Origin of the sequence: [Mycobacterium] fortunisiensis, assembly GCF_019050325.1 — a bacterium.
Taxonomy (GTDB): Bacteria; Actinomycetota; Actinomycetes; order Mycobacteriales; family Mycobacteriaceae; genus Mycobacterium; species Mycobacterium fortunisiensis.
The window spans coordinates 66,141-121,225 of record NZ_VOMB01000006.1; the positions used below are offsets into that span (position 1 = coordinate 66,141).

At 66.2% G+C, this 55,085-nt stretch carries 58 protein-coding genes and 1 tRNA gene (1 of these 59 only partly in view); 28 read left to right on the forward strand and 31 right to left on the reverse strand.

The features are described 5' to 3' along the window. The 3 genes in view from fadD17 to FR943_RS04635 are tightly spaced (at most 8 nt apart) and all read right to left on the reverse strand, a layout consistent with a single transcriptional unit that may run on beyond the window. Positions 1–916, reverse strand: partial view of a long-chain-fatty-acid--CoA ligase FadD17 gene (gene fadD17 / locus FR943_RS04625; protein WP_217155178.1) — the 5' portion only. 596 nt of this gene lie to the left of the window's left edge; only the first 916 of its 1,512 coding nucleotides appear in the window; it begins with the start codon at positions 914–916; its stop codon lies off the left edge, out of view. 2 nt (positions 917–918) lie between these two features. Beyond that, complete coding sequence (locus FR943_RS04630; protein ID WP_217155179.1) at positions 919–2,016, reverse strand: acyl-CoA dehydrogenase family protein; 1,098 nt, start codon at positions 2,014–2,016, stop codon at positions 919–921. An 8-nt stretch (positions 2,017–2,024) separates the two neighbouring features. Beyond that, positions 2,025–3,203, reverse strand: a complete 1,179-nt coding sequence (locus FR943_RS04635) for an acyl-CoA dehydrogenase family protein (protein WP_217155180.1) — start codon at positions 3,201–3,203, stop codon at positions 2,025–2,027. A gap of 166 nt (positions 3,204–3,369) precedes the next feature. Between FR943_RS04635 and FR943_RS04640 the strand changes: the two genes are divergently transcribed. The 12 genes from FR943_RS04640 to FR943_RS04695 all read left to right on the forward strand — a co-directional run bounded on the left by FR943_RS04640 (position 3,370) and on the right by FR943_RS04695 (position 15,330). Continuing rightward, positions 3,370–3,561: a ferredoxin gene (locus tag FR943_RS04640; protein WP_036391771.1), complete on the forward strand. Its 192-nt coding sequence runs from the start codon at positions 3,370–3,372 to the stop codon at positions 3,559–3,561. Between the two features lie 66 nt (positions 3,562–3,627). Then, entirely contained in the window at positions 3,628–4,548 is a 921-nt protein-coding gene (locus tag FR943_RS04645) for a 3-oxoacyl-ACP reductase (RefSeq protein WP_217155181.1), read from the forward strand. Between the two features lie 283 nt (positions 4,549–4,831). Further along, entirely contained in the window at positions 4,832–5,596 is a 765-nt protein-coding gene (locus FR943_RS04650; RefSeq protein ID WP_217155182.1) for an MlaE family ABC transporter permease, read from the forward strand. An 88-nt stretch (positions 5,597–5,684) separates the two neighbouring features. Next, positions 5,685–6,527: an MlaE family ABC transporter permease gene (locus tag FR943_RS04655; RefSeq protein ID WP_217155183.1), complete on the forward strand. Its 843-nt coding sequence runs from the start codon at positions 5,685–5,687 to the stop codon at positions 6,525–6,527. A gap of 15 nt (positions 6,528–6,542) precedes the next feature. Further along, positions 6,543–7,748, forward strand: coding sequence for an MCE family protein (locus FR943_RS04660; protein WP_217155184.1), 1,206 nt, complete (start codon positions 6,543–6,545; stop codon positions 7,746–7,748). Between the two features lie 31 nt (positions 7,749–7,779). After that, positions 7,780–8,826, forward strand: a complete 1,047-nt coding sequence (locus tag FR943_RS04665) for an MCE family protein (protein ID WP_217155384.1) — start codon at positions 7,780–7,782, stop codon at positions 8,824–8,826. Then, on the forward strand, positions 8,819–9,877 hold the full coding sequence (locus FR943_RS04670; protein ID WP_217155185.1) for a virulence factor Mce family protein: 1,059 nt from the start codon (positions 8,819–8,821) through the stop codon (positions 9,875–9,877). Before FR943_RS04665 ends, FR943_RS04670 begins: the two co-directional genes overlap by 8 nt. After that, entirely contained in the window at positions 9,874–11,262 is a 1,389-nt protein-coding gene (locus FR943_RS04675; protein ID WP_217155186.1) for an MCE family protein, read from the forward strand. The genes FR943_RS04670 and FR943_RS04675 overlap by 4 nt, the downstream gene beginning before the upstream one ends. Before the next feature lie 71 nt (positions 11,263–11,333). Beyond that, complete coding sequence (locus FR943_RS04680) at positions 11,334–12,455, forward strand: MCE family protein (RefSeq protein WP_372448079.1); 1,122 nt, start codon at positions 11,334–11,336, stop codon at positions 12,453–12,455. Further along, the gene (locus FR943_RS04685) at positions 12,456–14,150 is read left to right on the forward strand and encodes an MCE family protein (protein WP_217155188.1); all 1,695 of its coding nucleotides are present in this window, start codon (positions 12,456–12,458) and stop codon (positions 14,148–14,150) included. After that, positions 14,150–14,845 (forward strand): Rv1363c family protein, encoded by a 696-nt coding sequence (locus FR943_RS04690; RefSeq protein WP_217155189.1) that lies wholly within the window; start codon positions 14,150–14,152, stop codon positions 14,843–14,845. Before FR943_RS04685 ends, FR943_RS04690 begins: the two co-directional genes overlap by 1 nt. Further along, complete coding sequence (locus tag FR943_RS04695) at positions 14,845–15,330, forward strand: mammalian cell entry protein (RefSeq protein ID WP_217155190.1); 486 nt, start codon at positions 14,845–14,847, stop codon at positions 15,328–15,330. Before FR943_RS04690 ends, FR943_RS04695 begins: the two co-directional genes overlap by 1 nt. A gap of 13 nt (positions 15,331–15,343) precedes the next feature. Here FR943_RS04695 and FR943_RS04700 read toward each other — a convergent pair whose 3' ends face one another. The 4 genes from FR943_RS04700 to FR943_RS04715 form a co-directional block, all read right to left on the reverse strand. Then, positions 15,344–16,795, reverse strand: coding sequence for an alpha,alpha-trehalose-phosphate synthase (UDP-forming) (locus FR943_RS04700; protein WP_217155191.1), 1,452 nt, complete (start codon positions 16,793–16,795; stop codon positions 15,344–15,346). Next, positions 16,796–16,960: a hypothetical protein gene (locus FR943_RS04705; RefSeq protein ID WP_217155192.1), complete on the reverse strand. Its 165-nt coding sequence runs from the start codon at positions 16,958–16,960 to the stop codon at positions 16,796–16,798. A 46-nt stretch (positions 16,961–17,006) separates the two neighbouring features. Further along, a complete protein-coding gene (locus tag FR943_RS04710) occupies positions 17,007–17,396 on the reverse strand; it encodes an intersectin-EH binding protein Ibp1 (RefSeq protein WP_217155193.1) in 390 nt (129 codons plus the stop codon). Positions 17,397–17,596: 200 nt separating this feature from the next. Next, positions 17,597–17,965, reverse strand: a complete 369-nt coding sequence (locus FR943_RS04715; protein WP_217155194.1) for an intersectin-EH binding protein Ibp1 — start codon at positions 17,963–17,965, stop codon at positions 17,597–17,599. Between the two features lie 268 nt (positions 17,966–18,233). Here FR943_RS04715 and FR943_RS04720 point away from each other — a divergent pair, with 268 nt between their 5' ends. Together FR943_RS04720 and FR943_RS04725 are read left to right on the forward strand one after the other, a co-directional pair. Further along, positions 18,234–19,142 (forward strand): enoyl-CoA hydratase, encoded by a 909-nt coding sequence (locus FR943_RS04720; RefSeq protein ID WP_217155195.1) that lies wholly within the window; start codon positions 18,234–18,236, stop codon positions 19,140–19,142. A 12-nt stretch (positions 19,143–19,154) separates the two neighbouring features. Beyond that, complete coding sequence (locus FR943_RS04725) at positions 19,155–19,997, forward strand: SDR family oxidoreductase (protein ID WP_217155196.1); 843 nt, start codon at positions 19,155–19,157, stop codon at positions 19,995–19,997. Positions 19,998–20,002: 5 nt separating this feature from the next. Here FR943_RS04725 and FR943_RS04730 read toward each other — a convergent pair whose 3' ends face one another. The 5 genes from FR943_RS04730 to FR943_RS04750 are packed head-to-tail and all read right to left on the reverse strand — an operon-like array spanning position 20,003 to position 25,413. Beyond that, the gene (locus FR943_RS04730) at positions 20,003–20,890 is read right to left on the reverse strand and encodes an NAD(P)-dependent oxidoreductase (protein WP_217155197.1); all 888 of its coding nucleotides are present in this window, start codon (positions 20,888–20,890) and stop codon (positions 20,003–20,005) included. A gap of 54 nt (positions 20,891–20,944) precedes the next feature. Continuing rightward, a complete protein-coding gene (locus FR943_RS04735) occupies positions 20,945–21,454 on the reverse strand; it encodes a (2Fe-2S)-binding protein (protein ID WP_217155198.1) in 510 nt (169 codons plus the stop codon). Next, positions 21,447–22,334, reverse strand: coding sequence for an FAD binding domain-containing protein (locus tag FR943_RS04740; RefSeq protein ID WP_217155199.1), 888 nt, complete (start codon positions 22,332–22,334; stop codon positions 21,447–21,449). Before FR943_RS04740 ends, FR943_RS04735 begins: the two co-directional genes overlap by 8 nt. Further along, the gene (locus FR943_RS04745; protein WP_217155200.1) at positions 22,331–23,032 is read right to left on the reverse strand and encodes an SRPBCC family protein; all 702 of its coding nucleotides are present in this window, start codon (positions 23,030–23,032) and stop codon (positions 22,331–22,333) included. The genes FR943_RS04740 and FR943_RS04745 overlap by 4 nt, the downstream gene beginning before the upstream one ends. 2 nt (positions 23,033–23,034) lie before the next feature. Next, positions 23,035–25,413: a xanthine dehydrogenase family protein molybdopterin-binding subunit gene (locus FR943_RS04750; RefSeq protein ID WP_217155201.1), complete on the reverse strand. Its 2,379-nt coding sequence runs from the start codon at positions 25,411–25,413 to the stop codon at positions 23,035–23,037. 257 nt (positions 25,414–25,670) lie between these two features. Between FR943_RS04750 and FR943_RS04755 the strand changes: the two genes are divergently transcribed. The 4 genes from FR943_RS04755 to FR943_RS04770 all read left to right on the forward strand — a co-directional run bounded on the left by FR943_RS04755 (position 25,671) and on the right by FR943_RS04770 (position 29,524). Continuing rightward, entirely contained in the window at positions 25,671–26,816 is a 1,146-nt protein-coding gene (locus tag FR943_RS04755; RefSeq protein WP_217155202.1) for an acyltransferase family protein, read from the forward strand. Between the two features lie 98 nt (positions 26,817–26,914). After that, entirely contained in the window at positions 26,915–27,487 is a 573-nt protein-coding gene (locus FR943_RS04760; protein WP_217155385.1) for a M15 family metallopeptidase, read from the forward strand. A gap of 106 nt (positions 27,488–27,593) precedes the next feature. Continuing rightward, entirely contained in the window at positions 27,594–28,301 is a 708-nt protein-coding gene (locus tag FR943_RS04765) for a cutinase family protein (protein ID WP_217155203.1), read from the forward strand. A 77-nt stretch (positions 28,302–28,378) separates the two neighbouring features. Further along, positions 28,379–29,524 (forward strand): glycoside hydrolase 5 family protein, encoded by a 1,146-nt coding sequence (locus FR943_RS04770; protein WP_217155204.1) that lies wholly within the window; start codon positions 28,379–28,381, stop codon positions 29,522–29,524. Positions 29,525–29,775: 251 nt separating this feature from the next. Here FR943_RS04770 and FR943_RS04775 read toward each other — a convergent pair whose 3' ends face one another. Further along, positions 29,776–30,639 (reverse strand): TIGR03619 family F420-dependent LLM class oxidoreductase, encoded by an 864-nt coding sequence (locus FR943_RS04775; RefSeq protein WP_217155205.1) that lies wholly within the window; start codon positions 30,637–30,639, stop codon positions 29,776–29,778. Further along, positions 30,636–32,150 (reverse strand): FAD-dependent oxidoreductase, encoded by a 1,515-nt coding sequence (locus FR943_RS04780; protein ID WP_217155206.1) that lies wholly within the window; start codon positions 32,148–32,150, stop codon positions 30,636–30,638. Before FR943_RS04780 ends, FR943_RS04775 begins: the two co-directional genes overlap by 4 nt. Positions 32,151–32,258: 108 nt before the next feature. Between FR943_RS04780 and FR943_RS04785 the strand changes: the two genes are divergently transcribed. Further along, positions 32,259–32,936, forward strand: coding sequence for a TetR/AcrR family transcriptional regulator (locus tag FR943_RS04785; protein ID WP_217155207.1), 678 nt, complete (start codon positions 32,259–32,261; stop codon positions 32,934–32,936). A gap of 10 nt (positions 32,937–32,946) precedes the next feature. Here the strand turns inward: FR943_RS04785 and FR943_RS04790 are convergent, their stop codons facing one another. The 3 genes from FR943_RS04790 to FR943_RS04800 form a co-directional block, all read right to left on the reverse strand. After that, on the reverse strand, positions 32,947–33,351 hold the full coding sequence (locus tag FR943_RS04790) for an HNH endonuclease (protein WP_217155208.1): 405 nt from the start codon (positions 33,349–33,351) through the stop codon (positions 32,947–32,949). Positions 33,352–33,397: 46 nt separating this feature from the next. Then, positions 33,398–33,472 (reverse strand) — tRNA-Thr (locus FR943_RS04795). A 26-nt stretch (positions 33,473–33,498) separates the two neighbouring features. Further along, a complete protein-coding gene (locus FR943_RS04800; RefSeq protein WP_217155209.1) occupies positions 33,499–34,314 on the reverse strand; it encodes a hypothetical protein in 816 nt (271 codons plus the stop codon). A gap of 96 nt (positions 34,315–34,410) precedes the next feature. Here FR943_RS04800 and FR943_RS04805 point away from each other — a divergent pair, with 96 nt between their 5' ends. Together FR943_RS04805 and FR943_RS04810 are read left to right on the forward strand one after the other, a co-directional pair. Then, positions 34,411–35,130 (forward strand): response regulator transcription factor, encoded by a 720-nt coding sequence (locus FR943_RS04805; RefSeq protein WP_217155210.1) that lies wholly within the window; start codon positions 34,411–34,413, stop codon positions 35,128–35,130. Positions 35,131–35,159: 29 nt separating this feature from the next. Continuing rightward, entirely contained in the window at positions 35,160–36,590 is a 1,431-nt protein-coding gene (locus FR943_RS04810) for a sensor histidine kinase (protein ID WP_217155211.1), read from the forward strand. Here the strand turns inward: FR943_RS04810 and FR943_RS04815 are convergent. Then, a complete protein-coding gene (locus FR943_RS04815) occupies positions 36,550–36,966 on the reverse strand; it encodes an HIT family protein (RefSeq protein WP_217155212.1) in 417 nt (138 codons plus the stop codon). The genes FR943_RS04810 and FR943_RS04815 overlap by 41 nt on opposite strands. 191 nt (positions 36,967–37,157) lie before the next feature. Between FR943_RS04815 and FR943_RS04820 the strand changes: the two genes are divergently transcribed. Next, a complete protein-coding gene (locus tag FR943_RS04820) occupies positions 37,158–38,126 on the forward strand; it encodes an acyl-ACP desaturase (RefSeq protein WP_217155213.1) in 969 nt (322 codons plus the stop codon). A 3-nt stretch (positions 38,127–38,129) separates the two neighbouring features. Here FR943_RS04820 and FR943_RS04825 read toward each other — a convergent pair whose 3' ends face one another. The 9 genes from FR943_RS04825 to FR943_RS04865 form a co-directional block, all read right to left on the reverse strand. Beyond that, complete coding sequence (locus tag FR943_RS04825) at positions 38,130–38,957, reverse strand: SDR family NAD(P)-dependent oxidoreductase (RefSeq protein ID WP_217155386.1); 828 nt, start codon at positions 38,955–38,957, stop codon at positions 38,130–38,132. Positions 38,958–38,986: 29 nt separating this feature from the next. Continuing rightward, positions 38,987–39,412, reverse strand: coding sequence for a nuclear transport factor 2 family protein (locus FR943_RS04830; protein WP_217155214.1), 426 nt, complete (start codon positions 39,410–39,412; stop codon positions 38,987–38,989). 98 nt (positions 39,413–39,510) lie between these two features. Continuing rightward, on the reverse strand, positions 39,511–40,644 hold the full coding sequence (locus FR943_RS04835) for an NDMA-dependent alcohol dehydrogenase (RefSeq protein ID WP_217155215.1): 1,134 nt from the start codon (positions 40,642–40,644) through the stop codon (positions 39,511–39,513). A gap of 93 nt (positions 40,645–40,737) precedes the next feature. Then, positions 40,738–41,277 carry a nuclear transport factor 2 family protein gene (locus tag FR943_RS04840; protein ID WP_217155216.1) on the reverse strand — a complete coding sequence of 180 codons (540 nt, stop codon included), beginning with the start codon at positions 41,275–41,277 and terminating at the stop codon, positions 40,738–40,740. A gap of 55 nt (positions 41,278–41,332) precedes the next feature. Further along, entirely contained in the window at positions 41,333–41,545 is a 213-nt protein-coding gene (locus FR943_RS04845; protein WP_217155217.1) for a ferredoxin, read from the reverse strand. 9 nt (positions 41,546–41,554) lie between these two features. Continuing rightward, the gene (cyp51, locus tag FR943_RS04850) at positions 41,555–42,916 is read right to left on the reverse strand and encodes a lanosterol 14-alpha demethylase (protein ID WP_217155218.1); all 1,362 of its coding nucleotides are present in this window, start codon (positions 42,914–42,916) and stop codon (positions 41,555–41,557) included. A gap of 7 nt (positions 42,917–42,923) precedes the next feature. After that, entirely contained in the window at positions 42,924–43,733 is an 810-nt protein-coding gene (locus FR943_RS04855; RefSeq protein ID WP_217155219.1) for an SDR family oxidoreductase, read from the reverse strand. 27 nt (positions 43,734–43,760) lie between these two features. Further along, positions 43,761–44,972, reverse strand: a complete 1,212-nt coding sequence (locus FR943_RS04860) for a cytochrome P450 (RefSeq protein ID WP_217155220.1) — start codon at positions 44,970–44,972, stop codon at positions 43,761–43,763. Next, positions 44,972–45,580, reverse strand: coding sequence for a TetR family transcriptional regulator (locus tag FR943_RS04865; protein WP_217155221.1), 609 nt, complete (start codon positions 45,578–45,580; stop codon positions 44,972–44,974). The genes FR943_RS04860 and FR943_RS04865 overlap by 1 nt, the downstream gene beginning before the upstream one ends. Positions 45,581–45,769: 189 nt before the next feature. Between FR943_RS04865 and FR943_RS04870 the strand changes: the two genes are divergently transcribed. From FR943_RS04870 to FR943_RS04890, 5 genes are read left to right on the forward strand one after another with little or no spacing between them, the layout of a single operon-like run. Continuing rightward, positions 45,770–47,239: an aldehyde dehydrogenase gene (locus tag FR943_RS04870; protein WP_217155222.1), complete on the forward strand. Its 1,470-nt coding sequence runs from the start codon at positions 45,770–45,772 to the stop codon at positions 47,237–47,239. Positions 47,240–47,257: 18 nt separating this feature from the next. Further along, a complete protein-coding gene (locus tag FR943_RS04875) occupies positions 47,258–48,022 on the forward strand; it encodes an SDR family oxidoreductase (protein WP_217155223.1) in 765 nt (254 codons plus the stop codon). Further along, positions 48,019–48,897, forward strand: coding sequence for an NAD(P)-dependent oxidoreductase (locus FR943_RS04880; protein WP_217155224.1), 879 nt, complete (start codon positions 48,019–48,021; stop codon positions 48,895–48,897). The genes FR943_RS04875 and FR943_RS04880 overlap by 4 nt, the downstream gene beginning before the upstream one ends. A 10-nt stretch (positions 48,898–48,907) precedes the next feature. After that, the gene (locus tag FR943_RS04885; protein WP_217155225.1) at positions 48,908–49,351 is read left to right on the forward strand and encodes a carboxymuconolactone decarboxylase family protein; all 444 of its coding nucleotides are present in this window, start codon (positions 48,908–48,910) and stop codon (positions 49,349–49,351) included. Continuing rightward, the gene (locus FR943_RS04890) at positions 49,341–50,567 is read left to right on the forward strand and encodes a hypothetical protein (RefSeq protein ID WP_217155226.1); all 1,227 of its coding nucleotides are present in this window, start codon (positions 49,341–49,343) and stop codon (positions 50,565–50,567) included. Before FR943_RS04885 ends, FR943_RS04890 begins: the two co-directional genes overlap by 11 nt. A 22-nt stretch (positions 50,568–50,589) precedes the next feature. On the opposite strand, the gene FR943_RS04895 is transcribed toward FR943_RS04890, so the two are convergent. Together FR943_RS04895 and FR943_RS04900 are read right to left on the reverse strand one after the other, a co-directional pair. Continuing rightward, positions 50,590–51,588, reverse strand: coding sequence for an EspA/EspE family type VII secretion system effector (locus tag FR943_RS04895; RefSeq protein WP_217155227.1), 999 nt, complete (start codon positions 51,586–51,588; stop codon positions 50,590–50,592). 139 nt (positions 51,589–51,727) lie between these two features. Continuing rightward, positions 51,728–52,102, reverse strand: a complete 375-nt coding sequence (locus tag FR943_RS04900) for a hypothetical protein (RefSeq protein WP_246584848.1) — start codon at positions 52,100–52,102, stop codon at positions 51,728–51,730. Positions 52,103–52,377: 275 nt separating this feature from the next. On the opposite strand from FR943_RS04900, the gene FR943_RS04905 reads away from it, so the two are divergent. Then, entirely contained in the window at positions 52,378–53,085 is a 708-nt protein-coding gene (locus tag FR943_RS04905; protein ID WP_217155228.1) for a M15 family metallopeptidase, read from the forward strand. 5 nt (positions 53,086–53,090) lie between these two features. Here the strand turns inward: FR943_RS04905 and FR943_RS04910 are convergent, their stop codons facing one another. After that, positions 53,091–53,720, reverse strand: coding sequence for a TetR/AcrR family transcriptional regulator (locus FR943_RS04910; RefSeq protein ID WP_217155229.1), 630 nt, complete (start codon positions 53,718–53,720; stop codon positions 53,091–53,093). A 38-nt stretch (positions 53,721–53,758) separates the two neighbouring features. After that, positions 53,759–54,985 carry a cytochrome P450 gene (locus FR943_RS04915; RefSeq protein WP_217155388.1) on the reverse strand — a complete coding sequence of 409 codons (1,227 nt, stop codon included), beginning with the start codon at positions 54,983–54,985 and terminating at the stop codon, positions 53,759–53,761. Positions 54,986–55,085 lie beyond the last annotated feature (100 nt).

Here is a 55,085-nt window from a genome sequence, read left to right on the forward strand (position 1 = left end):
GGGCGATGGCCACCCCGCCCTCGGTGGAACCGAATCCGTCGACCACGGTGACGCCGAACCGTTCGGCGAACCGGGTCAGATCGCGCGGCGCCCCCTCGTTGCCGTAGAGGATCCGCAACGGGTTGTCGGCATCGTCGGGTGCCGGCTCGGTGGCCAGGATGTAGGACAGCGGCTTGCCGACATAGTTGGCATAGGTGGCGCCGAAGCGCCGGACGTCGGGGATGAACCCCGACGCAGAGAACTTGCGCCGCAACGCAATCGACGCACCGGCGGCCACACCCACCGCCCAGCCGGCCATGATCGCGTTCGAATGGAACAGCGGCATCGACAGGTAGACGGTGTCGGCCGGGCCCAGACCGAACCGCTCGGCCAGCATCCGCCCCGGGAACGCCACCTTGTCGTGGGTGACCCGCACGGCCTTGGGGTCGCCGCTGGTTCCCGAGGTGAAGATCAGCATGAACAGGTCGTCGCCCGAGCGCTCGGCGAAGGTCACCGGGGTGCGGTGATACGACGCGAGTTCGGTTGCCCACGCCTCGGATTCGACGTCGATGTACTCCACTCCGGGCGGGACGGTCACCGACGAGTCGGCCAGCACCAGCTGGCAGTCGGCATGGGCGATGTCGCGGGCCAGGGCCGCACCCCGGCGGGTCTGGTTCAGCCCGACGGGCACCAGCCCGTCCAGGCCGGCGGCCACCAGCAGGCTGGAGAAAAATGTGGTGTTGCCGAGCAGCGCCCCGACGTGTGGAGGTTTGGAGGGATCCAACCGGGCCCGCAGCGCCGCGGCCAGCGCTGCGCCGGCGGCGATGTGATCAGCCCAGCTGACGAACGAATCCTCTTGGTAGACGCCCCGGTCGGTGACGTCGGCCAGCGGGACCAGCAGCTCGGTGACGGTCGGCGTGCCGGGTGGACCCCCCATCCCTAGACCGGGGTGTCGGCGAGTTCGCGGCCGATGCTCAGCAGCTGCCCGGTGGCTCCACTGAGATCGAACTCGGTCTGCTTGGCGGCCAGGAAGTACCGGTGCACCGGATGGTCCATGTCGATGCCGACGCCGCCGTGCACGTGCACCGCGGTGTGGGCCACCCGATGGCCGGCCTCGGCCGCCCAGAATGCCGCACTGGCCACGTCGATTCCGGCGGGCAGGTCCTCCGACAACCGCCAGGCCGCCTGGGTCAGGGTCAGCCGCAGCCCCTTGACGTCGATGTAGCCGTCGGCCAGGCGCGACGAGACGGCCTGGAAGCTGCCGATCGGCCGATCGAACTGTTCACGCTCACGGGCGTACTCCGAGGTGAGCTCCAGTGCCCGCTCGAGCACGCCGAGCTGGAATGCGGTGCGGCCCAACGCGGCATGGGTCCGCAGCCACTCGGCGGCGTCGGCCCCGCCGACAACACGGCCGGCGTCGACCGTCGTCCCCTGCAGCTCCAGGTGCCCGACACTGCCCTTGCCGGTCGTGCTCAACGTGCTCACCGTGACGCCCGGATCTGCACCGGACACCAAGAACACGGAAACGCCGGACTCGGTTTCGGCCGGCACCAGGAACGCATCGGCGATCGGCCCGTAGTGCACCTGGGTGCGGGTTCCGGTGAGCTTGTACCCGGAACCGTCCACTTGGGCCTGCACCGGGCCCTGACCCATCTCGCCGTCGAGGGCGACGGTGAGGATCTTCTCGCCTGCCACCGCGGGCTGCGCCCACTCGGTGCGCAGTTCGTCGGGCCCGAAGGCGGCCAACACACCGGCGCCCAGCACCACCGAATCCAGGTAGGGCACCGCGGCCAGTTGGCGACCCAATGCGGTCAGCACGGCAGCCTGCTCAAGCACGCCGAAACCACCGCCGCCCACGGCCTCCGGTGCCGCAGCCGAGAGCACGTCGGCCTCGATCAGCTTGGCCCACAGTTCGGCGTCGAAACGTTGCTCCAGCCCGTCGAGCTCACGCTGGCGCTCGGGGGTGCACACCGACTCGGTGATGGTGCGCACCAGGCCGCCCAGGTCGGCGGCGGCTTCAGTTGTCTTGAAATCCATGATGTCCCTTACCGGTTGACCCTGGGCAGGCCCAAGGCGACCATGCCGATGATGTCACGCTGAATCTCGTTGGTGCCGCCGCCGAAGGTCAGGATCAGCGCCGAGCGGTGGAACCGCTCGATCCGGCCGCGCAGCAGCGCGCCCTGGCTGTCCGGGCGCAGCGTGGCCGCCGTGCCCAGCACCTCCATCAACAGGCGGTACGCCTCGGTGGCCAGCTCGGTGCCGTACACCTTGGCCGCTGAGGCGTCGGCGGGGGAGGGGGCCGCGGTGGCCGAGGCCAGCTCCCAGTTGATCAGCTTGAGTACCTCGGCCTTCGCGTGCACCCGGGCCAGGTTGAGCTGCACCCACTCGGAGTCGATCAGCCGCTTGCCATGGACGTCCTTGGTGTTCTGGGCCCACTCGCGGACCCCGTCCAGCGCGACATAGATGGGCTGCGAGGACACCAGCGCGACGCGCTCGTGATTCAGCTGGTTGGTGACGAGCTTCCAGCCGGCGTTCTCCTCGCCGACCAGGTTGGTCACCGGGATCCGCACGTCCTGGTAGTAGGTGGCGCTGGTGTCCACACCGGACATGGTGTGCACCGGGGTCCAGGAGAAACCCTCGGCGGTGGTCGGCATGATCAACATGGAAATACCGCGGTGCTTCTTGGCCTCGGGGTTGGTGCGCACTGCCAGCCAGACATAGTCGGCGTAGGCGATCAGCGACGTCCACATCTTCTGGCCGTTGACCACGTAGTCATCGCCGTCGCGCACCGCGGTGGTCCGCAGCGCGGCCAGGTCGGTGCCGGCGCCCGGCTCGGAGTAGCCGATCGAGAAGTGCAGCTCGCCGGCGGCGATCTTGGGCAGGAAGAACTTCTTCTGTTCCTCGGTGCCGAAGTGCATGATCGTCGGCGCGACGCTGTTGATGGTCAGGAACGGCACCGGGGCGCCGGCGATCGCGGCCTCGTCGGTGAAGATCAGCCCGTCCATCGGCGGACGCTCCTGGCCACCGAACTCCTTGGGCCAGCTCAGCGTCAGCCAGCCGTCCTTGCCCATCTGCGCGACGGTGTCGCGGTAGACGTTGCCGCGGCCCATCTCGCCCTCGGAGGAGCTCAGTGCCTCCACCCGCTCGGGCGTCATCAGCTTGGAGAAGTACGCGCGCAATTCGCGGCGCAGCTCCTCCTGCTCGGGGGTGTAACCGATCCGCATTGCGTTGCATCCTCACTGCTTGGTAGACCTGAGTTCTCACCTGGTTGTAACACGTTCTAGTCTTATGATCCAGGCCGGTGTTTGGACTGGTATCCGTCCGGTGGGATCGTATTCTGTGGCTGCGCGACCGCAGCCCGGTCTGCGCACACGTCATGAGGAGGTCGCCATGCGAGTTGAAGTTGACCGTGATCGCTGTGAAGGCAATGCGGTGTGCGTGGGTATTGCCCCCGACCTGTTCGATCTTGACGACGACGACTACGCCGTGGTCAAGTCCGATCCGGTGCCGGCCGACCAGGAGGACCTGGCCGAGCAGTCCATCGCCGAATGCCCGCGGGCGGCTCTGATCCGCAAAGACTAGAGGCATTCATAAATTTCACCCGCGCAGGCGAGGAGCGGAAAAGATGAAGCGCACGCGAGGAGCAGAATGACCAACGACGACGCCCAGATCGATCTGTCCGGAAAGGTCGCCGTGGTCACCGGCGCGGCCGCGGGCTTGGGCCGCGCCGAGGCCATCGGCCTGGCCAAGGCCGGGGCCACCGTGGTGGTCAACGACATGGCCGGCGCGCTGGACGCCTCCGACGTGTTCGACGAGATCGCCGCCGCCGGCTCCAAAGGTGTCGCGGTGGCCGGTGACATCAGCGCGCGCGCGACGGCCGACGAGCTGGTTTCGACCGCCGACGGCCTGGGCGGCCTGGACATCGTCGTCAACAATGCCGGCATCACCCGCGACCGCATCCTGTTCAACATGAGCGACGAGGAGTGGGACGCCGTCATCGCGGTGCACCTGCGCGGCCACTTCCTGTTGACCCGCAACGCCGCCACCTACTGGCGCAACAAGGCCAAGGCCGGCGACGGCACGGTGTACGGCCGGATCATCAACACCTCCTCGGAGGCCGGTCTGTCCGGTCCGGTCGGCCAGCCCAACTACGGCGCCGCCAAAGCCGGGATCACCGCACTGACGGTGTCGGCGGCCCGGGCGCTCGGCCGGTTCGGGGTACGCGCCAATGCCATCGCGCCGCGGGCCCGCACGGCCATGACCGAAGGCGTGTTCGGCGACGCCCCGGAGCTGAGCGAGGGACAGGTCGATCCGCTGTCCACCGACCACGTCGTCACGCTGGTGCGATTCCTGGCTTCGCCCGCATCCGAAGCAGTGAACGCTCAGCTGTTCATCGTCTATGGTCCAACTGTCACGTTGGTCGCGCCGCCCACAGCAGAGAAGCACTTCACCGCGGACTCCTCTGCCTGGAACCCGGCCGATCTCAGCGGGACACTGCACGACTACTTTGCTGATCGTGACCCGGAGCGTGGATTCTCGGCGACGGAGCTGATGGGTTCACGAGACTGACGGTCTCGTTGGCCGCCGCGCAGACGCGGTAGAACGTGTTGCAGTAATGGCTCGCGTCCACAGGTAATGAGCAGGGAAAACCGCGGGTGGAACCAGGGTTTTGAATTCTTTGACACTGCGAACATGTTCTAGTTACTATGATCCGGCTCACTAAGAGCAGAGTAAGACCCAGGGGTGGGGTGGCAGCCGTGACGAGCGGCCGCCGTATTTTCGCTAGCGCGAATTTCCGCGAAAGCCCGCACCTCTTGAGAACCACCCAGTACGTACGAGAACGGAGCCAAGGTTGATCGAACAGCTTGCGGTTCCGGCCCGGGCCGTGGGCGGTTTCGTCGAGATGTCCTTGGACACGTTCGCCAAGATCTTCCGCCGGCCGTTCCAGTTCAAGGAATTCCTGGATCAAACCTGGATGATCGCCCGGGTGTCACTGGTGCCGACCCTGCTGGTCGCCATCCCGTTCACCGTGCTGGTCGCGTTCACCCTCAACATCCTGCTGCGCGAGATCGGTGCCGCCGACCTGTCCGGTGCCGGCACCGCCTTCGGCACCATCACCCAGCTCGGTCCGGTGGTGACGGTGCTGGTCGTGGCCGGCGCCGGCGCCACCGCGATCTGCGCCGATCTGGGCGCGCGCACCATCCGCGAAGAGATCGACGCCATGCGGGTGCTCGGCATCGATCCGATCCAGCGCCTGGTGGTGCCCCGCGTGCTGGCCTCCACCTTCGTGGCGCTGCTGCTCAATGGTCTGGTCTGCGCGATCGGCCTGGCCGGCGGCTACGTGTTCTCGGTGTTCCTGCAAGGCGTGAACCCCGGTGCGTTCATCAACGGGCTGACCGTGCTGACCGGTCTCGGTGAGCTCGTGCTGGCCGAAATCAAGGCGCTGTTGTTCGGCGTGGTGGCCGGCCTGGTCGGCTGCTACCGCGGGTTGACCGTCAAAGGAGGCCCGAAAGGTGTCGGCAACGCGGTGAACGAAACAGTGGTCTATGCCTTCATCTGTCTGTTCGTGATCAACGTGATCATGACGGCGGTCGGCGTTCGGGTGCTCGTCCGATGAGCGCTTGCGCGAAGAGCCATGATCCGATGAGCGCTTGCGCGAAGAGCCATGATCCGATGAGCGCTTGCGCGAAGAGCCGAGGACTCCGATGAGTTATGACGCCACGCTCCGCTTCCGCCGGATGTTCCGCGGGGTGCCCAAGATCGTCGACAACGTCGGCGAGCAGGCGCTGTTCTACGGCGAGACCATTCGATACCTGCCCAACGCGCTCAACCGGTACCGCAAGGAGACCATCCGCCTGGTCGCCGAGATGACCATGGGCGCGGGCGCCCTGGTGATGATCGGCGGCACCGTGGGCGTCGCGGCCTTCCTCACCCTGGCCTCCGGCGGTGTGATCGCGGTGCAGGGCTACTCGTCGCTGGGCAACATCGGTATCGAGGCCCTGACCGGCTTCCTGTCGGCATTCCTCAACGTGCGCATCGTGGCACCGGTGATCGCCGGCATCGCCCTGGCCGCCACGATCGGCGCCGGCGCCACCGCCCAGCTCGGTGCGATGCGGGTGGCCGAGGAGGTCGACGCCGTCGAAGCGATGGCCGTGCACGCGGTGTCCTATCTGGTGTCGACCCGCCTGCTGGCCGGTCTGATCGCAATCGTGCCGCTGTACTCACTGTCGGTGCTGGCCGCCTTCTTCGCCGCGCGGTTCACCACCGTGTTCATCAACGGCCAGTCCGCCGGGCTCTACGACCACTACTTCAACACCTTCCTGATACCCAGCGACCTGCTGTGGTCGTTCCTGCAGGCCATCGTGATGGCGATCGCGGTGATGCTGGTGCACACCTACTACGGCTACAACGCGTCGGGCGGGCCGGTCGGCGTCGGGATTGCGGTCGGTCAGGCCGTGCGCACCTCGCTGATCGTCGTCGTCACCATCACCCTGTTCATCTCCCTGGCCGTGTACGGCGCGTCCGGCAACTTCAACCTTTCCGGGTAGGTGGCAGGAACTTCTATGTCAGACGGAAACTCCAAGCACCGCCGGCATGTCCGGATCGCGGCCGCGATCCTGGCGGCGATCGTGGCGGCCGCGGTGATCTTCACCTACCTCTCCTACACGGCCGCTTTCACGCCGACGGAGACGGTGAGCCTGACCGCGCCGCGGGCCGGCCTGGTGATGGAACGCGACGCCAAGGTGAAGTACCGGGGCATCCAGGTCGGCAAGGTCACCGACATCGAGTACGCCGGCAACGAGGCGAAGCTGACGTTGTCGATCAAACGCGGCGAGATGCGTTACATCCCGGCCAACGCCACCGTGCGGATCGCGGGCAACACGATCTTCGGTGCGAAGTCGGTGGAGTTCCTGCCGCCGACGGAACCCGACTCGAAGTCGTTGCGCCCGGGCAGCACCGTGGCGGCCAAGGACGTCCAGCTTGAGGTCAACACCCTTTTCCAGACGCTGTCGGATGTGCTCAACAAAATCGACCCGGTCAGCCTGAACGCCACCCTGACCGCACTCGGCGAGGGCCTGCGTGGCAACGGTGACAACCTGGGTGCCGCCTTGAGCGGGCTCAACAGCTATCTGGGACAGGTCAATCCGAAGTTGCCGACGTTGCAGGACGACTTCGCCAAGGCCGCTGCGGTGACCAACATCTACGGCGATGCCGCACCGGATCTGGCCCGGGTGATCGACAACGCGCCGGCCCTGAGCCAGACCATCGTCGACGAGAAGACCAACCTGAACGCCGCTCTGCTGGCCGCGACCGGGCTGGCCAACAACGGCACGGCCACCCTGCAGCCGGCCGCCGATGACTACATTGCCGCCGTGCAGCGGCTGCGGGCCCCACTGCAGGTGGCCGGTGAGTACTCGCCGGAGTTCGGCTGCATCCTCAAGGGCACCGCCAACGCGGTGGACCGGTTCGCCCCGATCATCGGTGGTATCCGTCCCGGCCTGTTCGTGTCGTCGAACTTCCTGCCCGGCTCCCCGGCCTACACCTACCCGGAGAGCCTGCCGATCGTGAACGCCTCCGGCGGCCCCAACTGCCGCGGGTTGCCCGAGGTGCCGTCCAAGCAGTTCGGCGGCAGCTGGTACCACTCGCCGTTCCTGGTGACCGACAACGCCTACATCCCGTTCCAGCCGAACACCGAGGTGCAGTTCGACGCGCCGGCGACCCTGCAATTCCTGTTCAACGGTGCGTTTGCGGAAAGAGACCGGTTCTGATGACGAACGCTTGCGTGAGGAATCGACACTGATGGCCGCGGGTGCGCGTCCTGATCGGACCATGCTCAAAGTCAGCATCTTCACCATCGCCATGCTGTTGGTGGCGGCGATGCTGGTGGTGGTGTTCGGTGAATTCCGATTCGCCTCGACCAACAGCTACCACGCCACGTTCAGTGAGGCCTCGCGGCTCAAGGCCGGTCAGGACGTCCGCATCGCGGGCGTCCCGGTCGGCACCGTGCACGCGGTGAAGCTCAACTCGGACAACACCGTCGACGTGGCGTTCGACGTCAACAAGCGCTACCAGCTGTACTCCTCGAGCCAGGCCAAGGTGCGCTACGAGAACCTGGTGGGTGACCGCTACCTGGAGATCACCTCGGGCCCAGGCGAATTGCGCAAGCTGCGCCCCGGCGACACCATCCCGCAGCAGCGCACCCAACCGGCCCTGGATCTCGACGCGTTGCTCGGCGGCCTGCGCCCGGTGCTCAAAGGCCTGGACGGGAACAAGGTCAACGAGATCTCCAACGCGGTGATCGAGATGCTGCAGGGACAGGGCGGCGCGCTGGCGAACATGTTGACCAGCACCAGTGCGTTCACCCAGAACCTGGCCGCGCGGGATCAACTGATCGGTGACGTGATCACCAACCTCAACACCGTGCTGGGCACGGTGGACGAGAAGGGCGCCCAGTTCGACTCCAGCGTCGACGAATTGCAGAAGCTGATCACCGGGCTCGCCGAAGGACGTGACCCGATCGCCGGTGCCATCGGGCCGCTGGCGTCGGCCGAGAACGACCTGACCGAGATGCTGGAGACGTCGCGGCGACCGGTGCAGGGCGTCATCGAGAACGCGCGCCCGCTGGCGCAGCGGCTCGACGAGCGCAAGGGCGATGTCAACAAGGTGATCGAACCGCTCGCGGAAAACTACCTGCGGCTCAACGCACTCGGCGCCTACGGCTCGTTCTTCAACATCTTCTACTGCTCGGTCCGCCTGAAGATCAACGGACCTGCCGGCAGCGACATTCTGGTTCCGTTCGGCGGTCCGCCGGATCCGTCCAAGGGGAGGTGTTCAGAGGATGGCTAGGGTCGAGCGCGACACGGCGCTGCGGACCGGGATCTTCGGGATCGTCCTGGTGGCGTGCGTGGTGCTGGTGTCGTTCGGATACACCGGGTTGCCGTTCTTCCCGCAGGGCAAGCCGTACGAGGCGTACTTCAGCGACGCCGGCGGCATCGACCCGGGCAACGATGTCAACGTCTCCGGCATCACCGTCGGCAAGGTCACCGGGGTGGCCCTGGCCGGTGACACCGCCAAGGTGAGTTTCACCGTGGACCGCAACGTCAAGGTCGGCGATCAATCGCTGGTGGCGATCAAGACCGACACCGTGCTGGGGCAGAAGTCGCTGTCGGTGACCCCCAAGGGTGCCGGTTCCTCGACCGTTATCCCGTTGGGGCGCACCACCACTCCGTACACCCTCAACACGGCGCTGCAGGATCTCGGACAGAACGTCGGCGAGTTGGACAAGCCGCGTTTCGAACAGGCACTGCAGACGCTGACCGACACGCTGCGGGACGCCACCCCGCAGCTGCGCGGTGCCCTGGACGGGGTGGCCAACCTGTCGCGCAGCATCAACAAGCGCGACGAGGCCCTGGAAGGGTTGCTGGGCCACGCCAAGCGGGTGTCGGACCTGCTGGCCGCCCGGGCCGGGCAGGTCAACCAGCTGGTGACCGACGGCAACCAGTTGTTCGCCGCGCTCGACGAGCGCAGGCAGGCGCTGAGCAATCTGATCGCCGGCATCGACGATGTGTCGCGGCAACTTTCGGGTTTCGTGGCCGACAACCGGCGTGAGTTCAAGCCGGCGCTGGAGAAGCTGAACCTGGTGATGGACAACCTGTTGGAGCGCCGCGAGCACATCGGCGAGGCGCTCAAGCGGCTGCCGCCGTATGCCACCGCGCTCGGTGAGGTGGTCGCCAACGGCCCCGGCTTCAACATCAACCTGTACGGTCTGCCGCCGGCGGCCATCTCGGAAGTTCTGCTCGACACCTACTTCCAGCCGGGCAAGCTGCCCGACAGCCTCTCCGACATGTTGCGCGGATACATTTCCGAGCGGGTAATCGTTAGGCCGAAATCGCCATGACCCAACACAATTCGGAATCCGTACGCTCCCGCTGGGTGCGGATCGCCCTGGCCGCGCTGCTGCTGGTGACGCTGGCGGTGGGGGTGTACCAGGTGTGGCCGTCGCGCACCGGCCCGAAACTGACCGCTTACTTCACCAACGCGGTCGGGCTCTACCCGGGGGACGAGGTGCGCATCGTCGGTGTGCCGGTCGGCACCATCGATTCGATCGAACCGCGCCCGTCGGATGTGAAGATCGAGATGACCCTGGACCGCGGCATCAAGGTGCCCGCGGACGCCAAGGCGCTGATCATCTCGCCCAACCTGGTCGCGGCCCGGTTCATCCAGTTGACCCCGGCCTACACCGAGGGCGACGTGATGGCCGACGGTGCCTCGATCGGGCTGGACCGCACCGGCGTCCCGGTCGAGTGGGACGAGGTCAAAGAGCAACTGACCCAGCTCAGTTCGCAACTCGGGCCGCAGGCCAATTCGGTCCAGGGGCCGGTCGCGCAGTTCGTCGACCAGGCGGCCGCCACGTTCGACGGCAACGGCGACTCCTTCCGCAATGCGCTGCGCGAGTTGTCCCAGACCGCAGGCCGACTCGGTGATTCCCGCACCGACCTGTTCGGCACCGTGCGCAACCTGCAGATCCTGGTCGAGGCGCTGTCCAACAGCAACGAGCAGATCGTGCAGTTCACCAACCACGTGGCCTCGGTGTCACAGGTGCTGGCCGACAGCTCCAGCGGTCTGGACCAGACGTTGTCCACGCTGAACCAGGCGCTGTCCGACGTCCGCGGCTTCCTCAACGAGAGCAACGACGCGTTGATCGCACAGGTGGGCAAGCTCGCCGATTTCACCCAGATCCTCACCGATCACAGTGACGACATCGAACAGATCCTGCACATCACGCCCAACGGCCTGGCCAACTTCTACAACATCTACAACCCGGCTCAGGGCACCGTCGGTGGCCTGCTGTCGCTGCCGAACTTCGCCAACCCGGTGCAGTTCGTCTGCGGTGGCACGTTCGACACCGGTTCGAACCCGGACAACTTCAAGCGCGCCGAGATCTGCCGCCAGCGGATGGGCCCGGTGCTGCGACGCATCACGATGAACTACCCGCCGGTGCTGTTCCACCCGGTCAACAGCATCACCGCCTACAAGGGGCAGATCATCTACGACACCCCCGAGACCGAGGCCAAGTCGGAAACTCCGGTGCCGTACCTGCAGTGGCAGAACGCCCCCGGCGTCACCCCGCCGCAGATTCCGCCGGACGCCACGCTGAGCTCGCTGGTCCTGCCGCCGGATGCGCCCGCGCCGGCTCCCGGGGCCGGCGTCGGTCCGGCACCCGGACCCGCGGCGGCACCTGAGCCCGCACCCGCACCTGCCGAGGCTGGTGCCGGCGGATGACGAGGGGTAAAGCATTGAGGGGTAAGGCATCTCGGCTCGGCGGCCGGACGCTGGCGATCGGCAGCGGGGCGATGCTGCTGACCGGCTGTCAATTCGGCGGGCTCAACTCGCTGAACATGCCCGGCACCGCCGGCCACGGCTCCGGGTCGTACACGATCACCGTGCAGCTGCCCGACGTGGCGACGCTGCCGCAGAACTCACCGGTGATGGTCGACGACGTCACGGTGGGCAGTGTCTCCGGTGTGGACGCCATGCAGCGTCCGGACGGCACCTTCTACGCGGCCGTCCAGCTCTCGCTCGACGGTGATGTCAAGCTCCCCGCGAATGCCGTTGCCCGCGTTGCCCAGACCTCGCTGCTGGGGTCGCAGCACGTCGAGCTGCTCGAACCGCTCGACGAGCAGCCGCAGGGGCAGCTGCGCGATGGCGCCACCGTCACGCCGGCGGCGGACGGCCGGTACCCGACCACCGAGGAAGTGCTGTCCTCGCTGGGCATGGTGGTCAACAAGGGCAATCTCGGTGCGCTGCAGGACATCACCGACGAGGTCTACGCGGCGGTGGCCGGGCGGTCCGGGACCTTCGCCGAGCTGATCCCGCGCCTGGCCGAGCTGACCGCTTCGCTGGACCAGCAGACCAACGACATCATCGCGGCCGCCGACGGACTCAACCGGTTCGCCTCGATCCTCGCGCGCAGCAAGGACAATCTGGGCCGCACGCTCGACACGCTGCCCGGCGCGCTGAAGGTGCTCAACGACAACCGCTCCAACATCGTGGAGGCGTTCACCGCGCTGCGCGGCTTCGCCGAGGTGGGCTCAAAGATCCTGTCGCAGACCAAGGAAGACTTCGCCGCGGACTTCAAGGACCTGTACCCGGTGATCAAGGCGTTCAACGACAATGCCGACGATTTCATCAAGGACCTGGAGTTCCTGCCGACGTTCCCGTTCCACTACAAGTACCTGCGCAGCGCGGTGCGCGGTGACTATCTGAACGTGTTCGTGACCTTTGACCTGACCCTGCGCCGGTTCGGCGAATCCGTCTTCACGACCGGCGGATTCGACCCGAACATGAAGCATCTCAGTGAAGTGATCAACCCACCGGACTTCCTGACCGGGGCGATGGCCAACCTGTCGGGGCAGGCCGCCGACCCGTTCAAGATCCCGGCCGGCACCGCCACCCAGCACGAGGAGAAGCCGTAGATGATCGACCGGCTGACCCGTATGCAATTGATGATCTTCGGGGTCGTCACCGTCCTGACCGTGGGTGCGATCTCGCTGTTCTATCTGCACCTGCCGGCTGCGGTGGGCATCGGCACCTATCACGTCAAGGCCAACTTCCTGGCCGGCGGCGGTATCTACGAGAACGCCAACGTCACCTACCGTGGCGTGACGGTGGGCCGCGTGGAGTCCGTGGGCCTGGCGCCCGACGGCGTGGTGGCCCGGATGCAGCTGAACAGCTCCACGTCCATCCCGCAGAACGTCACCGCCACCGTCAAGAGTGTCTCGGCGGTCGGTGAGCAGTACATCGACCTCGTCCCGCCAGAATCGCCGTCGACGGACAAGCTGCGCAACGGTGCCACGATCGACCAGGCCAACACCCGCGTCGGTCAGGACATCGCCGGCCTGCTGCACGAGGCCGACACACTGGTCGACAGCATCGGCAACAGCCGCTTGCAGGACCTGCTGCGCGAGACATTCAAGGCGTTCAACGGATCCGGCCCCGAACTCGCGCGCCTGCTCGAATCCTCGAGGCTGTTGATCGACGAGGCCAACGCCAGTGCCGGGCAGACCACTCAGCTGATCGACCAGGCCGGGCCGTTCCTGGAAGCGCAGATGCGCAGCGGGGACAACATCCGCGCCCTGGCCGACGGGCTGGCCCGGTTCACCGGTGAGGTGAACAAGGCGGACCCGCAGCTGCGCACCACGCTGAAGACGGTGCCCGGTGCCACCGAGGCGGCCAACACCGCGTTCTCCGGTATCCGCCCGACGTTCCCGGTGCTGGCCGCCAACCTGGCCAACTTCGGCCGCATCGGCGTGATCTACCGCAAATCGCTGGAGCAGGCACTGGTGATCTTCCCGGCCCTGATGGCGGCACTGAACACGGTGGCCGGCGGTGTCCCCACCGACGAGGGCGGCAAGCTCGACTTCAAGATCGACCTTGGTGATCCGCCGCCGTGCCTGACCGGTTTCGTCCCGTCGACCCAGATCCGGTCACCGGCCGACACCACCCTGCGTGAACTGCCCGGGGACCTGTACTGCAAGACCGCGCAGAACGACCCCGCGGTGGTCCGCGGCGCCCGCAACTACCCGTGCCAGGAATTCCCCGGTAAGCGCGCGCCCACGGTCCAGCTGTGCCGCGATCCCAAGGGGTACGTCCCGCTGGGCAGCAATCCCTGGCGCGGCCCGCCGGTGCCGTACGGAACGCCCATCGAGGACGGGCGCAACATCCTGCCGCCCAACAAGTTCCCGAACATCCCACCGCAGGTCGATCCGGATCCGGGACCGCCGGTGGTGCAGCTGCCGCCGGGGGTCGAACCCGGGCCGGGGCCGGCGCCGCACGCGCCGTTCCCGCTGCCGGTGCCGCCGAACAAGCCGGGGCCGCCTCCGCCGCCGTGGCCTTACTTCGCGCCGCCGGACCAGATCGTTCCGCCGTACGGCCGGACGCCTCCGGGCGCACCCGAAGCGGCACCGGCACCACAAGCTCCGGCTCCGGATGCGCCGTTGCCGGCCGAGGCACCACCTCTGGCCAGCGCACCCGAGGTGGGCACCTACGATCAGCACAGTGGGGTTTTCACTGACGCCGACGGAGGCACCGCTGTGTACGCAGCCGGCGCCGACGATCTGGCACCCGCGGAAACCTGGGTAGACCTGATGCTGGATCCAAGGCAGGCTTGATGACCGAAGAAGCGGCCTCGAAATCGAGGCCCGCGCGTAGGCGCGCGTCCAGGGCGGCCGGCCCGACCGGGGCCGCACCCGCCGTAGAGGTGACCACCGCCCCGGTGGCCGCCGATTCTGCGACCGCGGCCAGGACGGCCAAGGGGACGGCCACCGTCAAGGCGCCGCCACGGCGCCGGGCCCACCTCGGCCTGGTGGCGCTGGTGGCGGCGGTGGTGCTGGGCCTGGCGACCGCCACGCTGGGCGTGCTGGCCTATGTGATGAACGATCAGCAACGTGCGGTGGAAGACACGCAGGCCCGCAAGGAGCGTTTCGTCGACACCGGCAAGCAGACCGTCGTCAACATGTTCAGCTACACGCAGGACACGATCGACGAGAGCGTCACCCGGTTCATCGACGGCACCAGCGGGCCCCTGCGCGACATGATGAGTCAGGGCAACAACGCCGACAACCTCAAGGCGTTGTTCCGCGACACCCAGGCCAGCTCGGAGGCCGTGGTCAACGGCGCGGCCCTGGAGGACGTGGACGAGATCGCCCGCAACGCGTCCGTGCTGGTGGCGGTCCGCGTCACCGTCACCGACCTGGACGGTGTCAACGCCCCGACCCGGCCGTACCGGCTGCGGGTGATCGTGCACGAGGACGACAACGGGCACATGACCGGCTACGACCTCAAGTACCCCGACGGTGGAAACTGATGCGCGCGAAACTCACCACCCTGCTGATCGGCCTGTTGGCCGTGGCCTTTGTCGCGTTGGCCGCGGTCGGCGGATCGCTGTACTGGAACCACGTGCTCCAGCGCGGCCAGCAGATCGCCAGGGACACCCTGCCGGGCCTGGCCGCCCAGCAGATCCCCAAGGTGTTCGGCTACGACTATCAGACTGTCGAGCGCAGCCTGATGGAGACGTACCCGATGCTTGCCCCGGATTTCCGGCACCAGTTCGAACAGGACGCCACCGCCAAGGTGATTCCCGAGGCCCGCAAGCGTCAACTCGTGGTGCAGATCAACGTCGTCGGTGTCGGCGTGATGTCCGTCGAGCGGGAGTCCGGATCGGTGCTGGTCTACATGAACCGCACGGTCACCGGAAAATCCCGGGAACCGCTGTATGACGGCAGCCGGCTGCGCGTCGACTACCGCAAGTTCGGCAACGACTGGCTGATCAGCGCGATCAAGCCGATTTAGCCTGGGCCAACGCTCAGGCTGAATGCGCGCTTGCCAGCGCGGCCAGGAAGGCGCGCGCCCAGCGGTCCACGTCGTGCGCCAGCACCTGGCGGCGCAGCGCACGCATCCGCCGCCGGCCCTCTTCCGGGGTCTGGTTCAGCGCCGCTTCGATGGCATCTTTGACGCCTTCGAGATGGTGCGGGTTGGTCAGGTAGGCCTGGCGCAGCTCGGCGGCCGCACCGGTGAACTCCGACAGCACCAGGGCGCCGCCGAGGTCGCTGCGGCAGGCCACGTACTCCTTGGCCACCAGGTTCATCCCGTCCCGCAGCGGGGTGACCAGCATGACGTCGGCCGCGACGAAGAACGCGATCAGCTCGTCCCGCGGTACCGGGCGGTGCAGGTAGTGCACCACCGGGTGGCCGACCTCGCCGTACTCCCCGTTGATGTGCCCGACCTGGCGTTCGATGTCCTCGCGCATCGCCTTGTAGCTCTCGACGCGTTCCCGGCTGGGGGTGGCCAGCTGGACCAGGACGGTGTCGTCGCGTTTGACCCGGTGTTCCTGCAGTAACTCGGAGAATGCGTGCAGCCGGACGTCGATGCCCTTGGTGTAGTCGAGCCGGTCGACACCCAGCAGGATCTTGCGCGGGTTGCCGAGTTCGGAGCGGATCTGCCGGGCCCGTTGCCGGATGCTGCGGTTGCGGGCCTTGGCGTCCAGATCGGCCGAGTCGATCGAGATGGGGAAGGCGCCGACCGTGACGGTGCGGAACCCGTAGGAGATCTCGCCGAAGCGGGACCGGACCCCGATGGAGGCGCGCGTGGTGTTGGCGCCGACCAGCCGGCGGGCCAGGACCAGGAAGTTCTGGGCGCCGCCGGGGAGATGGAAGCCGACCAGGTCGGCTCCGAGCAGGCCTTCGACGATCTCGGTGCGCCATGGCATCTGCATGAACAGTTCGACCGGCGGGAACGGGATGTGCAGGAAAAAGCCGATGGTGACATCGGGACGCAGCATGCGCAGCATCTTGGGGACGAGCTGCAGCTGGTAATCCTGGATCCACACGGTGGCGCCGGGGGCGGCGGCCTGCGCGGTGGCTTCGGCGAACCGGCGGTTCACCTCGACGTAGCTGTCCCACCACTCGCGGTGGTACTCGGGCTTGACGATGAGGTCGTGGTAGAGCGGCCACAACGTGGCGTTGGAGAACCCCTCGTAGTAGTTCGCGACGTCCTGCGCGGACAACGGCACCGGGTAGAGCTGCAACCCTTCCTCGACGAGGGGACCCTCGTCGGCGTCGGGAATGCCGGCCCAGCCGATCCACGCCCCGCGGCGCTTGCGCAGCAGTGGCTCAAGTGCCGTGACCAGGCCACCGGGGCTGCGTTTCCAGGTTGTGCTGCCGTCCGGCAACCGCTCCATGTCGATCGGCAGCCGGTTGGCCACCACGACGAAGTCGGAGTTACCGGAGGCGACCCCGGGGCCGCCTTCCGGTCTCATTTACGCCTCGTTTTTCGAGGGCCCAATGCCGAGCATGGACAGGAACATCCGGCACTCGTCAGCGTCGGTGGCGTACGTTGCGACAACGCGGCGGGCCTGGCTGGCGGTGCTGTCGGCGAGCGGCTCGACGTCGTCGATGTCGGCGTGATCAGTTTTCGCGGGCATGAGGACAACTGTAAGCGACCGGGTCGAGCCCGGTCGCCGCATGCTGTCAACCGATGTGGCCGGTCACGGTCGGGCTGCTGCCGACGCTCGAACGCGGAACCGCTTGCGGTCCCTCGGACTGAGCCTCCTCGGCCAGGCCGATGCACTCGCCCGAGTTGGCGCCGGTGCAGGGGATGGCTCCGCCGCCGCCGGGCAGGTTCACCGCCGGCAGGTTGGGGTTGCCCGGGATGCTGCTGAACGGGGCGGGGGAGTTGGGCACGGTGTGCGGAACGCAGGTGCCGGTGTAGAGGTCTTCTTCTTCGCCCGAGGGGCAGGCGATCGCCGGGCTGGACGACGTGGGTACGGCGAGCAGGGTGATCGCCGGTGCGGCGGCCGCTGCGACCGTGAATCCGCAAGCCAGGATCAGTCGTCGCATGGAGGTCGGGAAGGTCGCCATCGTCACGCTTTCTCTAGTTATTCGGTTGTTCCGTCGGCTGCGAGTCTAAGGACCCTGAGAGGGTTCTGCATCAGTTCTTCGAGGTAGCTGAGAGTGACGCGTGACGGCGGGAGAAAGCGGGCACCACGAATCGTGGGCTGTCGATGGGGAAAGGTTGTCCGACTCGGCGCCGGATGTGTGAGTTCGCGGGCGCGGTCTGGTCAGCCGATGTGGCCGGTGACCGTCGGGCTGCTGCCCACGGTTGACTGCGGTACCGGCTGAGGGCCCTGGGCCTGTTGTTCTTCGGCCAGACCTATGCATTCGCCGGAATTGGCGCCCGTGCACGGGATGCCGTCGATCTTCGGCAGCTGGTTGGGTGCGGAGCTGAATTCCGGGGAGTTGGGCACCAGATCCGGGACGCAGGTACCGGTGTAGGTGTCTTCGGATTCACCGTTGGGGCAGGCGGCCAGCGGCGTCGCGGGTGCGGACGGGGCCAGGCCGGCAGTGCCGGTTGCGACGGCCAGGCTGACGCCGGCAGCGCAGACGAGGCGACGCGCGACGTGCGGTGAGTTGGTCCCTGAAATCACCATTGCCGGTACCGTCCCTTCGCCTGCTCGAATGTTTGCTGCATGATCGGTAACACACCCCGGGGGTGGGGCATTTCCGGCGTCGTTATCCAACTCGGATAGCACTCTCCACAAGGTTAAACCGCGCGATGAACGGCCTGACTCCGGGTGTCGCGACGGCACTGCTGTGAAGCTGCTGGACGGTAGCTGTGGTCCCGGTGTGAGGCGCGTTACGCGATACACGTAATGTGCAGTTCGTAACTTACTTACCCTGCCTAAGAGGTGGTCAGACATGGTCGGTTCCGATGACGCAGCCCGTCAGGTCGAATACGAGACACTCGATGAAGGACGCATCGCCCGGATCTGGCTGAACCGTCCGAACGCGCAGAACGCTCAGTCGCGGACGCTGCTGGTGCAGCTCGACGAGGCGTTCGGCCGGGCCGAGGCCGATGACGCGGTCCGAGTGGTGATCCTGGCGGCCCGCGGCAAGAACTTCTCCGCCGGCCATGACCTCGGTTCGGAGGAGGCGCTGGCCGAACGTGAGCCGGGCCCGGGCCAGCACCCGACATTCCGTGGCTACGGCGCCACGGCTGCCGGGGTGGCCGAACGAACCTACTTGCAGGAGTGGCACTTCTACTTCGAGAACACCCGACGCTGGCGAGATCTGCGCAAGATCACCATCGCCCAGGTCCAGGGCAACGCGATCTCCGCGGCGCTGATGCTGATCTGGGCCTGCGACCTGATCGTGGCCGCCGACGACGCCAAGTTCAGCGATGTCGTCGGCGTCCGGATGGGAATGCCGGGTGTCGAGTACTACGCCCACCCATGGGAATTCGGTGCCCGCAAGGCCAAAGAGCTACTGCTGACCGGTGATTCGATCGACGCCGACGAGGCGTACCGGTTGGGCATGGTGTCCAAGGTCTTCGCGCGCGACGAACTCGAAGACAAGACACTGGACTTCGCCCGGCGCATCGCCGACCGTCCGACCATGGCCGCCCTGCTGGTCAAGGATTCGGTCAACGCGGCCAGCGACGCGATGGGCTTCACCGAGGCGCTGCGGCATGCCTTCCACATCCACGAACTCGGGCACGCACACTGGGCATCGGCCAACGAGAACCGCTGGCCGGTCGGCATGCCGCCGGATGTGCCGGACTGGCGCACCCTCGGCGCCCCGAAGCCGGCCCGGCGCGACGTACCGTAAGGGAGCAGGTCGATGGAACTGTCGTTGACGGACCGCACCTACCTGGTCACCGGTGGCGGAAGCGGGATCGGCAAAGGTGCCGCGGCGGCCATCGTCGCCGCCGGTGGCAATGCCCTGCTGGTCGGCCGCAACGCCGACAAGCTCAGCGCCGCCGTCGAAGAATTGAACGCCGGACTCGGCCCCGATGCGGATTCGGTGCGTTACCACCCCGCCGATGTGACCGACGAGGACGAGGTGCGCGCCGCGGTGGATGCGGCCACGGCCTGGCACGGCCGGCTGCACGGTGTGGTGCACAGCGCCGGTGGCTCGCTGACCATCGGCCCGATCACCCAGATCGACTCCGAACTGTGGCGCCAGACCGTCGATCTGAACGTCAACGCCACGATGTATCTGATCAAGCACGCGGGCCGCGAGATGGTCCGCGGCGGTGGCGGCTCGTTCGTCGGCATCTCCTCGATCGCGTCGAGCAACACCCATCGGTGGTTCGGCGCCTACGGCGTGAGCAAAGCCGCGTTCGACCATCTGCTCAAACTGGCCGCCGACGAACTCGGGCCGTCCTCGGTGCGGTTCAACAGCATTCGCCCCGGCCTGACCCGCACCGAGATGGTCGGACCGATCTTCGAGCTCCCGGCCGCCCGCGAGGACTACGAGGCCTGCACGCCGATGCCGCGGTTCGGTGAGGTCTCCGACATCGCCAACCTGGCGGTCTTCCTGCTCAGCGACGCCTCCGGCTGGATCACCGGACAGGCCATCGGTGTCGACGGCGGGCATGCGCTGCGCCGCGGCCCCGACATCTCGGGAATGCTGGAACCGCTCTACGGTGCCGACGGTCTGCGTGGCGTGGTCGCCGAGTAGGCGACTCAGGCCGGGTGTTTCGACCCGGCCTCCCACGCGCTCAGTGCCCCGACGGCCGACCAGTCGAGATCGCTGCCGCCGGTGGCCAGCAGGGTCAGGAAGCGGTCGCGCAGCAGGCTCGCGACCGGCAGCGGCACCTGCAGCTCGTCGCCGGCGCTCAGCGCGAGTTTGACGTCCTTGAGGCCCAGCGTGGCGGCGAACCCGGCCGGGCTGAATTGTTCGCGTGCCAGCAGTCCGCCGTAGGTGCGGTACACCGGGGCGTCGAACAGTGTCGAGGTCAGCAACTCCAGGTACTGCTGTTTGTCGACGCCGGCCTTGCTCACCAACGCCATTGCCTCGCCGAGTGATTCGATCACCGAGGCGATCAGGAAGTTGCCGCTGATCTTCACGAGGTTGGCGGCCGGCGGTTCCTCCCCGAGGACGAACGTGCGCTGCCCGATCGCGTCGAAAATCGGGGTCACCGCCTCGAGGGTGCTCGGGGTTCCGGCCGCGACGACGAACAACTTGGCTGCCGCTGCGGCCTCGGGCCTGCCGAACACCGGTGCGGCGACAAAACCCTGGCCCGCCTCGGTATGTGCCTGGTTGAGACGCTCGGCCAGCGCCGTGCTCACCGTCGACGACGAGACGTGGATGGCGCCGGTCGGCAGCGTGGCCAGGATTCCGCCCTCGCCGAACGTGACAGCCTCGACCGCAATATCGTTGGCGAGCATGGTGATGACGACGTCGCCCTGACAAGCATCGGCCACCGAGGCCGCCGGTCGCGCCCCCTGGGCGACCAGCGCAGCCACCTTCTCGGGCGACCGGTTGTATGCGGTGACCTCATATCCGGCCTTGAGCAGGTTGGCGGCCATCGCCGCGCCCATGTTGCCCAGGCCGATGAATCCGATCCTCATCACTCCACTGTGACCGATCGGATCGGGCGAGGGGAGGGATCCGCGCGCGGAAAGCTACTGTTGGCCGGCCGGGTCGAGTTCGCCGGCGTTCGCCCGATCGCTCTCGCAGGCCCGGTGCACCGCGTTGACGATGCCCTGGTAGCCGGTGCAGCGGCAGAAATTGCCCGAGAGACCTTCGCGGATCTCCTCGTCGGTGGGGTTCGGATTGTCGCGCAGCAGCGCGGTGATCGAGGTGACGAATCCCGGTGTGCAGAAACCACACTGCAGGCCGTGACATTCCTTGAGCGCCGACTGCACCGGAGACAGTTCGCCGTCCGGGCCGGCGATGCCCTCGACCGTGGTCACCTCCCGGCCGTCGGTCTGCACCGCGAACACCAGGCAGGAACGCACCGCCTGCCCGTCCAGCAGGACCGTGCAGGCCCCGCAGGCGCCGTGCTCGCAGCCGAGGTGGGTGCCGGTGAGGCCGCAGTTGTCCCGCAGGAAGTCGGCCAGCGTCACCCGCGGCTCGACGACATCGTGGTAATCGCGACCGTTGACCGAAAGCGCAACGGGCAGTTCATGCATGGACAGCCTCCTCGGAGACGTTGGTGGTGGCCTGGTTCCAGGCCCGCGACACCATGGCGGCGCCGACGCGGGCCCGGTATGCCGCCGACCCCTGCAGGTCGGAAGGGATGTCGGTGAGCCCGGACATCGCCAGCTGCCCGATCTCGTCGGCGGTGAGCCCGCCGATCGGGGTGCCGAGTACCGCGGCCTCGGCGGCGCCGGCCCGCAGCGGCGTGGACCCCAGCCCGAGCAGACCGATCCCGCAGCGGGTGATCCGGTCGTCCTCGTCGAGCTCAAGACCGACGACCGCGCCGGCGATCGCGAAATCACCGTGCCGCCGGGCGAACTCGGCGATCCCGAAACCACTGCGTCCCGCCGCCACCGGGAACCGCACCGCGGTCAGGATCTCGTCGGAGGCCAAAGCCGTCTCCCACAGACCGGTGAAGAACTCGGCAGCCGGGATCTGGCGGACGCCACGGGCCGAGGTGGCCTCGATCGTGGCGTCGAGCGCCAGGGCCACCGCGGCATACTCGGCAGCCGGATCGGCGTGCGCGATCGCACCGCCCAGGGTCCCGCGGCTGCGGATCTGGAAGTGCCCGATGTGCGGGGTGGCCAGCGTCAACAGCGGCACCGAATCGGCGACCTCGTCGTCCAGGCCGACCAGGGCGTGCGGGGTAGCCGCACCGATGCGAACCTCGTTGCCCTGCAGCGTGATGTCGTTGAGCTCGGACAGCCGCGAGATGTCGATCAGGTTGTCGAAGTGGGTCAGCCGCATGGCCAGCATCGGCACCAGGCTCTGGCCGCCGGCCAGGATCTTGGCGTCCTCGCCGTACTCGCCGAGCATGCTCACCGCCTCGGTGACCGTGGCCGGCCGGTGGTAGGCGAACGGGGCGGGTTTCATGACACCAACCGCAGCAGCGCGTCGTGCAGGTCCTCGGCGGTCAGCCCGCTGCGGGTGCGGGTCTTGCGACCGGAGCGGCCGAGCAGAAACCCGAGCACACCGGCCACCGCCACTGCGCCGATGGCCGGGGCGAAACGCTTGGCCATCGGCACCGCCATCACCTTGGCCAGCGCCAGCGCGTTGATCGGGGCGGCTTCCTGCGGTGCGGCATCAGGTGCCGTTGCCGCCGAGCTGCTTTCGGCTTTCGCCGCGGAGCCCAGCAACTCGGCCTCCAGGCTGCGGGCGAACTGGTCGATCAGGCTGCCGGCCACGTCCGCCAGCACGCCCCGGCCGAACTGGGCGGCCTTGCCGGAGATGGCCAGGTCGGTGGTGACCACCACGAGGGTGGAATCGGCACCCTCGTCCTTCAGCTGGGCGGTCACGATCGCCGAGGCGGTGCCGTTGCCGCGGGTCTCCTTGCCGTTGGCCTTGAGCACCACCCGTTGCGCCACCGCGTCCTTCTCCTGGAAGGTGGCATCGCCCTGGTAGGACACCGTGATCGGCCCGACCTTCACCTTGACCGCACCGGTGAAGTCGTCACCGTCGACGCTCAACAGGGTGGCCCCGGGCAGGCACGGGGCGACGCGTTCGACGTCGGTGAGCACCTCCCAGGTCTTCGCCGCCGGTACCGCGACCCGGAATTCGTTGTTGAGCTCCACGATCAGTGGTCCCTTCTCTGTTTTTCCTGCGAGGGGCGTTCCTGCGCCTGCTCGATGGCTTCGACGATGGCTGCCGGGGTGGCGGGCAGCGTCGTCAGGGTGACCCCGAGCGGGGCCAGGGCGTCGTTGACGGCGTTGATCACCGCTGGTGTCGACCCGATGGCGCCGCCCTCACCGGCGCCCTTGTAGCCGCCGACCCCAGGGCCGGGGATCTCCACGTGGCCGTACTCGATCACCGGCACCTCGGTGGCGGTGGGCAGCAGGTAGTCGACAAACGTTGAGGACAGCGGGTTTCCGGCGTCGTCATAGGACAGCTTCTCCAGCAGTGCGCCGCCGATGCCCTGCACGGTGCCGCCGGCGATCTGCCCCTCGACCACGTTGGGGTTGATCATCGGGCCGACGTCCTCGCTGACGATGTAGCGGGTGAGGGTGACGTGCCCGGTGACGATGTCCACCTCGCACGTGCAGGCGTGGGTGGCATTGGCCCAGTGGATCGGGGCGGTCGGCGGTGCGGTGTAGCGGGCGGTCGCTTCCAGGCTCGCCGACATGCCCGGCGGCAGCATCTGCGGTTCGTAGTGTGCCCGGTAGGCCAGATCGGCGAAGCTGACGCTCTTTTCGGAGTCGTTGCGGGCGGTCGCCCTGGATCCGGACAGCTCGATCTCGGATTCGTCGACCTCGAGGCGGGCCGCGGCCATCGCGACCAGTTGGTTGCGCAGGATCGTGCCGGCCTCGTTGACCGCCCCCGCGGTCATCGGGGCGCTGCGGCTGCCCTGCGTACCCGCGCCGTAGGGTGTCACCGCGGTGTCGCCCTGGATCGTGGCAACGTCGTCGATGTCGGCGCCCAGTGCGTCGGCGGTGAGCTGAATGACGGTGGTTTCCAAGCTGTTTCCGCATGCCCCACCGTTGACGTACACGTTGATCTTGCCGGTCGGCTCCATCCGGATCGTGCAGCCTTCGCTGGCCAGGTGGCCGGTGGCCGCACCGGTCGGCTCGATATAGGCCGAGAAACCCAACCCGAGATAGCGGCCCTGGGCCAGCGCCTCGGCCTGCTCTTTGCGGAAGCCCTCGTGGTCGAGGATCTTCACGGCCTGTTCGAACGTCTCGATCGGGGCGACGTGGTCGTACGGCATGCCATTGGGGTTGAAGTACGGCATCTCGTCCCCGCGGAGCAGGTTCTTGCGTCGCAGCTCCACCGGATCCAAGCCCATCTTCCGCGCCGCGATGTCGAGAAGTATTTCGCGGGTGAGGGTTTCGTACTGCCACGGACCGCGATAGGCGTGCAGACCCGCGGTGTTGGAGAACACCGTCTTGTAGTTGAAGCTGGATTTGGGCACCCGGTACGGGCCGGGGAAGAACATGCCGATGGCCGCGGTGGTCAGCACCGGGTAGGGGGTGGGGTAGGAGCCGACGTCCTGGATGAAGTCGATGTCGGCGGCCAGGATGTTGCCGTCGTCGTCAAAGGCCATCCGGACGTCGCCGTCGACGTGACGGGACTGGCCGGCCGACATCAGGTTTTCGCGACGGTCCTCGATCCATTTCAGTGCGGTCGTCACCTTGCGGGCGGCCAGCATGATGCACATGTCCTCGCGCATCGGGACGACCTTCTGACCGAACCCGCCACCGGTGTCGCGCATGATGACGCGCACGTGCTGGGCCGGGATGCCGAGCAGGCGGGCCGCGAAGGCCCGCAGTTCGTGCGGGGTCTGGGTGGAGGCCCAGATCGTCAGCTCCCCGGCGGCGGTACCGGTGGCCGCCCATTCCGCGACCATGCCCCGGCACTCGATCGGTACCGGCACGTGCATCTGCTGGTAGATGTGCTCTTTCACCACATGCGCGGCTGAGGCGAAGGTCTCCTCGTCCGGTGGTGCACCGCCCATCCCGCCCGCGTTGTTGTCCGGGTACGCCTCGTGAACGCTCACGTCCGAGGTGAGGGCCTGACGAAAATCTGCGATGGCGGGCAGTGGCTCGTAGTCGACGTCCACCAGGTCGACGGCATCCTCGGCGACATACCGGCTCTCGGCGATGACGAGGGCCACCGGATCGCCGACGAACTTGACCTCGCCCTCGGCCAGCGGTGGCCTTGGAGTGTCGGGCATGTCCTTGCCGGCGACGGCATGCCAGGCCTCCTTGACCTCGGGGTTGAGATCGGCGGCAGTCAGCACGGCGTGCACCCCGGGCAGCGCCAGCGCCGCCGCGGCGTCGACGGCGGTGAACTTCGCGTGCGCATAGGGGCTGCGCACGAAGCAGGCGTGCAGCATGCCGGGGCGGGTGATGTCGTCGACGTACGTGCCGCGTCCGGTGAGCAACCGGGTGTCCTCGACCCGTTCAACTCGTCTCCCGGCGTAGCGGGATGCCACCGTCTCCGGTACGGCTGACGCCATGGGATCGCTCCAATCCGTCCGTTGGTGTTGCGCGTAAGTAGATGGCCGTCGGGGGCTGACCGATGCCATCTCAAGAGTGCGATTATCGTACATCGGAAGGCGGTATGTCTGAAGATGAGAGCGACATTTCCGCATGAAGATGGGGTATTCGGCTCGCGGTGATCGGAGATGGCGCTGCAGGCCACCCGATCTGGTTGTCGCGCGACAAATCGAGCTCGTGCCCGCCCTCTAGACTTGCGTGTCGACTGAGGGGATATATGGAATCGGCGACGACGTCTGAACGGCGCCCAGCGACACTCCGATTGGTACGGGCCGCACTTCACGGGCCTCGCCTGTCATTCGATCAGTTCCGCGCCGAACGGCGGATCAGGGAGATCGACGGCCTGCGGGCCGTGGCGATCCTCTTCGTCATCGCCGGCCACATGCGCGATCCGATGTGGGGCAACGTCCCGGGCACGGGTGTGCCGATCTTCTTCGTCAACAGCGGCTTTCTCATCACACTTCTGCTCCTTCGGGAACACAGTGAGCGTTCGCGCATCGACTGGGAGAGCTTCTACGTCCGCCGCGCCTTCCGCCTGCTGCCCGTCTACTTCTTCGCCCTTTTTATGTTCAGCGGGCTCGTCATGGCCGGATTTGCCGAGAACCCCGGCAGATGGTGGCAGCGGTTCGTGTATTTTCTGACCTTCCAAAATGAGTTCGCCTCTGGGGCGACATTCGGTCACACCTGGACCCTTGCGGTACAGGAGAAGTTCTATCTGGCATGGCCACTCGTCGCTTTCGCTCTCATCGCCCCGGTCTTCGAACGTGCTCGCCTCTGCTTCGCAGTCAGCCTCGCGGCGGCAATGACAGCAGCGTGGATCATCTGGCCCTCGAACTACTCCGTAGTGTTCATCCCGCTGGTCCTGGGCTGCATCCTTGCGCTCCTGATGTTCAAGGCGAGGTCGTATCGCCTGGTGACGCAACTTGCGAGACCCGGCGTGTTCCTGCTCCTCCTCGTCGGCGCAATCCTCGTAAAGGCTCTGATAGAGGTCCCGGGGACGGTGGAAGTGCCGTTCTCATACGCGGTTGTGCTTCTGATGCCCGGCCTCATCGTCGGTCCGCGCTGGGTGAGCAGAATTCTGCGTTCCCGACCGCTCGTCGCGCTCGGGACATGGGCTTACTCGATGTATCTGTTGCATCCCCTCGTCCGCTCGGCAGTTGACATCGTGATCAGCCCAGGGCAATCCGTCATCCCCCTCGAGATCCTGCGATACGCCTTGGTGGTGGCCGGCACCGCCGCATTCAGTTTTGTCACTTACCGTTTGATCGAGAAGCCGTGCATCGGCATCGGGGCGCGCTTCACGGAGCGGCGCGCGGCCGAACGGTCTGTCGAAAAGGCCGAGAAGGTCATGGTCACGCCGTGACCACGGCGCGCAGCACACCGGCCTATGGGTTCTTGTGGTTCGCGGTAACACGCACTCTTGCCGGCTTGGCGGTGTTGTTCGGCGTGGTCGGCACTCCGATGCCCACGGCGCTCGCCCGCCCGGCGGCCGAGGCCGGGTTGGTCGATGTGCGCACCGTGGTTCCCGACGCGGTGATCGACCTGCGCTACGCCACGACTGAGAACTTCGTCGGGGAACAGCTCTATCCGGCCGGGGCGCGGTGCCTGGTACACGAGTCGATGGCACCCGGACTGGCCGCCGCCGCGGCGGCGTTGCGGCCGCAGACCCTGGTGTTCTGGGACTGCTACCGCCCGCACGACGTGCAGGTGCGCATGTTCGAGGTGGTGGCCAATCCCAACTGGGTGGCCAAACCCGGTGCGTACGCGCGCAGCCACGAAGCCGGCCGTTCGGTCGACGTGACGATCGCCGAGGACGGTTCACCCGTCGACATGGGTACCGGTTTCGATGACTTCACCCCGCGCAGCCTGGCCTACGCCACCGACGGTGTCAGCCCGGCAGCCCAGGCCAACCGGGCCAGGTTGCGGACGGCGATGAGCGCGGGCGGTCTGAGTGTCTATCCGGGGGAGTGGTGGCATTTCGACGGTCCCGGCGCGGCCGATCCGCGGCCCTTCCTCGATGTGCCGCTCCGATAAAGCCCGTCGATCTGCGCAGACGTATTGACCCTGTTATCTGGGTGTGCAATGTGCCAGCATGGGGAACCGCAACGGTCATCACGATCCGGTTCGCGTGGAGTCGCACATGTTTGTCCTCAGACTGATCCAGGGCGCGGTGCTGATCGCCGCCTGCGCCATCCCGATGGCACATCCGCCTGTCGCGTCGGCGCAGCCATGTCCCGACGTCGAAGTGGTGTTCGCCCGCGGCACCTACGAGCCACCCGGGGTGGGCGGACCGGGGCAGAGTTTCGTCGATGCCTTGCGGGCCCGGACCGGTGACCGATCTGTCGAGGTGTACCCGGTGAACTACGAGGCCAGCGGAAACTTCGGCGACCGGATCGCCTTCGCCCGGACCGTGGTCGACGGTATCCGCGACGCGGCCGACCACGTCAAGGCCACCGCGCGGGACTGCCCGGACACCAAAGTGGTGCTGGGCGGATATTCACAGGGCGCCGTGGTGGCCGGTTTCGTCACCTCTGCCGCCGTGCCCGACGGCATCCCGACGGAGTACGAGCAGTACATCCCGGACCCGATGCCGCTCGACGTGGCCGATCACGTGGCCGCCGTGGTGTTGCTCGGTACACCGTCGGACGAGTTCATGCGCGATATCGGCGCCCCCACGATGGTGATCGGTCCGCGCTACAAGGACAAGACCATCGAGCTGTGTGAGCCCGGGGACACCATCTGCGACGGGACACCGGCCGGCGTGCCCAACTTCGCGCACACCGCGTACGTGTTCAACGGCATGCCGGGCCAGGCCGCCGACTTCGTCATGACTCGGCTGCAGAGTTGATAACGATATGAAACCTCAATGGTTGCAATGTGATACGTGAGGCCGGGGTCTTTGCTGGGTGCCACTATGTTCACTGAGTGCACCGTCGAACGGCCCTCAAGATCCCGCTGGTGTTGGCGGCGGCAGCCGCTCTTCCGCAGGCACTGGCCCCGCTTCCGGTAATCCCGCGGGCCACCGCGGCAGCCGGCCAGTGGCCGGTCGAGCGGGCCAACGCGTGGTACCGGGCGCAGGGCTGGCTCGTCGGCACCAACTTCATCACCTCCAGTGCGATCAACCAGCTCGAGATGTTCGGGCCGGGCACCTACGATGCCCGGCGCATCGACAGCGAACTGCAGGCCTGCCGGTTGCTGGGGTTCAACACCGTGCGGGTGTTCCTGCACGATCTGCTGTGGGCGCAGGACCGGGCCGGATTCCAGTCCCGGCTGTCGAACTTCGTCGGGATCGCGGCGCGTCAGGGCATCAAGCCGCTGTTCGTGTTCTTCGATTCGTGCTGGGACCCCCATCCGAAGCTGGGCGCGCAGCGGGCGCCGACGCCGGGCGTGCACAACTCCGGCTGGGTGCAGAGCCCGGGAGCCGAACGTATCGACGACCCGCGCTACCGCGCCCTGCTGCGCGACTACGTGGTGGGGGTGATGAGCCAGTTCCGCAACGACAACCGGGTGCTGGGCTGGGACCTGTGGAACGAGCCGGACAACCCGGCCAAGCAGTACCGCAAGGTCGAGCGCAAGGACAAGATCGACGCGGTCGGCGGCCTGCTGCCGCAGGTGTTCGCCTGGGCCCGCTCGGTCAACCCGGTGCAGCCGTTGACCAGTGCCGTCTGGCAGGGCAGCTGGGACCGCGGCAGCCGCAGCGAGATGGACAACTTCCAGCTCGACAACTCCGACATCATCTCCTTCCATTCCTATGCCGGGCCCGACGAATTCGAGGGTCGCATCGCCGAACTCGCTCCGCTGGGCCGGCCGATCCTGTGCACCGAATACCTGGCCCGCGACCAGGGCAGTACCGTCGAGGGCGTATTGCCAGTTGCCAAGCGGCACAACGTCGGTGCGTACAGCTGGGGCCTGGTGGCCGGCAAGACCCAGACCTACTTCCCGTGGGATTCCTGGGACAAGCCGTACACCAAGGTGCCGAACGTGTGGTTCAGCGACCTTCTGCAACCCGACGGCCGGCCGTACCGCGACGCCGAATATCAGGCCTTCAAGAAGCTGACCACCCGGGTCTGACCGGCGTCGGGACCGGCGGCGTTCAATATTTTGGCATGTTCATTAATGCTGGACCCGCTGAATTATTGAACGTCACCGCCGCCAAGCTGGTCGAGTAATGCGTCTACGACAACGCGTCGCGGTGGCCGTTGGTCGGGCCAGCCTGGTCGGCCCACCCCGAAAATGTTGGCAAGAAGGTCTCGTTGGCTTCGTTTGTCCTGGTTGCGACGTCGGTGGACGCGGCCATACTCACCGACTCGGCGCCCTGTTCCTCAGCTACCTACCAGACCCATATCCCCGCGGAAGCGCTCCAGGCCCTTGATCTTCTCGTCCGTTCCGGCGTTCGGTCCGGAGTAGAACATCCACGGCATGGTGAGAATGTGGGTGATGCCGCCTTCTTCGGCGCGGGCGTACTGGTCGGGGGTGAACGCATCGTTGAGCGGGGCCAGAATGGTGAAGTCGTCCATGGCCTTTCCTGCTTCAGCGCGGAGCGCACGCAACCGGGCAGCAATGGTGAGTGCTTCGGCCATCGGCAGCAGATCACCGATCCAGCCGTCATGTGCGGCGGCGCGGCGCAGTGCGTGCTCAGTGCGCCCGCCGACGAGAACCGGTATGTGCGGCGCCGGCGGACTCATCTCCAGCTTCGGGGTCTGGTAGAACTCGCCGTGGAATTCGGTCCAACCCGGCGCCCAGAGTTCGCGCATCAATTCGACCATCTCGTCGGAGCGTTTCCCGCGCCGGGAGAATTGGGCACCGAGCAGTTCGAACTCTTCGCGGCACCACCCGACGCCGAGGCCGAGCTCGACCCGTCCTTGCGACAGATATGCCGCGGTGCCAATCGATTTGGCCGCCGAATACGGATCCCGTAGCGCAGCAACGTACACCGTGGTGACGAACCGCAGCCGTGTGGTGAGCTGGGCCAGGCTGCCGATGAGTACCCACGGGTCGGCCCAGTCGGTGAACGGTTCCCAACGCCGATCCCCGGAGTCGCTGTAGGGGTAGGGCGTCTGAAGTTCGGCAAAGTTCACTACGTGGTCGGGGATTCCGAGGCCGTCGTAGCCCAATTCGTCGGCCGCCTTGGCGATCTCCAAGATCTCCCCGGTGTCCATGAACCCGGTGCTGATGTAGAACTTCATCGGCTCGCCGCATTACCGCCGGCAATCCGACCGAAGGCGAGCGCATCTCCCAGTCCCATACCGCCGGACAGGCACCAAGAGTACGAGGAACTGACGTCTCCGGCGCAGTACAGACCAGGTATCGGTGCCCCAAAGGGGTCGACCGCGCGCGCGTGTTCGTCCTTGCGGATACCACCGAGGGTGGTCATCAAGAGTTGCGCCCATTCGTAGCCGTAGAAGGGCGGCCGTGCGATGGGCCGCATGGTATGTGCCGGGCGACCGAAAACCGGGTCATCTGAACCGCTTTCGGCCAAGGCATTGTATTGCTCGATCTCCGCCTCCAGGCCTTTGGGATCGATGTTGAGCTTGTCTGCGAGTTCGGCGATCGAATCCGCCCGGGTAATCCAGCCACGCTCGATCTCGGCGCTGTTGTCCAAGCTCCATTCGTAGCCCTCGATCTGGCGGATCCAGCCGACCGCGAAGAAGGCGCGAGGGATCACCAGCGGGCCGGCCAACCGGGCTTCCTCGTCGAAGATCGTCCACATCGGTACGCCGGGGTCGAAGTCGAACATCCCACGCTGGATGGACTTTCCGTGACGGTTCGGGACCGATTCGTCGACGAGGCGGCGGCCGTCGGCGCCCACGTTTATGAACCGGGCACCAGGCATGGTGTCCTGGCCGGTGCCGTATGGCGGCATCGCAATACCGGGCATCGCCATGTAGTTGTAGGGGTGGGACAGATCTGCACCGACCTTCTGCGCCATTCGGATGCCGTCGCCTGTGCAGGCCGGATTGCCCCAAGGCGTGACGTTGGGCAATCGCAGGTAGTTGCGGGCCATTTCGGGATTGGCGGCGAATCCGCCGGTGGCCAGCACGACGCCGCGCCGGGCCATCAGCACATGTTCAGCGCCTCCGTCAGACACCACGACCCCGGTGATCGCGCCGTCGGGATCGGCCACCAGGCGCAGCACCTCGTTGTTGTACCGAACGTCGATGCCGCTGTCGTCCAGGCAGGTTTTCAGCATGAGCCACAGTCGGGAGAAGCCCATCGATCCGCCGATGACGTTGTAGTCAGAACCGCAGTCGTGTCCTTCGACCTCGTCGTACTCGTCTTCGGGTGGATTCTGGACGCCCTGCAGTCGCAGGGTGTCGCCCCAGGAGATCTGCGCGAAGTCGGTGCCGTCGCCGGTGTAAGGATCGCCGGTGTCACGTGGTACCCGGCCCCGGGCCTGTTCGGCCAGTCCCTTCAGCCACTGAGTGTTCCGTGACGTCTCCCGGGCCCACGCCGCGGCAAGTTCGTCGGCGATGCTGAACTGCCACGACATCGCATGCAGGTGCCGCTGGGCCAGATCGACATCGTGAGGGCTGAACCAAACCTGCCCGGACACTCGTGAATTACCGCCGGCATGGTCGGGCGACGTCTTCTCCAGTACCACCACATTCGCGCCGGCCTCTTGGGCCGTCAGTGCCGCTGCGATCCCCGCGCCGCCCATACCGACCACCACTACGTCGAATGTCGCTTCGTGCGCCATACAAGCCTCCCGGGCCGAATCTATTTCATAGATGCCTCTCAAATACGAATCATAGAGGCATCTCAGATCGGTGCCAAGGGGTTGTCTCCGCAGTCCTACGATTGGCCCATGCCGACACCGTCGCCCACTTCTGCCGCAGGCCGCCGCCCCAACCGGCGTGGCGAGACGACGCGCACCCACGTGCTGAAGGTGGCGCTACAGGTGTTGTCCAGTGGTCGGCCCGACGCTGTGAGTGTCAATCTGGTGGCCCGGCAAGCTGGGGTGACGTGGGGGACGGTGCAGTACCAATTCGGTGACGCCGATGGCTTGTGGGCGGCGACCCTTGACCACATACTCGCCACGGCGGGGCCGACCGTGTGGGCCAGGCCCACCGCAGCGGCGGTCCCAGACAGGGTTGCCGAACTCATCGAATTGGTCTGGGCCGCACTCGGTTCCAACTACTACACGGCCCGTACCAATCTGCAGTCCAATCTGGCCGCGACCCGCGCCGAACTGGAAGCCGAATATCCGAGGACTGCGACGGCGTTGGACGCGGTAGACGAAAAACTCGCGGACCAGTTCGAATATTTTCTGAGTGATCTACCGGTGTCCCCGTTGGCGATCCAACGGGTGTGCGCCTTTGTGCCGACCGCGCTTCGCGGGTTACACGCCGAGCACACATTCGGATTTCCGATCGACGTAGAAGCAGCTCTGGTTGGCCTGCGAGACGCGGTCATCGCTTACCTGGTGCCGACAGCGACCGGCCCCGCGGAGCCCCAACCCGTTGTTGTAGAGCGGGACCATTGACGTGCGGCGCCTAGAACGACTGGCCGTTGGCGTAGCGCTCGCGACGGTAAAATCGACCGTTGCCCCGGTTGCGGCTCTTGAATGTCGGCAATTGCGAGTCGCAGTTGGGGCAGACCAGCCGCAGGTTCTCCCGTCGATTGTTCGTCGGGTCGCCATCGATGTGGTCCATGATCAACGTCAGCGGTAGGTCCTGCCAGACGCTGGCTGCACCGCAGATCGAGCAGCAGCCCGATTGGGCGTCGATGAGATAGAGCCGGATGTAGTTGCCTTGCTCGCCGCGGACGCGGGCTTCACCGGATTCAAGCCAGTGCTTCGTCATGGCATCTCGTCGGGTCGCGGCTTGACACGCGTTGCCGCAGTAGATCTTCTGGCTACGCTTCGAAAGTGGTGCACCGCAACCGCGACACTGTCTCATGGGTTGAAGCTACGGGCAGGCACCGACAAGCAGCCGCCGCCAATCTTGGAGCCCCCGGTCAGGATTGAACTGACGGCCTACGCTTTACAAGAGCGTTGCTCTACCACTGAGCTACGGAGGCGGGTCGAACGCGCCCAGTCTAACGGGTCACTCGTCGGCGTCGATAACTCGCTGGGAACTGACCGGCCGCGGGGAGCTCCGCCGAGACGACCGACGGGGCAGCGGGATGCGGTCGGCGATGTTGCTCAGTGGGTTGACCACCTGGCTCAGCGTGATGACCGCGTCGTGCAGCGCGTCGATGGTGGGCGCCAGGGCCTCCAGGCCGGGCGCCAACCGGTTCAGGGTGTCGGCCACGTCGGCGAGTTTGAGCAACGGACCGTCGGGGTCGGTCAGGGTGTCCAGCAACCCGCCCTCGGCCAGTAGGCGATCGGCCACCCCGTCCTCGCGCAGCACCCGCTCGATCAGGCCGTCGTTGGCGAGCAGTTGGTCGGCCAGGCCACCCGGCGCGATCACCCGTGACAGTGCCCCGTCTTCGGTGGTCATCCGGTCCAGCAGCCCACCCTCCAGGGTGATCTGATCCACCAGGCCGCCGGGAGCCAGGGCCCGGGCCACCGCGCCGTTGTCGGCGGTCAACCGGTCCAGCAGCCCGCCCTCGGCGGTCACCTGGTCCACCAGCCCTCCCGGTCGCAGCAAACGGTTCACCGGGCCGTCGGTGGCCAGTGCCCGGCCCAGTGGGGCGTCGTCGTCCAGCAGCCGGGCCAACCGGTTGGCCCGCTCCACGGCGTCGTCGAGTCCGAGCATTCCGGCCACCGATGACCTGCCACCCAGCTGACCGGCCCCGGTGATGCCGCGCTGGACCGCGTTGAGCGTCTCGTTGGCGATGCCGAGCCCGGCGTCGGCCACCGCGAACCCGATTCGGACGGGCGCCGTGGCAACCTGGACCAGGGTTTTGCCGAGGTTCATGCGCGTCAGTGTAGTTACCCGGATCACAGCTAAACTCACAGGAAGTGCACAGCGTGCATGCAGGATCAGTTCAACAGGCACCACCAACATCAGGGAATGGCCATGCCTGCAGTTCCCGAGAGTGTCCCCGAAGCCCGGGTTCTCGTCGTCGACGACGAGGCCAACATCGTCGAGCTGTTGTCCGTCAGCTTGAAATTCCAGGGCTTCGAAGTCCACACCGCGTCCAACGGTGCTGCCGCCCTGGACAAGGCCAGGGAAGTCCGGCCCGATGCGGTGATCCTGGATGTGATGATGCCTGGCATGGACGGCTTCGGCCTGCTGCGTCGGCTGCGCGCCGACGGCATCGACGCGCCCGCGCTTTTTCTCACCGCCCGCGACAGCCTGCAGGACAAGATCGCCGGGCTCACGCTGGGTGGTGACGATTACGTGACCAAACCGTTCAGCCTCGAAGAGGTGGTGGCCCGGCTGCGGGTGATCCTGCGCCGGTCCGGCAAGGGCGTCGAAGAACCGCGCAGCGCCAAGCTGGCCTTCGCCGACATCGAACTCGACGAGGACACCCATGAGGTGTGGAAGGCCGGCGAGCCGGTCTCGCTGTCGCCGACGGAGTTCACCCTGCTGCGTTACTTCATCATCAACGCGGGCACGGTGCTGTCCAAGCCCAAGATCCTCGACCACGTATGGCGGTACGACTTCGGCGGTGACGTCAACGTCGTCGAGTCCTATGTGTCCTACCTGCGCCGCAAGGTCGACACCGGCGAGAAGCGGTTGCTGCACACGCTGCGCGGGGTCGGCTACGTTTTGCGCGAGCCGCGCTGACGGCCGGTCCGCCGCGGCATACTTTTGAGGTGTTCGACCGGGTAGAGCGGCACGGTGTGCCGCTGCGGGTGGGCCTGGTGGCCGCCGCCCTGGTCCTGGTGGCATGCGGCCTGCTGGCCTCGGGTGTCGCGGTGACCTCGATCATGCGGCACACCGAGATCAGCCGCATCGATCAGACGCTGCTCGACGCGTCCCGCAGTTGGGCGCAGGAACCGCGCCAGATGCCGTCGGCCCCGCTGGAGGGACCGAACCCGGCGCGCCCGCCGTCGAATTTCTACGTGCGTGGCGTCGGCCAGGACGGCAGCACGTGGATCGCGGTCAACGACCGGGAGGCCGAACCGGAGTTGCCCGGCGACAACGACGTGGGCCCGGTGCCGGTGACCGTCAAGTCCGTCGACTCCGACGTGCAGTGGCGGGCGATGACGGTGCAGGGGCCCAACGGTGAACGCACCACCGTCGCCATCGACCTGTCCGATGTGCAGTCGTCGGTGCGGGCCCTGATCTGGTCGCAGGTCGGCATCGGCACGGTGGTGCTGCTGATCCTGGGCATCGTCGGCTACGCGGTGGTGCACCGCAGCCTGCGCCCGCTGGTCGAGGTGGAGCAGACCGCCGCCGCGATCGCCGCGGGCCAGCTGGATCGCCGTGTCCCCGAACGAGATCCGCGCACCGAGGTGGGGCGGTTGTCGCTGGCGCTCAACGGGATGCTCGCGCAGATCCAGCGGGCCGTGGCGTCCTCGGACGCCTCGGCCGAGCAGGCCCGCACTTCCGAGGACCGGATGCGGCGGTTCATCACCGATGCCAGCCACGAACTGCGGACCCCGCTGACCACGATCCGCGGGTTCGCCGAGCTGTACCGCCAGGGCGCTGCGCGCGACGTCGACATGCTGATGGGCCGTATCGAAAGCGAGTCCCGGCGGATGGGTCTGCTCGTCGAGGATCTGCTGTTGCTGGCGCGACTCGACGCACAACGGCCGCTGGAGCAGCGCCGGGTCGACCTGTTGGCCCTGGCCACCGACGCCGTGCACGACACGCAGTCGATCGCACCGGGTCGTGACGTGCGGATGGAGGTCTTCGACGGCCCCGGCACCCCCGAGGTGCTCGGCGACGAGCCCCGGCTGCGTCAGGTGTTGAGCAACCTCGTCGCCAACGCGGTGCAGCACACCCCCGAGGCCGCCGCGATCACGGTGCGCGTCGGTACCGAAGGCGAGGACGCGATCATCGAGGTGTGCGACGAGGGCCCGGGCATGACGAAGGACGACGCACTGCGGGTGTTCGAACGGTTCTACCGGGCCGACACGTCGCGTACCCGCGCCAGCGGCGGCACCGGGCTGGGCCTGTCGATCGTGCATTCCCTGGTGCTGGCGCACGGCGGCACGGTGCGGGTCACCACGGCCCCCGGCGAGGGCTGCCGGTTCACCGTCAGCTTGCCGAGGATTGCAGATCTGCCAGCGCGGCTTTGATCTTGGCCTGTGCCTCGTCGAGGGATTCGGCCGACGGGTTGTTGTCGACGTGGGCGAAGCCGAAATCGGTGAGGTTGTAGGCCGGGAACACGTGCACGTGCAGGTGCGGCACCTCGAGTCCGGCGATGATCACGCCGGCGCGCTGTGCGCCGAACCCCCGGCACACGGCCTTGCCGATCAGCTGTGACACTTCCATCACCCGGCTGAACACCGCAGGGTCGACATCCTGCCAGTTGTCGATCTCGGCCCGGGGAACCACCAGGGTGTGGCCCTGGGTCATCGGCGCGATGGTCAGGAACGCGACGATCTCATCGTCTTCGTAGACGAATCGCCCGGGCAGTTCTCCGTTGATGATCTTCGTGAAGACGGACGCCATGGTGTCAAAGCATAGTGAGGCCTTCGGTGCCGTAGGGTGAGCCCTGTTTGCTACGCGTACTGCCTTTGATTAGCCGACCTAATTAATGGGTTCCGCGCAACGTTTGCGCAACACCAGGGTGTCGGGGCGGGTTGGACGAATCCGCGGCCCGTATACAGAGAACCACCGACGCATCGCTATGAAAGGGCACCATGCCGAAAGAACTGGCCGATGCCGTGCTGATCGCCGAACTCGAGCCGATCGCCGAAGACAACCTCAACCGGCACTTGACCACCACCAAGGACTGGTATCCGCACGACTATGTCCCCTGGGACTCGGGCCGGAACTTCGCCGCCACCGGTGGGCAGGACTGGGCGCTTGAGCAGTCACCGCTGAACGACGTCGCGCGGGCGGCGATGATCACCAACCTGCTCACCGAGGACAACCTGCCCTCGTACCACCGCGAGGCCGCCGGCAGCTTCTCGCAGGACGGCGCCTGGGGGGCCTGGGTGAATCGGTGGACGGCCGAGGAGAACCGGCACGGCATCGCGATCCGTGACTATCTGGTGGTCACCCGCGGCGTCGACCTCGTGGCGCTGGAACAGGCCCGCATGGAGCATGTGACCAACAGCTTCACCTCGACCGACGAAGAGCGGGCTCTGCACAACTCGGAATTTCTGATGTCGGTGGCCTACGTGACCTTCCAGGAGCTCGCCACCCGGGTCAGCCACCGCAACACCGGCAAGGCCTGTGACGATCCGATCGCCGACCGGTTGCTGCAGCGCATCGCCGCCGACGAGAACCTGCACATGATCTTCTACCGGAACATGTGCGGCGCCGCGCTCGAACTCTCACCCGATCAGGCCCTGGACGCCGTCGCCGCCGTCGTCGAGAACTTCCGGATGCCGGGGCAGGGCATGCCGGACTTCCGCCGCAACGGTGTGTTGATGGCCAAACACGGGATCTACGATCTGCGCCAGCATCTCGAAGAGGTCGTCATGCCGAACCTGCGCAAGTGGCGCATCTTCGAGCGCGGCGATTTCAGTGCCCGCGGCGAAGCCCGCCGCGACCAACTGGCGGCCTTCCTCGAGGATCTCCAGGGCAAGGTGCTCAAGTTCGAGGAACAGCGCGACCGCATGCTCGCCCGCGAGGCCGCCAAACGAGAGCGTCAGGCTTCCTGACCGTCATGCCTTCGAGATCGCGGCGTGCAGCTCCGCGGGCGTCCACGGCGGTGCGCTGTGATGATCCCGGTAGGCAATGAAACCGGGTGTGGGCCGAGCGAATTCACCGACGAAACCGCCCGCGGCGATGAAGATACGGCCGGTCACGTCCTTGGCGGCGTCGCTGACCAGATAGCCGTATGTAGGGGCCACGTACTCCGGTGGCGCGGCGTCCAGCGCGCCCTGCATGCTGACCTCGTCGAGTAACCCGCGCCGGTTGAGATCGGCGATGTGCTTCTCGTAGTCCGGCCCGGTGGACAGCCGGGTCCGCGCACCGGGGCACACCACGTTGGCCCGCACCCCGTGCTCCTTGAGTTCGGCGGCGATCGCCAGGGTCAGCCCGTTCACCGCGCCCTTGCCGGCCGGATAGCCGGTGCCGCCGTAATCTCCCAGGAACGCAAAGGAACTGGTGTTGACGATGGCGCCGCCGCCCTGGGCCACCATCTTCGGTGCGACCGCCCGGCAGGTCTCGAAGACGGTGCCCAGGTGCGCGTCGAGCAGGTTGCGAAACTCCGCGCTCGTCACGTTCAAAATCGACGATCCGGCCGGCTCGGCGGTGCCGGCACAGTTGACCAGGATGTCGACCCGGCCGAACTCGGCGACGCAGGTCGCAGCGAGCGCGTCGGCGACATCCGGGTCGGCGGGTGAACCGGCATGGGCCACCCCGGAAATCCGTTGTGCCGCCGCACGTGCGGCGTCGGCGTCGCGGCCGTTGACCACGACACCGGCACCCTCGGCGGCGAGGAGTTCGGCGACCGCCAGGCCGACGCCCCGGGTGCCGCCGACCACGATCGCGCCGCGGCCGGTCAGCGTGCCGCCGGTCAGTTCTCTTCCTGTGCGAACACCATGGCATCCATGTTCCAGTAGCCGCGCAGATTCGTGATCAGACCTTCGTCGTTCACCTTGTAGGTGAAGACACCGCGCACCGTAGCGGTGAAGCCGTTGGGAAACTCGGTGCGCAGCACCAGGATGTAGGCGATCTCGTTCGGCGAGCTGGACGGGAACGTCGCCTCGCACGTGACGGTCAGCTTGTTGGGCCCGATGTTGGTGTCGTAGAACGCGGCAAGTGCTTCCTTGCCCTTGACCCCGGTGCCGTCGGGATTGGTGACGGCCTCACCGATCGGGTCCTCGACCAGGACGTCGTCGGCCATGAGCGCCAGCCAGCCCTCGCGGTCACCGGCCTGCACACATCGCCACGATGCCTGCGAGGCGATCACCACGGGTGCCTGGGTTTGTGTCTCGGTCACGGGTTTCCCTCCGAACGAAAATGCCGAAACGGCATTCCAGCAGGTCGTTACTCGACCTTTTCCTGCTGGAATGCCATTTCGGGGGTGATGACGGGTGGTTAGCGATCAGCGTCCGTGTAGCGGATGACGCCGCGGATGTTACGACCCTCCAGCATGTCCCGGTAGCCGTCGTTGATCTGCTCCAGCTTGTACTGACGGGTGACCATGTCATCGAGGTTCAGCCGGCCGGCCTTGTACATGCTCAGCAGCTGCGGGATGTCGTGGTGCGGGTTGCCGCCGCCGAAGATGGTGCCCTGCAGGCGCTTCTGCAGCAGCGTCAGCATCGACAGGTTCAGCTTGACGTCGCTTTCGGCCATGTTCGCCACCGCGGTGGCCACCACGGTGCCGCCCTTGGCGGTGATGTTCATGTAGTGGTCGATGTCCTCGCCCTTGAGCTCACCGACGGTGACGATGGTCTTGTGGGCCATCCGGCCCTGGGTGACCTCGGCGACCCCGGCCATCGCGGAGAAGATGTCCGGATAGGCATGGGTGGCACCGAACTTCAGGGCGTTCTCGCGCTTGAACTCGACCGGGTCGACAGCGAAGACGTTGCGCGCACCGGCGGCCAGTGCGCCCTGCAGGGCACCGGTGCCGACCCCGCCGACACCGACGATCACCACGTCGTCACCCGGACGGACGTCGCCGCTGCGCACTGCCGAGCCGTAGCCAGTGGTGACACCGCATCCGACCAGGCAGGCCACCTCGAACGGGATCGACGGATCGATCTTCACCACCGAGCTCTTGTGCACCACCATGTAGGGGCTGAACGTGCCGAGCAGTGTCATCGGGATGACGGGCTGCCCGTTCTTGACCGCATGGACGCGGTGGGTGCCGTCGGAGACGGCGGTGCCGCCCAGCAGTCCCGCGCCCAGGTCGCACAGGTTGCGCAGGCCCTCCTGACAGGCCGGACACTCACCGCACGACGGGATGAACGACAGCACGACGTGGTCACCGGGGGCGATGTGATCGACACCGGGGCCGACCTCGGTGACGATGCCCGCGCCCTCGTGGCCGCCGAGCACCGGGAACCCTGCCATCGGGATGTCGCCGGTCACCAGGTGATGGTCGGAGTGGCACATGCCCGAGGCTTCCATCTGAATTTTGACCTCGTCCTTGACGGGGTCACCGATCTCGATCTCCTCGATCGACCACGGTTGGTTGAACTCCCAGATGAGAGCGCCTTTTGTCTTCATCCGCATGTGCCTTCCACTAGAGCCGTTGACCACAGACTAGAGCCAATAGTTGCCTGGGTCACACCCACCCCCAAGCAACTGCTTGGCCGGGAGCTACCAGATCTTGACCGGCGCCTCACCCAGCGGGTAGTAGCCGGGCAGTTTCTCGCCGGCCAGGCTGCGTTCGATGCGCTTTTGCATGGTGGCGGTCAGATCGCCCGAGGAGATCAGGTTCATGAACGCCTTCTGCACGTGCCCGAAGTCGAAGAAGTCGCGCTGCCACTCGATGAGCAACTGGTCGTTGAGCCGGAACCAGCTGCCGCCGATGCCGTAGATCTCGGCGGTGCTGCCGTCGGACTTGTGGGCGATCTGCTTCCAGAAGCCGACGATCTCGTTCTGCTTCTCGTCGATCAGCACCCGCTGGTACTCGTAGACCCAGTTCTCCAGGCCTTCCATCTCCAAGCCCAGTGCGGTGTCACGGATTTCGTCCTTGCCGACGCACATCACGTCTTCCTTGGGCCCGATGTTCCAGCCGTAGGTGGCATCCTCGGTGTAGAACTCGGCCAGCGGCTTCCAGTCACCGGCCTTCTCGGCCTCCTGGTTGGCCTTCAGCCAGCGATCGGACCAGGCTTCTAACGCTTCTCTTGACGCCATGTCATTCCTTCTCTGTGTTTGATGGTCGATTTCCTCACCTTCGCTCGTTCCTCGCTCAGGTGTCGGCAATCTCGGTGATGGACAGTGCTCGGGTGGGACACATCTCGACGGCCAGCTCGACGGCGTCACGGAGCTCGTCTGGGGGTTCAGAATCGAGGATCTCGACGACGCCGCGTTTGGGCACCCGGAACACGTCCGGCGCTTCGAGCTCACACATGGCGTGGCCCTGGCACAGATCTTCGTCGACCTCAACGCGGTAGCAACCCATGGGTGCCTCCTAGACCCGCTTCCGGTAGCGCACCTTGGCCGGCTGAGCCAGCTGCACGACCATCTTGGAGTGGTCGTTCTGGTAGCTCTCGGCCGGCTGGGACATCTCGAACTCGTACTCGCGCAGCAGAACCGAGAAGATCGCCTTGATCTGCATCTGGGCGAACGCCGCACCCACGCAACGGTGCTTACCGGCGCCGAAGGGGATCCAGGTCCACCGGTTGATCAGGTCTTCCTGGCGCGGCTTCTCATAGCGGGCAGGATCGAACGCGTCCGGCTCGGGGAAATCTTCCGGGATCCGGTTGGAGATCGCCGGGGAGGCCGCCACCATCTGACCCTTGTGGATCGGATGGCCCGACACCTCGAACTCGTCCTGCGCGACGCGCATCAGGATGATCAGCGGCGGATGCAGGCGCAGGGTCTCCTTGAGCGAGTTGTCCAGCTTCGGAATCTGCCGCAGCGCATGGAAACTCACCTCCTGGCCGTCCGCGTAGAGATCGTCGAGCTCCTGCTGCACCTGCGCGTACACGTCGGGGTTGCGCAGCAGCTCGATGAGCGTCCACGAGGACGTGCCCGAGCTGGTGTGGTGCCCGGCGAACATCAGCGAGATGAACATCCCGGTGACCTCGTTGGCCGAAAACCGGGGATTGCCCTCGTCGTCCTTGATCGAGACCAGAACGTCGAGCAGGTCGCGATCCTCCTTGCCCTTCGGCGGATTGGCAATGCGACCGTCCATGATCTCCTGCACCAGCGCAACGAGTTTGACGCGCGATTCGTCGCGGATGCGGAAGCTCTCGATGTCCAGGTAGGGATCGACGTAGCAGAGCGGGTCGGTGCCCCGCTCCAACTGGTGGTAGTACTCGGCGAACCGGCGATCGAGCTGTTCGCGGAACTTCAGCCCGATCAGGCAAGCCGTCGAGGTGTAGATCGTCAGTTCGGAGAAGAAGTCGAGCAGTTCGATCTCGCCCTCGTCGCCCCAATCGGCGATGATCTTCTTGACCTCGTTCTCGATGGTGGCCGCGTGGCCCTTCATCTGCTCACCGCGCAGCGCGGTGTTGTGCAGCATCTCGGCGCGGCGCTCGGGATCGGCGTCGAACACCACGCCCTCACCGAAGATCGGGGTCATGAACGGGTAGGCCTCGGCCTGGTTCAGTTCACTGTCGCTGGATCGGAAGAAGAACTCGTTGGCCTCCGCGCCGCTCAGCAGCACCACCTGCTTGTCGGCCAGCTGAAACCAGCCGACGTCACCGCACTCGTCCCGGATGCGCTGCATCAGACCGATCGGGTCGGTGCGGAATTCTTCCAGGTGGCCGTGTTCGTCTTCTTCGCCACCGGAAACCCGTTGAACTTCTTTGAGTTCAGAGCTTGTCATGTTCTCCTCAGCCTTCCACTCTCAGCTTCTGGCGATCCTTGACATCGGCGAGCGGAGCTTCGGGCTGAATCTCCAGTTCGGCGATGAAGCCGCCGCGGGGCGTTTCCGCGACGAAGGTGATGGCCCGCGCGAGGTCGGCCGCGCGCAGGAAGTAGTCGTGCCGAGCCTGACCCCACTTGGCCCAGTCCTCCAGCATCTCGCCGACCTTGTCCATCGGCGCGCTCCAGCCCATGGCGGTCTTGGTGGGCCCGGGATGGACGACGGAGGCGCGTACACCGGTGCCCTCCAGTTCCATCTGCAGGGTCTTGGCCATGCCCAGCAGGCCGGCCTTGGCGGCGCCGTAGCCGCCCATGTACGGCCGCGGACGCAGGGACACGTCCGAGCCGACGAAGATGATGTCGCCGCGACGGCGCTCGACCATGCCCGGAAGCACCGCGGTGGCAAGGCGATTGGCACCGATCAGGTGAATCTGGACCTGGTTCTCGAACTCGTCGGTGCTGATCTCGTGAAGCTGGCCGAAGAACGTGTCACCGGCGCCGGCCACCAGCAGCTCGATGTCGCCGAGTGCCTCGGTGGCGCTGTGCACGAACGACTTGACCGACTCGGCGTCGGTGACGTCGAGCGGCAACGCGATCGCCTCGCCGCCACCGGCTTTGATCTCGTCGACCAGTTCCTGGCATTTCTCGACGCGGCGTGCACCGAGAGCGACCGGAAAACCGTGCGCAGCGAGTTCGGTCGCCGTGGCGGCGCCGATGCCGGACGACGCGCCGGCCACGATGGCCGGTCGGCGGTCGGGATGGGGTTCGAAACGGGCCATTTAGTGTGCCTTAATCTGGTTGGGTTTTCAGCGGTGGGACACCGCAATTGGCAGGTGAGCGAATCCACGGACACTGCTGGAGTGGACGCGGACGGCGTTGGCCTCGTCCACCTCGTATCCGCGGATTCGCTTGAACAACTCGGTCAGTGCCACCCGGGCCTCCATGCGCGCCAGATGCGCGCCCAGGCAGAAATGGGCTCCACTGCCGAAACTCACCAATTTCGGGCCGATCTCGCGATCGATCCGGTATTCGTCGGGGTTCTCGAAGACGCGCTCGTCTCGGTTCGCCGAGCCGATCAGCAGCACCAGCACATCGCCGGCGGGCACCGTGGTGTCGTAGTACGTCTGGTCCTCGGTGACCAGCCGCGCCAGGATCTGGCTGGAGGCGTCATAGCGCAGGGTCTCCTCGACCCACGGCACGACCAAGGCGTGGTTGTCGAACACCGGGGCCAGCTGGTCGGGATTCTTGAAACCCCAGTACGCGGCGTTGGCAAGGAGTTTGGTGGTCGTCTCGTTACCGGCGACCACCATCAAGAACAGGAAGGCCATGATCTCGTCGTCGGTGAGCCGGTCGCCGTCGATCTCGGCCTCCACCAGTGCCGACGTCAGGTCCTCGGTGCGGTTCTTGCGGCGCTGCTTCACCATGTCGGCGTAGTAGACCAGCAGTTCCCCGGAGGCGGCGATCGCGGATTCGGGGACATCGGCGACACCGTCCTCACGGTGCATGACGCCGTCGGCAAGCGCCCGGATGCGAACCCGGTCCTCGTCCGGCACGCCCATCAGTTCGGAGATGACGTCCATGGGGAGCTTGCCTGCGAAATCGTCTACGAAATCGATGGAGCCGGATGTTCCGATCTCTAGTGCCGTATCGAGGTGCTGGTGGGCGATCTCGGTGACCCGGCCCTCCAGTTCGCGGATCCGCCGCGGGGTGAATCCCTTCGAGACCAGAGTGCGTAACCGGAGGTGGCCGGGATCGTCGAGGGCGAGGAACGACATCACCCGGTGGGCTTCGTCATTGCGGGAGATCGGATCCAGGGAGACGCCGTGCTTGTTGGACAGCGTGACGCTGTTGCGGAAACCGGCGACCACGTCCTTGTGCCGCGACAACGCCCAGAACTTGAGCTCCTCGTTGTGATAGAGCGGCGCCTCGTCGCGCAGGCGGCGGTAGTAGGGGTACGGATCCTCGTGGAATTCGTAGTCGTACGGGTCGAGGATCGGTTTGACTATGTCCAAGCTCATCAGTGCTCTCCGAGGATGAGGCCGACCACGTAGGTCAGTCGGTCGGCGATCTGGCGGTAGGTGAAGGCGCCGCTGCCGGCATTGACCAGCGCGCCGAAGAACGTCATCTCGAGGGCGGAGACGATCCGCGAATCGGCATCGGGCCCGACGGCCGAACGGATGCGCTTGTGGATCTCGGCGCCGATGCGGTCGCGCACTTTGCGCACCGCCGGATCGGTGCCGCCGCCCAGCAGGGCTGTGGTGCAGGCGGCCGCGACCTCGGGCTCGTCGGCCACCACCAGGGTCAGTGCCCGCAACGCCTTGTCGACGCGGGTGGTCATGGAGTCGTTCACGTCGGTGAAGTACGGGCACTGGCTGACCAGGTCCAGGTACATCTCGGCGATTAGGTGGTTCTTCGACGAGAAGTAGGTGTAGGCCGTGGCCGGCGCGACCCCGGCGCGAGCCGCGACCGCGCGCACGGTCAGATCGGCGTAGGACGACTCGCGCAACATCTCGGTTCCGGCGGTCAGGACCTTGCGGAAGGTCTCTTCCTGCCGGCGGTTGCGCGGCGCCTCCTTGTCTGGCTCCGGAGCTGGCTCTGTGACTGCGGACACCGCATCGCTGGACACATGTCCAAGTTATCCGACGATGTCGTGGTTGAGCAAGTATGGATTTCGAAAGCCCTAGGTGAACTGCGAATTTTTACCCGCAAGCGATCCTGTCAGGTCGCGCCCTTGCGGCTCGACATTGTCTACGGCTATCGTTCGAAGCGAGACAGCCGGACAGTTGTCCAGAATCTTCTGAAGTGGAGTTCACCGATGCCGGTACTGGCCGATCGCCAGAGTCAACTGCTTATCGACGGCAAGCTCGTCGCCGGGGGCGGCGGAGTATTCGAGACCGTCAACCCCGCCACCGAGGAAGTGCTCGGCGTCGCTGCCGACGCGAACGCCGAGGACATGGGCAACGCCATCGAGGCGGCCCGCCGCGCCTTCGATGACACCGACTGGTCGACGAACACCGCACTGCGGGTGCGCTGCCTGCGGCAGCTGCGCGACGCGTTGCGTGAAAATATCGAGGAATTGCGGGAATTGACCATCGCCGAGGTCGGCGCACCCCGCATGCTCACCGCCGGCGCGCAACTGGAAGGTCCGATCGACGATCTCGCCTACTCGGCCGACACTGCCGAGAACTATGAGTGGACAACCGATCTCGGCTACGCCACCCCGCAGGGCATCCCGACCAACCGCAAGATCGCGCGGGAGGCAGTAGGCGTCGTCGGGGCCATCACCCCGTGGAACTTCCCGCACCAGATCAATCTCGCCAAGGTAGGCCCGGCGCTGGCCGCCGGCAACACCCTGATTCTCAAGCCCGCGCCGGACACCCCGTGGGCGGCCGCGGCCATCGGCCAGATCATCGCCGAGCAGACCGATTTCCCGGCCGGCGTGATCAACATCGTCACCTCCAACGATCACGCTGTGGGCGCGCTGCTGTCCAAAGACCCTCGGGTGGACATGGTTTCGTTCACCGGTTCGACCGCCACCGGACGTGCGGTGATGACCGACGCGGCGCTCACGCTCAAGAAGGTTTTCCTGGAGCTCGGTGGCAAGTCGGCGTTCCTGGTGCTCGACGACGCCGACCTGGCCGGGGCCTGCTCGATGGCGGCGTTCACCGTGGCCATGCACGCCGGCCAGGGCTGCGCGATCACCACCCGCCTGGTGGTGCCCCGGTCGCGTTATGACGAGGCCGTCGAGGCCGCAGCGGCCACCCTGGGCGGCATCAAGCCCGGCGACCCCAACAGCAAGCGCACCGTGTGCGGCCCGCTGATCTCGGCCCGCCAGCGCGACCGGGTGCAGTCCTACCTGGACCTGGCCCTGCAGGAGGGCGGCCGATTCGCCTGCGGCGGTGGCCGTCCCGCGGACCTGGACACCGGGTTTTTCATCGAACCGACCGTGATCGCCGGTCTGGACAACAGTGCCCGGGTGTCCCGCGAGGAGATCTTCGGGCCGGTGCTGACCGTGATCGCCCACGACGGCGACGACGATGCAGTGCGGATCGCCAATGACTCGCCGTACGGACTGTCGGGCACCGTGTTCTCCGGTGACGACGCCCGCGCCCAGGCCGTCGCCGCCCGGATGCGTGTCGGCACCGTCAACGTCAACGGCGGCATCTGGTACTCGGCCGATGCCCCGTTCGGCGGCTACAAGCAATCCGGAATCGGCCGCGAGATGGGCCTGGCCGGCTTCGAGGAATACACCGAAATCAAGTGCGTCGCGACGCTCGCGAACTAGGGGACTGAGGAGAGATTTATGACGAAGTTCGACTCTGATTTTAAAGATAAGGTGGCCATCGTCACCGGCGCCGGTGGCGGCATCGGCCAGGCCTACGCCGAGGCGCTGGCACGTGAGGGCGCCGCGGTCGTGGTGGCCGACATCAACACCGAAGGCGCGCAGAAGGTCACCGACGGCATCAAAGGCGAGGGCGGTAATGCGCTCGCGGTGCGCGTCGACGTCTCCGACATCGACTCGGCCAAGGACATGGCGGCCCAGGCTCTTTCGGAGTTCGGTGGCATCGACTACCTGGTCAACAACGCCGCGATCTTCGGCGGCATGAAGCTGGACTTCCTGCTCACCGTCGACTGGGAGTACTACAAGAAGTTCATGAGCGTGAACCTCGACGGCGCCCTGGTGTGTACCCGCGCGGTGTACCGCAAGATGGCCAAGCGTGGCGGCGGCGCCATCGTCAACCAGTCCTCGACCGCGGCCTGGCTGTACGCCAACTACTACGGCCTGGCCAAGGTCGGCATCAACGGCCTGACCCAGCAACTCTCGCGTGAACTCGGCGGACAGAACATCCGGATCAACGCCATCGCGCCCGGCCCGATCGACACCGAGGCCAACCGCACCACCACTCCCAAGGAGATGGTGGACGACATCGTCAAGGGAATCCCGTTGTCCCGCATGGGGCAGCCCGAGGACCTGGTCGGTATGTGCCTGTTCCTGCTGAGTGATCAGGCCAAGTGGATCACCGGTCAGATCTTCAACGTCGACGGCGGACAGATCATCCGGTCATGAGCGGCGAACGCTCGCGCGAGGAGCAGACCAGCACCGTGAAATACGGATACATCGGCCTGGGCAACATGGGCGCCCCGATGGCCAAGCGGCTGGCGCAGTGGCCGGGCGGCTTCGTCGTGTACGACGTGCGCGCCGAATCCATGGCGCCTTTCGAGGAGCTCGGGGCGACACTGGCCGGCGACGTGGCAGACGTTGCTCAGGCCGACATCATCAGCATCACGGTGCTCAACGACGAGCAGGTGCGGTCGGTGATCGCCGACCTGGCACCAAAGCTGAAGCCGGAGACGGTGATCGTGATTCACTCGACGATCAGCGACACCACTGCCGCCGAGCTCGCCGAGCAGTACAAGCCGCAAGGTATCTACATCGTCGACGCCCCGGTCAGCGGTGGCGGCGCGGCCGCCGAGAAGGGTGAATTGGCCATCATGGTCGGCGCTGAGCGGCCTGTCTACGAGCGGATCAAGCCGGCGCTCAAGCAGTTCGGCTCGATGGTGATCCACGCCGGCGAGCCGGGTGCCGGCACCCGGATGAAGCTGGCCCGCAACATGCTGACCTTCACCTCCTACGCTGCGGCGTGCGAAGCGATGAAGCTGGCCGAGGCGGCCGGCCTGGATCTGGGCGCGCTGGGTCGCGTGGTGCGTCACACCGATGCGCTGACCAGCGGGCCGGGTGCCATCATCGTGCGCGAGAACATGGCCGAGCTGACCCCGGATCACTGGCTCTACGATGCCTTCACTCACACCCGCGGTTTGGGGGAGAAGGACCTGAGCCTGGCCATCGGTTTGGGTGACGTTGTGGGAGTGGATCTTCCATTGGCCCAGGTGGCCTTGCAGAGGTTGGCCGACGGCCTCGGCGTACCGCACAAGGACGATTAGGAGTACTTCGATGGACGAGTTGCGCGCCACGGGCCTGGCCAAGATGAACGAGGTCTACGGCTGGGAGATGCCGAACATCGAAGGCGATCCGTACTTCGACCTCACCGTCGACCACCTGTTCGGCACGATCTGGAACAAGCCCGGCCTGTCGATGCGTGAGAAGCGGCTGATGACATTGACCTGCGTCACCGCTGTCGGTTCGCAAGACCTCGCCGAGATCCAGGTCAATGCAGCGTTGCTCAACGAGGAGTTCACCGCCGAGGAACTCAAGGACATCGCCATCTTCCTCACCCAGTACCTCGGCTTCCCCCTGGGTTCCGCTCTCAACGGCACCGTGTCGAAGGTGGTGGCCAAGCGCCGCAAGGCCGCCGAGAAGGGGCTCGACGAGGACCGGAAGGCGAATGTCAACGCCGCGGTCAAGATGAACACCGGGAGCGAGCTCGATGACAAGTAGATACGCCTCGCTGAGCCGGGACGAGCTGGTCACGCTGGTACCGGAGCTGCTGCTCATCGGACAGATGATCGACCGCTCCGGGATGGCCTGGTGCATCAGCAATTTCGGCCGCGAAGAGATGTTGCAGATCGCGATCGAGGAGTGGGCGGCATCCAGCCCGATTTACACCCGGCGGATGCAGAAGGCCCTCAAGTACGAGGGCGTCGACATCATCACCATCTTCAAGGGCCTGCAACTCGACATCGGTGCGCCTCCGCAGTTCATGGACTTCCGCTACATCGTCCACGACCGGTGGCACGGTGAGTTCTACCTCGACCACTGTGGGGCGCTGCTCGACGTCGAGCCGATGGGCGAGGACTACGTACGCGGCATGTGCCACGACATCGAAGATCCGACCTTTGATGCCACCGCGCTGGCCACCAACCGCAAATGCCAGGTGCGGCCGATCCACCGGCCGCCCCGGACCCCGGCGGATCGGCACCCGCACTGCGCCTGGACCGTCATCATCGACGAGTCCTATCCCGAGGTCGACGACATCCCGACGCTTGAGGTGATCGGCCGGACCCGAGCTGCTCAAACGGTTCTCGATCCGATCGACCCATCCGATCAGGGTGAATCCGACTACTCGGGCCCGCTGTTGTCGGACTTCGACTTCGCGGCGTTCTCCCACTCGGCGCTGGTTCGCATCGCCGACGAAGTGTGCCTGCAGATGCATCTACTGAACCTGTCGTTCGTCATCGCCGTGGGCGCCCGGGCCGGTGCGAACACCGAGCTGGCCACCGAGATCTGCACCAAGCAGCTGATCGGACTGGCCGGCCTGGCCGGCGAACGCATCCACAAGGCCCTGAACCTGCCCGGCGGTATCGAAGGCGCGATGCGGGTGCTGGAACTGCATCCGTTGTTCAACCCGGCGGCCTACGTCGATGCCGAGTTCGGCCCGGACACCGTGTCGGTGCGCCGCTCGGCTGCCCACCAGGACGGTGCCTGGATCGCACTGACCGGGCCGGGCGAGACCCGGCCGTTGCGGGCGATCGTGGCCGGGGTCGACCCGCACCTGTCCGTCGAGGTCATCGGATCCGATGACCAATGGACCGCCCGAGTGATCGAAACTGAGACCGCGGCAAAGGAATTGGACGAGGTTGCGGTGGCGAAGTTCAGCGGCGGGGCGTCCTTCGTGTTCGAGCCGCGGAAGTCGCTGCCGCTGACCGTGGTGTAGGAAAAGAAGGGTGTTGGAATCCCTACTCCGGCACCCAAACCCCGGAATCGGGGATGAGTTCCCGGTATCCGCGGGGTGCAAGCTCGCCGGGTGCCAACCGCACGATCTCATCGAGACGCACCGGGTTGGTCACCGGATCGGGTATGTACTCGGGCTGGGGCACATTCACCCGGTTGGGGTCGTGGCTGGGGGGCTGACCTGGGACCCACACACCCGAGTCGGGCACCAGTTCGGTATAGCCCCGGGGACCAAGCCCGCCAGGCTCCGTGTAGACGATATCGTCGAGATCGACCGGATACTTCGCGCGGTGTGGAACGTAACCTGGGCTATTCGGGTCGGGCACCCAGGTTCCGGAATTGGGCACCAACTCCATGTAACCGGGTGGCCCGGGCTGTCCCGGTTCGAGGTGCCTGATGTCCGCCAGGTCAAGGGTGCCCTTGGGTCCATACACCTCGTCGAGGGCAGTCTCGGCCGCATCGTCAATCCAGTTATGGAAGCTTGCCGGCTTGGCGTCGAGGGCGCCATTTTCCTCCCCGACTCCTTCGTACTCCCGACCGATCTCACGGATGTCGTCACCAATTGCAGCCATCTCGGCACTGGACTGTGTGATGACCTCGGTGATCTCGCCGATGCCCTTGTTGGCGATGATTAACTTCATCTTCTCGCCCGACGGGCCACCAGGCGTCGCCGCCGCTGCACTCGTGGCCCAGGCATGGATTTGGTCCAGGCTCTGGCGGCCTGCGGTGACGACGTTGGCACTGCGGTTGAGTTCGGCGGACATGCGTTGGTCGAGCTCGGCCAACTTGCCGTAGGTGCCGGCATGCAGTTCATTCTTCACGGCGTAGGAGTCGGCGGCTGTCCCTTGCCAACGCGAATCCGGCTTGGCGGTTGCGACCGTTGACTGCATGCGACGAAGTTCGTCGGCGCCCTTGTCGAACTCGGTGCCGTCTTGCGGGACGCCGGAGCCGAATGTTTCGCGCGCTTGTGACCATGTCGAATGGAATCCGTCCAGCGCGCTCACAGTTCTCCCTCGTCAGTCGGTCATGATCGAGTCTAAGGGGGTTCTCGATGCCCACAGGTCGGCAATTTCGCTGCCTGCTATCCGCTGCGGCCCGTGTTCGAGCCACGGAAGTCACTGCCGCTGACGGTGGTGTGAGCAGCTACCGACTCGCGGCCACGGTCAGCATCAGGCAGCCGTCACCCCACGGCTCCAGCATCACGTCGGACGGGAAGGTCACGCGGTGGTCTTCGGTGCGCAGGAAGTCGGGGCTGATACCGGCGGCTTTGATGGGTTCGCCTTTGAGTTTGAACACCAGTAGGTTGCCCTTGGAGTCCGGGTACCTGCTCCTGATGACCGGGGCGCCGACGGTGTTCTCGATGAACTCACGGTCGGAATACTCGTCGAACAGGTGCACCTCGTCCCAGTCCCAACTCGTGAACTCGCTGAGTCGTCCTGACCTGTGCTCGAGTACCAGGCTTCGCAACCCGCGGTCGAGGCGCTGATCGTTGTAGTCGATCGCCATCGAGTCCTTCATCAGCCCGCAGCCGGTGCCGAGGAGACAAATCAATATCGCAATTACCAAGTATCGCAACACTTTTGCCTTCACGCGACGGTGTTTGCCAGGTGCGAGCAGCACGCCCGGCGCGACGTCTGCCGCGCAGCATCTGGACACCACTAATACCCCCAGTTGACAACCCCCGTGCAGATATTACGCAGGCTCCGGGCTGGCCGGGGCGGAATTGCCGACAGACGGCGGCGAAGCCGGCACTTGACCACGGGCCTGCCAGTTCCGCGATCTACAGTCGCAAGGTGGGCATCGCAACCGTCCGCGCATGTGCCCTGGTGGTGGGCCTTATCGCCGGGTGCCTGATAGCGTGCGCCGAGGGTGGCCCGGATTCGATCCAGACGTCGGGGGCTTCCGTCACCGCGCCGCAGACTCCGTCCCCCGGGGTGGTGGCGAAGCAAACCGCGCGGGTTCAGCCGGTGGACGCAGCGGCGCTGGGGACCACCTGGCGATCGGGATGCCCGGTACCACCCGCCGATCTTCGCCGGATCACCCTGTCCTATTTCGGTTTTGACGGTCGTTCGCACCGCGGCGAGTTGGTCGTACACCGGGATGCGGTCCGCGATGTGATCGAGATCTTCGGGGATCTGCGTTCGGCCCGATTCCCGATCGAGAAGATGCGGACGGTGGACAACTATCCCCGCGCCTCCGACGAGCTGTCCATGCAGGACAACAACACCTCGGCGTTCAACTGCCGGCCCCTGCCGAGCGGGGCATGGTCATTGCACGCCTACGGCCGTGCGGTCGACATCAACCCGTTGGTCAACCCGTACATCTCGGAATCCGGTGATTTGCAGCCGAAAACGGCCCGGGCATATCTTGACCGCGCCCGCGCCGATCAGGGGATGATCCGCGACGGTGACGTAGTGGTGCGGACCTTCGCCGAGCGTGGCTGGCGGTGGGGTGGGCATTGGCGTGACCCGATCGACTACCAGCATTTCGAACGACGCTGACCGCGCTAGATTCCCGCGGACGGCCGCTCAGTCGCAAAATTCCCGACCACCACCGTCGAGCCGACCCACCGACGCAGGTAGCTGCGCAGTGCTTCACCGGTGCGCGGAGGACGGCCTGGGTCGATCACGAAGGACTGGATGATCCGCAGCAGGTGCTCGGCGAGTTCATCGAGCTCGGCGTCGGTGTAGTCCAGCTCGGCCCAGTCGACGTCCAATTTCCGCAGCATGGCCCGGGCAAAGTCGACGGCGACATCCGATGTCACCGACTCGGTGTGGGCGTTCGCACGGCCAGGTGCGACAAGCAAACCGATGTGTTTGTCGTGGGGCAGCCATTCCAGGGCGGTGGCGATCGATTCGGTGACCGCTTCGACCGGGTCGGTCACGCCCTTGAGGTGGGCAGCGATCCGGTCCAGGAAGTCGCCGGCCGCATGCACTGCCGCGGCCACCAGCAGGGCCTCGGTGCTGGGGAAGTAGCGGTACACGGTTTGGCGGGTGACGCCGAGGGTGCGCGCCACGTCGGCGATGGAGAAGTCGGCCCCACGTTCGTCGATGGCGTTGCCCGCCGCGACGAGAATGCGGGCAATCGCCTCCTCGTCGCTGGCCGGCGCCGAACCGGCCCACCCGTGCGTTCGCATGGGCGAATCCTAGATCAACGACTGGTGAGAAACCGTGATCAGCCAGAGTAGGAGACCGGCAGCTCTTTGATGCCGTTGATCCAGCCGGAGCGCAGCCGTTGCGGCTCACCGAGTTTGGTGATGTCGGGAATCTGGTCGGCGATCTGGTTGAACATCAGCTTGATCTCCATGCGGGCCAGGTTGGCGCCGATGCAGAAATGTGCGCCGTTTCCACCGAAGGCCAGGTGCGGGTTCGGGTTGCGCAGGATGTCGAATCGGAACGGGGAGTCGAAGACCTCTTCGTCGTAGTTGGCCGAGCTGTAGAACAGCCCGGCCCGCTGCCCGGCCTTGATCGTCACGTCACCGACCTGGGTGTCGACCAGCGCGGTGCGCTGGAAGCAGTGCACCGGGGTGGCCCAGCGGATGATCTCGTCGACCGCGGTCTGGGGACGCTCACGCTTGAAAAGCTCCCACTGGTCCGGGTTTTCGAGGAATGCGTTCATGCCGTGAGTCATGGCGTTGCGGGTGGTCTCGTTGCCGGCCACGGCCAGCAGGATCACGAAGAACGCGAACTCCACCTCGGTGATGGCTTCTCCGTCCAGATCCGCCTGCACCAGTCGCGTCACGATGTCGTCGGCCGGGCACTTCCGTCGCTGTTCGGCCATGGTGTACGCATAACCCATCAGCTCGGCGTTGGCCATCGTGGGATCGGCGTCGAAATCGGGATCGTCGGTGTTGATGATCGCGTTGGACCAGTGGAACACCTTCTCCCGGTCCTCCTCGGGCACGCCGATCAGATCGGCGATCGCCAGCAGCGGCAGTCCGACGGCGATGTCGTCGACAAAATTGCCAGTGTCCTTCTGCGCGGCCTTGGCCACGATGTCGCGGGCCGCCACGGCCAGCTTCTCCTCCAGCACGGCCACCGAGCGTGGGGTGAACAGCCGTGAGACCAGCTTGCGCAGCCGGGTGTGCTCGGGTGCGTCGTGGTTGATCAACAGCGCCTTGGTCAGGTCGAGCTGCTCGGCGGTGACGCTGTCCGGTAGCCGCATGACCGCGCCTTTGGCGTTGGTGGACCACACGTCGCCGCCGTTGCGGGAGATGGCCTTGACGTCTTCGTGACGGGTGATCACCCAGTAGCCGCCGTCGTTGAAGATCGATTCGCCCTGCTCGTTCCACCACACCGGCGCGGTCTTGCGTAGTTCGGCGAATTCCTGCACGGGGATGCCACGGAGCAGGACGTCGGGATCGGTGAAGTCGTAACCGGCACCGAACGGGCAGGCACTCATGGTGGTCAAGGCGGGTCATCTCCTGATGTGACGGCGAGCACGTTCTGGCGTCGACCATACACCTTGGCGTCAAGTGTATGCCCGGGCCCATGCGGTTACG

What these genes read in the sequence shown, in the direction of transcription:
- FR943_RS04790 (WP_217155208.1), bottom strand. Translation starts at nt 33,351, where the DNA reads ATGAGACAGTGTCGCGGTTGCGGTGCACCACTTTCGAAGCGTAGCCAG.
- FR943_RS04670 (WP_217155185.1), top strand. Translation starts at nt 8,819, where the DNA reads ATGGCTAGGGTCGAGCGCGACACGGCGCTGCGGACCGGGATCTTCGGG.
- FR943_RS04765 (WP_217155203.1), top strand. Translation starts at nt 27,594, where the DNA reads ATGTTTGTCCTCAGACTGATCCAGGGCGCGGTGCTGATCGCCGCCTGC.
- FR943_RS04710 (WP_217155193.1), bottom strand. Translation starts at nt 17,396, where the DNA reads ATGGCGACCTTCCCGACCTCCATGCGACGACTGATCCTGGCTTGCGGA.
- FR943_RS04675 (WP_217155186.1), top strand. Translation starts at nt 9,874, where the DNA reads ATGACCCAACACAATTCGGAATCCGTACGCTCCCGCTGGGTGCGGATC.
- FR943_RS04760 (WP_217155385.1), top strand. Translation starts at nt 26,915, where the DNA reads ATGCCCACGGCGCTCGCCCGCCCGGCGGCCGAGGCCGGGTTGGTCGAT.
- FR943_RS04805 (WP_217155210.1), top strand. Translation starts at nt 34,411, where the DNA reads ATGGCCATGCCTGCAGTTCCCGAGAGTGTCCCCGAAGCCCGGGTTCTC.
- FR943_RS04645 (WP_217155181.1), top strand. Translation starts at nt 3,628, where the DNA reads ATGACCAACGACGACGCCCAGATCGATCTGTCCGGAAAGGTCGCCGTG.
- FR943_RS04880 (WP_217155224.1), top strand. Translation starts at nt 48,019, where the DNA reads ATGAGCGGCGAACGCTCGCGCGAGGAGCAGACCAGCACCGTGAAATAC.
- FR943_RS04680 (WP_372448079.1), top strand. Translation starts at nt 11,334, where the DNA reads ATGCTGCTGACCGGCTGTCAATTCGGCGGGCTCAACTCGCTGAACATG.
- FR943_RS04665 (WP_217155384.1), top strand. Translation starts at nt 7,780, where the DNA reads ATGGCCGCGGGTGCGCGTCCTGATCGGACCATGCTCAAAGTCAGCATC.
- FR943_RS04860 (WP_217155220.1), bottom strand. Translation starts at nt 44,972, where the DNA reads ATGAGCTTGGACATAGTCAAACCGATCCTCGACCCGTACGACTACGAA.
- FR943_RS04740 (WP_217155199.1), bottom strand. Translation starts at nt 22,334, where the DNA reads ATGAAACCCGCCCCGTTCGCCTACCACCGGCCGGCCACGGTCACCGAG.
- FR943_RS04890 (WP_217155226.1), top strand. Translation starts at nt 49,341, where the DNA reads ATGACAAGTAGATACGCCTCGCTGAGCCGGGACGAGCTGGTCACGCTG.
- FR943_RS04855 (WP_217155219.1), bottom strand. Translation starts at nt 43,733, where the DNA reads ATGGCCCGTTTCGAACCCCATCCCGACCGCCGACCGGCCATCGTGGCC.
- FR943_RS04885 (WP_217155225.1), top strand. Translation starts at nt 48,908, where the DNA reads ATGGACGAGTTGCGCGCCACGGGCCTGGCCAAGATGAACGAGGTCTAC.
- FR943_RS04835 (WP_217155215.1), bottom strand. Translation starts at nt 40,644, where the DNA reads ATGAAGACAAAAGGCGCTCTCATCTGGGAGTTCAACCAACCGTGGTCG.
- FR943_RS04685 (WP_217155188.1), top strand. Translation starts at nt 12,456, where the DNA reads ATGATCGACCGGCTGACCCGTATGCAATTGATGATCTTCGGGGTCGTC.
- FR943_RS04750 (WP_217155201.1), bottom strand. Translation starts at nt 25,413, where the DNA reads ATGGCGTCAGCCGTACCGGAGACGGTGGCATCCCGCTACGCCGGGAGA.
- FR943_RS04705 (WP_217155192.1), bottom strand. Translation starts at nt 16,960, where the DNA reads ATGCCCGCGAAAACTGATCACGCCGACATCGACGACGTCGAGCCGCTC.
- FR943_RS04630 (WP_217155179.1), bottom strand. Translation starts at nt 2,016, where the DNA reads ATGGATTTCAAGACAACTGAAGCCGCCGCCGACCTGGGCGGCCTGGTG.
- FR943_RS04725 (WP_217155196.1), top strand. Translation starts at nt 19,155, where the DNA reads ATGGAACTGTCGTTGACGGACCGCACCTACCTGGTCACCGGTGGCGGA.
- FR943_RS04785 (WP_217155207.1), top strand. Translation starts at nt 32,259, where the DNA reads ATGCCGACACCGTCGCCCACTTCTGCCGCAGGCCGCCGCCCCAACCGG.
- FR943_RS04715 (WP_217155194.1), bottom strand. Translation starts at nt 17,965, where the DNA reads ATGGTGATTTCAGGGACCAACTCACCGCACGTCGCGCGTCGCCTCGTC.
- FR943_RS04775 (WP_217155205.1), bottom strand. Translation starts at nt 30,639, where the DNA reads ATGAAGTTCTACATCAGCACCGGGTTCATGGACACCGGGGAGATCTTG.
- FR943_RS04915 (WP_217155388.1), bottom strand. Translation starts at nt 54,985, where the DNA reads ATGAGTGCCTGCCCGTTCGGTGCCGGTTACGACTTCACCGATCCCGAC.
- FR943_RS04730 (WP_217155197.1), bottom strand. Translation starts at nt 20,890, where the DNA reads ATGAGGATCGGATTCATCGGCCTGGGCAACATGGGCGCGGCGATGGCC.
- FR943_RS04780 (WP_217155206.1), bottom strand. Translation starts at nt 32,150, where the DNA reads ATGGCGCACGAAGCGACATTCGACGTAGTGGTGGTCGGTATGGGCGGC.
- FR943_RS04720 (WP_217155195.1), top strand. Translation starts at nt 18,234, where the DNA reads ATGGTCGGTTCCGATGACGCAGCCCGTCAGGTCGAATACGAGACACTC.
- FR943_RS04815 (WP_217155212.1), bottom strand. Translation starts at nt 36,966, where the DNA reads ATGGCGTCCGTCTTCACGAAGATCATCAACGGAGAACTGCCCGGGCGA.
- FR943_RS04840 (WP_217155216.1), bottom strand. Translation starts at nt 41,277, where the DNA reads ATGGCGTCAAGAGAAGCGTTAGAAGCCTGGTCCGATCGCTGGCTGAAG.
- FR943_RS04700 (WP_217155191.1), bottom strand. Translation starts at nt 16,795, where the DNA reads ATGAGACCGGAAGGCGGCCCCGGGGTCGCCTCCGGTAACTCCGACTTC.
- FR943_RS04875 (WP_217155223.1), top strand. Translation starts at nt 47,258, where the DNA reads ATGACGAAGTTCGACTCTGATTTTAAAGATAAGGTGGCCATCGTCACC.
- FR943_RS04655 (WP_217155183.1), top strand. Translation starts at nt 5,685, where the DNA reads ATGAGTTATGACGCCACGCTCCGCTTCCGCCGGATGTTCCGCGGGGTG.
- FR943_RS04635 (WP_217155180.1), bottom strand. Translation starts at nt 3,203, where the DNA reads ATGCGGATCGGTTACACCCCCGAGCAGGAGGAGCTGCGCCGCGAATTG.
- cyp51 (WP_217155218.1), bottom strand. Translation starts at nt 42,916, where the DNA reads ATGACAAGCTCTGAACTCAAAGAAGTTCAACGGGTTTCCGGTGGCGAA.
- FR943_RS04910 (WP_217155229.1), bottom strand. Translation starts at nt 53,720, where the DNA reads ATGCGAACGCACGGGTGGGCCGGTTCGGCGCCGGCCAGCGACGAGGAG.
- FR943_RS04870 (WP_217155222.1), top strand. Translation starts at nt 45,770, where the DNA reads ATGCCGGTACTGGCCGATCGCCAGAGTCAACTGCTTATCGACGGCAAG.
- FR943_RS04735 (WP_217155198.1), bottom strand. Translation starts at nt 21,454, where the DNA reads ATGCATGAACTGCCCGTTGCGCTTTCGGTCAACGGTCGCGATTACCAC.
- FR943_RS04640 (WP_036391771.1), top strand. Translation starts at nt 3,370, where the DNA reads ATGCGAGTTGAAGTTGACCGTGATCGCTGTGAAGGCAATGCGGTGTGC.
- FR943_RS04845 (WP_217155217.1), bottom strand. Translation starts at nt 41,545, where the DNA reads ATGGGTTGCTACCGCGTTGAGGTCGACGAAGATCTGTGCCAGGGCCAC.
- FR943_RS04800 (WP_217155209.1), bottom strand. Translation starts at nt 34,314, where the DNA reads ATGAACCTCGGCAAAACCCTGGTCCAGGTTGCCACGGCGCCCGTCCGA.
- FR943_RS04660 (WP_217155184.1), top strand. Translation starts at nt 6,543, where the DNA reads ATGTCAGACGGAAACTCCAAGCACCGCCGGCATGTCCGGATCGCGGCC.
- FR943_RS04690 (WP_217155189.1), top strand. Translation starts at nt 14,150, where the DNA reads ATGACCGAAGAAGCGGCCTCGAAATCGAGGCCCGCGCGTAGGCGCGCG.
- FR943_RS04820 (WP_217155213.1), top strand. Translation starts at nt 37,158, where the DNA reads ATGCCGAAAGAACTGGCCGATGCCGTGCTGATCGCCGAACTCGAGCCG.
- FR943_RS04755 (WP_217155202.1), top strand. Translation starts at nt 25,671, where the DNA reads ATGGAATCGGCGACGACGTCTGAACGGCGCCCAGCGACACTCCGATTG.
- FR943_RS04900 (WP_246584848.1), bottom strand. Translation starts at nt 52,102, where the DNA reads ATGAAGGACTCGATGGCGATCGACTACAACGATCAGCGCCTCGACCGC.
- FR943_RS04695 (WP_217155190.1), top strand. Translation starts at nt 14,845, where the DNA reads ATGCGCGCGAAACTCACCACCCTGCTGATCGGCCTGTTGGCCGTGGCC.